The 56,101-nt window shown below is 68.7% G+C and carries 50 protein-coding genes (2 of these 50 only partly in view); 29 read left to right on the top strand and 21 right to left on the bottom strand.

Annotated features, from left to right (window positions below; all coding sequences use genetic code 11):
• Both ACFYRU_RS05440 and ACFYRU_RS05435 read right to left on the bottom strand, forming a co-directional pair.
• Positions 1 to 1,583: the 5' portion of an ABC transporter substrate-binding protein gene (locus ACFYRU_RS05440; RefSeq protein WP_387653227.1), read on the bottom strand. 112 nt of this gene lie to the left of the window's left edge; only the first 1,583 of its 1,695 coding nucleotides appear in the window; the start codon lies at positions 1,581 to 1,583; the stop codon falls past the left edge of the window.
• A gap of 191 nt (positions 1,584 to 1,774) precedes the next feature.
• Positions 1,775 to 2,983, bottom strand: coding sequence for an ROK family protein (locus ACFYRU_RS05435; protein ID WP_387653225.1), 1,209 nt, complete (start codon positions 2,981 to 2,983; stop codon positions 1,775 to 1,777).
• A 73-nt stretch (positions 2,984 to 3,056) separates the two neighbouring features.
• Between ACFYRU_RS05435 and ACFYRU_RS05430 the strand changes: the two genes are divergently transcribed.
• Positions 3,057 to 3,908: a LacI family DNA-binding transcriptional regulator gene (locus ACFYRU_RS05430; protein ID WP_387653223.1), complete on the top strand. Its 852-nt coding sequence runs from the start codon at positions 3,057 to 3,059 to the stop codon at positions 3,906 to 3,908.
• Positions 3,909 to 3,974: 66 nt separating this feature from the next.
• Here ACFYRU_RS05430 and ACFYRU_RS05425 read toward each other — a convergent pair whose 3' ends face one another.
• Genes ACFYRU_RS05425 through ACFYRU_RS05405 form a run of 5 tightly spaced genes read right to left on the bottom strand, consistent with a single transcriptional unit; the run spans position 3,975 to position 8,815 of the window.
• Positions 3,975 to 5,051, bottom strand: coding sequence for a Gfo/Idh/MocA family protein (locus ACFYRU_RS05425; RefSeq protein WP_387653220.1), 1,077 nt, complete (start codon positions 5,049 to 5,051; stop codon positions 3,975 to 3,977).
• The gene (locus ACFYRU_RS05420) at positions 5,044 to 5,811 is read right to left on the bottom strand and encodes a ThuA domain-containing protein (protein WP_387653217.1); all 768 of its coding nucleotides are present in this window, start codon (positions 5,809 to 5,811) and stop codon (positions 5,044 to 5,046) included. Before ACFYRU_RS05420 ends, ACFYRU_RS05425 begins: the two co-directional genes overlap by 8 nt.
• 15 nt (positions 5,812 to 5,826) lie before the next feature.
• Positions 5,827 to 6,627 (bottom strand): carbohydrate ABC transporter permease, encoded by an 801-nt coding sequence (locus ACFYRU_RS05415; RefSeq protein WP_387653214.1) that lies wholly within the window; start codon positions 6,625 to 6,627, stop codon positions 5,827 to 5,829.
• Between the two features lie 10 nt (positions 6,628 to 6,637).
• The gene (locus tag ACFYRU_RS05410; protein WP_387653212.1) at positions 6,638 to 7,576 is read right to left on the bottom strand and encodes a carbohydrate ABC transporter permease; all 939 of its coding nucleotides are present in this window, start codon (positions 7,574 to 7,576) and stop codon (positions 6,638 to 6,640) included.
• A gap of 6 nt (positions 7,577 to 7,582) precedes the next feature.
• Positions 7,583 to 8,815: an extracellular solute-binding protein gene (locus tag ACFYRU_RS05405; RefSeq protein WP_387653210.1), complete on the bottom strand. Its 1,233-nt coding sequence runs from the start codon at positions 8,813 to 8,815 to the stop codon at positions 7,583 to 7,585.
• 145 nt (positions 8,816 to 8,960) lie between these two features.
• On the opposite strand from ACFYRU_RS05405, the gene ACFYRU_RS05400 reads away from it, so the two are divergent.
• Positions 8,961 to 10,025 (top strand): LacI family DNA-binding transcriptional regulator, encoded by a 1,065-nt coding sequence (locus tag ACFYRU_RS05400; RefSeq protein WP_387653208.1) that lies wholly within the window; start codon positions 8,961 to 8,963, stop codon positions 10,023 to 10,025.
• Here ACFYRU_RS05400 and ilvY read toward each other — a convergent pair.
• Positions 9,949 to 10,860, bottom strand: a complete 912-nt coding sequence (gene ilvY / locus ACFYRU_RS05395) for an HTH-type transcriptional activator IlvY (RefSeq protein ID WP_387653206.1) — start codon at positions 10,858 to 10,860, stop codon at positions 9,949 to 9,951. The genes ACFYRU_RS05400 and ilvY overlap by 77 nt on opposite strands.
• Before the next feature lie 169 nt (positions 10,861 to 11,029).
• Between ilvY and ACFYRU_RS05390 the strand changes: the two genes are divergently transcribed.
• On the top strand, positions 11,030 to 12,508 hold the full coding sequence (locus tag ACFYRU_RS05390) for a ketol-acid reductoisomerase (RefSeq protein ID WP_387653204.1): 1,479 nt from the start codon (positions 11,030 to 11,032) through the stop codon (positions 12,506 to 12,508).
• A 138-nt stretch (positions 12,509 to 12,646) separates the two neighbouring features.
• Positions 12,647 to 13,810, top strand: coding sequence for a low temperature requirement protein A (locus tag ACFYRU_RS05385; protein ID WP_387653202.1), 1,164 nt, complete (start codon positions 12,647 to 12,649; stop codon positions 13,808 to 13,810).
• 68 nt (positions 13,811 to 13,878) lie between these two features.
• Here ACFYRU_RS05385 and murQ read toward each other — a convergent pair whose 3' ends face one another.
• The 5 genes from murQ to ACFYRU_RS05360 are packed head-to-tail and all read right to left on the bottom strand — an operon-like array spanning position 13,879 to position 21,341.
• Positions 13,879 to 14,763 carry an N-acetylmuramic acid 6-phosphate etherase gene (murQ, locus tag ACFYRU_RS05380; RefSeq protein ID WP_387653201.1) on the bottom strand — a complete coding sequence of 295 codons (885 nt, stop codon included), beginning with the start codon at positions 14,761 to 14,763 and terminating at the stop codon, positions 13,879 to 13,881.
• A gap of 59 nt (positions 14,764 to 14,822) precedes the next feature.
• Entirely contained in the window at positions 14,823 to 15,710 is an 888-nt protein-coding gene (locus ACFYRU_RS05375; RefSeq protein ID WP_387653199.1) for a MurR/RpiR family transcriptional regulator, read from the bottom strand.
• Between the two features lie 36 nt (positions 15,711 to 15,746).
• Positions 15,747 to 17,423 carry a serine hydrolase gene (locus ACFYRU_RS05370; protein WP_387653197.1) on the bottom strand — a complete coding sequence of 559 codons (1,677 nt, stop codon included), beginning with the start codon at positions 17,421 to 17,423 and terminating at the stop codon, positions 15,747 to 15,749.
• 44 nt (positions 17,424 to 17,467) lie between these two features.
• A complete protein-coding gene (locus tag ACFYRU_RS05365) occupies positions 17,468 to 18,742 on the bottom strand; it encodes an exo-beta-N-acetylmuramidase NamZ domain-containing protein (protein ID WP_387653195.1) in 1,275 nt (424 codons plus the stop codon).
• Between the two features lie 10 nt (positions 18,743 to 18,752).
• Positions 18,753 to 21,341 (bottom strand): glycoside hydrolase family 3 N-terminal domain-containing protein, encoded by a 2,589-nt coding sequence (locus ACFYRU_RS05360; RefSeq protein WP_387653193.1) that lies wholly within the window; start codon positions 21,339 to 21,341, stop codon positions 18,753 to 18,755.
• Between the two features lie 333 nt (positions 21,342 to 21,674).
• Between ACFYRU_RS05360 and ACFYRU_RS05355 the strand changes: the two genes are divergently transcribed.
• On the top strand, positions 21,675 to 23,030 hold the full coding sequence (locus tag ACFYRU_RS05355; RefSeq protein WP_387653191.1) for a class I adenylate-forming enzyme family protein: 1,356 nt from the start codon (positions 21,675 to 21,677) through the stop codon (positions 23,028 to 23,030).
• On the opposite strand, the gene ACFYRU_RS05350 is transcribed toward ACFYRU_RS05355, so the two are convergent.
• Positions 22,961 to 23,575, bottom strand: a complete 615-nt coding sequence (locus tag ACFYRU_RS05350) for a 4'-phosphopantetheinyl transferase family protein (protein ID WP_387653189.1) — start codon at positions 23,573 to 23,575, stop codon at positions 22,961 to 22,963. The genes ACFYRU_RS05355 and ACFYRU_RS05350 overlap by 70 nt on opposite strands.
• Positions 23,576 to 23,592: 17 nt before the next feature.
• Here ACFYRU_RS05350 and ACFYRU_RS05345 point away from each other — a divergent pair, with 17 nt between their 5' ends.
• The 12 genes from ACFYRU_RS05345 to ACFYRU_RS05290 are packed head-to-tail and all read left to right on the top strand — an operon-like array spanning position 23,593 to position 34,308.
• Positions 23,593 to 23,847 (top strand): phosphopantetheine-binding protein, encoded by a 255-nt coding sequence (locus ACFYRU_RS05345; RefSeq protein ID WP_387653187.1) that lies wholly within the window; start codon positions 23,593 to 23,595, stop codon positions 23,845 to 23,847.
• Positions 23,847 to 24,083, top strand: a complete 237-nt coding sequence (locus tag ACFYRU_RS05340) for an acyl carrier protein (RefSeq protein WP_387653185.1) — start codon at positions 23,847 to 23,849, stop codon at positions 24,081 to 24,083. The genes ACFYRU_RS05345 and ACFYRU_RS05340 overlap by 1 nt, the downstream gene beginning before the upstream one ends.
• The gene (locus ACFYRU_RS05335) at positions 24,076 to 25,056 is read left to right on the top strand and encodes a beta-ketoacyl synthase N-terminal-like domain-containing protein (protein WP_387653184.1); all 981 of its coding nucleotides are present in this window, start codon (positions 24,076 to 24,078) and stop codon (positions 25,054 to 25,056) included. The genes ACFYRU_RS05340 and ACFYRU_RS05335 overlap by 8 nt, the downstream gene beginning before the upstream one ends.
• The gene (locus ACFYRU_RS05330; protein WP_387653182.1) at positions 25,053 to 25,484 is read left to right on the top strand and encodes a hypothetical protein; all 432 of its coding nucleotides are present in this window, start codon (positions 25,053 to 25,055) and stop codon (positions 25,482 to 25,484) included. The genes ACFYRU_RS05335 and ACFYRU_RS05330 overlap by 4 nt, the downstream gene beginning before the upstream one ends.
• Positions 25,478 to 27,055 (top strand): class I adenylate-forming enzyme family protein, encoded by a 1,578-nt coding sequence (locus ACFYRU_RS05325; RefSeq protein ID WP_387653181.1) that lies wholly within the window; start codon positions 25,478 to 25,480, stop codon positions 27,053 to 27,055. Before ACFYRU_RS05330 ends, ACFYRU_RS05325 begins: the two co-directional genes overlap by 7 nt.
• The gene (locus ACFYRU_RS05320) at positions 27,052 to 28,317 is read left to right on the top strand and encodes a beta-ketoacyl-[acyl-carrier-protein] synthase family protein (protein ID WP_387653179.1); all 1,266 of its coding nucleotides are present in this window, start codon (positions 27,052 to 27,054) and stop codon (positions 28,315 to 28,317) included. Before ACFYRU_RS05325 ends, ACFYRU_RS05320 begins: the two co-directional genes overlap by 4 nt.
• Entirely contained in the window at positions 28,317 to 29,387 is a 1,071-nt protein-coding gene (gene hppD / locus ACFYRU_RS05315) for a 4-hydroxyphenylpyruvate dioxygenase (protein ID WP_387653177.1), read from the top strand. Before ACFYRU_RS05320 ends, hppD begins: the two co-directional genes overlap by 1 nt.
• Positions 29,384 to 30,289, top strand: coding sequence for a phytanoyl-CoA dioxygenase family protein (locus ACFYRU_RS05310; protein WP_387653175.1), 906 nt, complete (start codon positions 29,384 to 29,386; stop codon positions 30,287 to 30,289). The genes hppD and ACFYRU_RS05310 overlap by 4 nt, the downstream gene beginning before the upstream one ends.
• Before the next feature lie 11 nt (positions 30,290 to 30,300).
• Positions 30,301 to 31,086: a DUF3050 domain-containing protein gene (locus ACFYRU_RS05305; RefSeq protein WP_387653173.1), complete on the top strand. Its 786-nt coding sequence runs from the start codon at positions 30,301 to 30,303 to the stop codon at positions 31,084 to 31,086.
• On the top strand, positions 31,086 to 32,027 hold the full coding sequence (locus tag ACFYRU_RS05300; RefSeq protein ID WP_387653171.1) for a thiamine pyrophosphate-dependent dehydrogenase E1 component subunit alpha: 942 nt from the start codon (positions 31,086 to 31,088) through the stop codon (positions 32,025 to 32,027). Before ACFYRU_RS05305 ends, ACFYRU_RS05300 begins: the two co-directional genes overlap by 1 nt.
• A complete protein-coding gene (locus tag ACFYRU_RS05295) occupies positions 32,027 to 33,001 on the top strand; it encodes an alpha-ketoacid dehydrogenase subunit beta (RefSeq protein ID WP_387653169.1) in 975 nt (324 codons plus the stop codon). The genes ACFYRU_RS05300 and ACFYRU_RS05295 overlap by 1 nt, the downstream gene beginning before the upstream one ends.
• On the top strand, positions 32,998 to 34,308 hold the full coding sequence (locus ACFYRU_RS05290) for a hypothetical protein (RefSeq protein WP_387653167.1): 1,311 nt from the start codon (positions 32,998 to 33,000) through the stop codon (positions 34,306 to 34,308). The genes ACFYRU_RS05295 and ACFYRU_RS05290 overlap by 4 nt, the downstream gene beginning before the upstream one ends.
• Here the strand turns inward: ACFYRU_RS05290 and ACFYRU_RS05285 are convergent.
• The 3 genes from ACFYRU_RS05285 to ACFYRU_RS05275 are packed head-to-tail and all read right to left on the bottom strand — an operon-like array spanning position 34,297 to position 37,687.
• Entirely contained in the window at positions 34,297 to 34,962 is a 666-nt protein-coding gene (locus ACFYRU_RS05285; RefSeq protein ID WP_387653165.1) for an SGNH/GDSL hydrolase family protein, read from the bottom strand. The two genes, ACFYRU_RS05290 and ACFYRU_RS05285, sit on opposite strands and share 12 nt — an antisense overlap.
• Positions 34,959 to 36,170, bottom strand: a complete 1,212-nt coding sequence (locus ACFYRU_RS05280; protein ID WP_387653163.1) for an MFS transporter — start codon at positions 36,168 to 36,170, stop codon at positions 34,959 to 34,961. The genes ACFYRU_RS05285 and ACFYRU_RS05280 overlap by 4 nt, the downstream gene beginning before the upstream one ends.
• Complete coding sequence (locus tag ACFYRU_RS05275) at positions 36,167 to 37,687, bottom strand: class I adenylate-forming enzyme family protein (protein WP_387653162.1); 1,521 nt, start codon at positions 37,685 to 37,687, stop codon at positions 36,167 to 36,169. Before ACFYRU_RS05275 ends, ACFYRU_RS05280 begins: the two co-directional genes overlap by 4 nt.
• A gap of 224 nt (positions 37,688 to 37,911) precedes the next feature.
• Here ACFYRU_RS05275 and ACFYRU_RS05270 point away from each other — a divergent pair, with 224 nt between their 5' ends.
• The 6 genes from ACFYRU_RS05270 to ACFYRU_RS05245 are packed head-to-tail and all read left to right on the top strand — an operon-like array spanning position 37,912 to position 44,842.
• A complete protein-coding gene (locus tag ACFYRU_RS05270; protein ID WP_387653160.1) occupies positions 37,912 to 39,201 on the top strand; it encodes an SGNH/GDSL hydrolase family protein in 1,290 nt (429 codons plus the stop codon).
• Positions 39,201 to 40,385 carry a cytochrome P450 gene (locus ACFYRU_RS05265; RefSeq protein WP_387653159.1) on the top strand — a complete coding sequence of 395 codons (1,185 nt, stop codon included), beginning with the start codon at positions 39,201 to 39,203 and terminating at the stop codon, positions 40,383 to 40,385. Before ACFYRU_RS05270 ends, ACFYRU_RS05265 begins: the two co-directional genes overlap by 1 nt.
• Positions 40,386 to 40,390: 5 nt before the next feature.
• Positions 40,391 to 41,317 carry an alpha/beta hydrolase gene (locus tag ACFYRU_RS05260; protein WP_387653157.1) on the top strand — a complete coding sequence of 309 codons (927 nt, stop codon included), beginning with the start codon at positions 40,391 to 40,393 and terminating at the stop codon, positions 41,315 to 41,317.
• Positions 41,310 to 42,383 carry an alpha-hydroxy acid oxidase gene (locus ACFYRU_RS05255; RefSeq protein WP_387653156.1) on the top strand — a complete coding sequence of 358 codons (1,074 nt, stop codon included), beginning with the start codon at positions 41,310 to 41,312 and terminating at the stop codon, positions 42,381 to 42,383. The genes ACFYRU_RS05260 and ACFYRU_RS05255 overlap by 8 nt, the downstream gene beginning before the upstream one ends.
• Positions 42,365 to 43,633 (top strand): PLP-dependent aminotransferase family protein, encoded by a 1,269-nt coding sequence (locus ACFYRU_RS05250; protein WP_387653154.1) that lies wholly within the window; start codon positions 42,365 to 42,367, stop codon positions 43,631 to 43,633. Before ACFYRU_RS05255 ends, ACFYRU_RS05250 begins: the two co-directional genes overlap by 19 nt.
• Positions 43,634 to 43,675: 42 nt before the next feature.
• On the top strand, positions 43,676 to 44,842 hold the full coding sequence (locus ACFYRU_RS05245; RefSeq protein ID WP_387653152.1) for an MFS transporter: 1,167 nt from the start codon (positions 43,676 to 43,678) through the stop codon (positions 44,840 to 44,842).
• Here the strand turns inward: ACFYRU_RS05245 and coaA are convergent.
• On the bottom strand, positions 44,823 to 45,776 hold the full coding sequence (coaA, locus tag ACFYRU_RS05240) for a type I pantothenate kinase (RefSeq protein WP_387653150.1): 954 nt from the start codon (positions 45,774 to 45,776) through the stop codon (positions 44,823 to 44,825). The two genes, ACFYRU_RS05245 and coaA, sit on opposite strands and share 20 nt — an antisense overlap.
• A 152-nt stretch (positions 45,777 to 45,928) precedes the next feature.
• On the opposite strand from coaA, the gene ACFYRU_RS05235 reads away from it, so the two are divergent.
• Together ACFYRU_RS05235 and ACFYRU_RS05230 are read left to right on the top strand one after the other, a co-directional pair.
• A complete protein-coding gene (locus tag ACFYRU_RS05235) occupies positions 45,929 to 47,767 on the top strand; it encodes an alpha-glucuronidase (RefSeq protein WP_387653149.1) in 1,839 nt (612 codons plus the stop codon).
• 32 nt (positions 47,768 to 47,799) lie between these two features.
• Positions 47,800 to 48,807, top strand: coding sequence for a LacI family DNA-binding transcriptional regulator (locus ACFYRU_RS05230; RefSeq protein WP_387653147.1), 1,008 nt, complete (start codon positions 47,800 to 47,802; stop codon positions 48,805 to 48,807).
• Here ACFYRU_RS05230 and ACFYRU_RS05225 read toward each other — a convergent pair.
• Positions 48,791 to 49,573: a hypothetical protein gene (locus tag ACFYRU_RS05225; protein ID WP_387653145.1), complete on the bottom strand. Its 783-nt coding sequence runs from the start codon at positions 49,571 to 49,573 to the stop codon at positions 48,791 to 48,793. The two genes, ACFYRU_RS05230 and ACFYRU_RS05225, sit on opposite strands and share 17 nt — an antisense overlap.
• Positions 49,574 to 49,805: 232 nt before the next feature.
• Here ACFYRU_RS05225 and ACFYRU_RS05220 point away from each other — a divergent pair, with 232 nt between their 5' ends.
• The 3 genes from ACFYRU_RS05220 to ACFYRU_RS05210 all read left to right on the top strand — a co-directional run bounded on the left by ACFYRU_RS05220 (position 49,806) and on the right by ACFYRU_RS05210 (position 54,708).
• On the top strand, positions 49,806 to 50,156 hold the full coding sequence (locus ACFYRU_RS05220) for a holo-ACP synthase (protein WP_130384581.1): 351 nt from the start codon (positions 49,806 to 49,808) through the stop codon (positions 50,154 to 50,156).
• Positions 50,156 to 51,547, top strand: a complete 1,392-nt coding sequence (locus ACFYRU_RS05215; RefSeq protein WP_387653143.1) for an NAD(P)H-hydrate dehydratase — start codon at positions 50,156 to 50,158, stop codon at positions 51,545 to 51,547. The genes ACFYRU_RS05220 and ACFYRU_RS05215 overlap by 1 nt, the downstream gene beginning before the upstream one ends.
• Before the next feature lie 209 nt (positions 51,548 to 51,756).
• The gene (locus ACFYRU_RS05210) at positions 51,757 to 54,708 is read left to right on the top strand and encodes a PIG-L family deacetylase (protein ID WP_387653141.1); all 2,952 of its coding nucleotides are present in this window, start codon (positions 51,757 to 51,759) and stop codon (positions 54,706 to 54,708) included.
• Here the strand turns inward: ACFYRU_RS05210 and ACFYRU_RS05205 are convergent.
• Positions 54,657 to 55,145, bottom strand: coding sequence for a hypothetical protein (locus tag ACFYRU_RS05205; protein WP_387653139.1), 489 nt, complete (start codon positions 55,143 to 55,145; stop codon positions 54,657 to 54,659). The genes ACFYRU_RS05210 and ACFYRU_RS05205 overlap by 52 nt on opposite strands.
• A 5-nt stretch (positions 55,146 to 55,150) precedes the next feature.
• Positions 55,151 to 55,921, bottom strand: coding sequence for an META domain-containing protein (locus tag ACFYRU_RS05200; protein WP_387653137.1), 771 nt, complete (start codon positions 55,919 to 55,921; stop codon positions 55,151 to 55,153).
• A 166-nt stretch (positions 55,922 to 56,087) separates the two neighbouring features.
• Here ACFYRU_RS05200 and ACFYRU_RS05195 point away from each other — a divergent pair, with 166 nt between their 5' ends.
• Positions 56,088 to 56,101: the 5' end (the start) of a hypothetical protein gene (locus tag ACFYRU_RS05195; RefSeq protein WP_387653136.1), read on the top strand. Its footprint extends 1,201 nt past the window's final position; the window shows 14 of its 1,215 coding nt (coding positions 1-14); it begins with the start codon at positions 56,088 to 56,090; the stop codon falls past the right edge of the window.

Genomic DNA, 56,101 nt, shown 5'->3' with positions numbered 1-56,101 from the left:
TTGAACTCGGTCAGCATCGAGTTCACGTAGACCGGGATGTACGGCAGCTGGTCCGCGATGATGCCCTGGATCTTGGCGTACTCCGCCTTCTGCGCGGCCTGGTCCGTGGTCGCCGCGGCCGCCGTCAGCGCGGCGTCGACAGCCGGGTTGGAGAAGCGGGACTGGTTACCGGCCGAAGCGCTCTTGCCGACCGGAGCGGTGTTCGTGGTGGCGAGCTTGCTGTCGTAGGTGAAGTACGGGTTCGTGGACGCGCCGAGGCCGACCGAGTCCAGCGACAGCTGGAACTTGCCGTTGGTCTGCGCCGCGTTCCACTCGTTCCAGGAGACCTGGCTCGGCTTCAGCTCGATGCCGACGGTGGCCAGCTGCTGCTTGAGGGTGTCGTTGATCAGGATGTAGTCGCTCCATCCGGTGACGGTCTGCACGGTCAGCGAGAGCCGCTTGCCGTCCTTGGTCCGTACGCCGTCGCTGCCCTTCGTCCAGCCGGCCGCGTCGAGCGCCTTGTTCGCCGCGTCGGTGTCCGCGCTCTGCGGGAGCTTCGCCGTACCGGCGTCCGCGATCCAGTTGTCGTCGCGGCCCGGCAGCAGCATCGTCGGCGAGCCGACGCCCGCGACACCACCACCGGCCAGTTTCGCGAGCTGCTCGCGGTTCATCGCGAGGTAGATCGCCTTGCGTACGGCGGGATCGGTCTGCGGACCGGTGCAGCCGAGGGCCGCGTTGGAGCAGGTCACGACGACAGTCGTCATCACCGGGGTGTTCACGTACGTCAGGTTCTTGCCGGACTTCATGATGTTGTCGATGCCCGGCAGGTACGCGCTGGCCCAGTCGACCTTGCCGGCGACCAGGGCTGCGCTGGCGGCGTCCGCGGACGTCACCGGGAGGTACCGGACCTCCTTGATGGTCGGCTTGCCCGCCTCCCAGTACAGGTCGTTCTTGGTCAGTACGAAGCTCTGCGGCGTGTAGGACTTCACCTTGAAGGGCCCTGTGCCGACGGGGTTCTTGTTGAGGTTCGTCGTCGGGTCCTTGATGTCTTTCCAGATGTGCTCGGGCACGATCGCCTGGTTGGCGAGTACGGCCGGCTCCTGCATCAGGGACTTCGACTTGAAGGTCAGTACGGCCGTGTCGTCGGACGTGGCCTTCGCGGTGGCGGCGAGTCCGGACGGGTTGAGCGCCGGCGTCTTGGCGACCAGGTTGAACGTGAAAGCGACATCCTTCGCGGTGAACGGCTGGCCGTCGTTCCACTTCACGTCGTGGCGGGTCTTGATCGTCAGTTCCGTACCGGCGGCGTTCCAGGAGAAGCCGGAGGCCAGTACGGGCGTGGGCTCGGACTGCTTCGCGAAGTTGTACCAGTACAGCGGCTCGTAGATGACGCCGAGGGTCGGCTGGAGCGCCGTGCTGCTGAACGGGTTGAAGTTCTCGGTGGTGATGTCGCCGGCTGCGACGGTGATCGTGGCGTCCTTGTTGGCGGCCTGGTTGCCGGCCGCGGCGCCGTTGCAGGCGGCCAGCAGCAGGGTGGTGGCGGTGGCCGCGGCGACGGCGCTCACCAGGCGCCGCACGCGCGGGCGTTTCGTCGGGTTCCGGAGCATAGGTCGATTCCTTTCCAACGCGGTCTTCGAACGCGTCACCCGGCACCCGCCAGGGAAGCTGGCCGTAACTTAGTTCGCCTAACAAAGAAGGCGCAAGGGGTCGGCGTGGTAACGATTTCGACAGGAGCCGCGCGGGGAAAGGGTTTGCTGAGCCGGATCGCGTCGCGCCCGGGCGATCTGCTGCTGGTCGTTCAGGCAGAGATCGCGCGCTCGGAGCGCAGCATCATCAGCGCGGCGCCGATCGCCGCCGCGTCGTGGCCGCGCTCGTCCAGCACGACCTCGGTGTTCACGGCCCGCCCGAACGCGGAGCTCATGATCCGCTCCTGGATGATCGGCAGGTAGATCGTCCCGGCCACGGCGAACGCGGGACCGGTCAGTACCAGCAGCTGGACGTCGTACATGTTGGTGATCGTCTGCGCGCCGAGCGCGAGCCAGGACGCGGAGTCGCGCAGGATCGCCTCGGCCCGCGAGTCCCCGGTCAGTGCCAGCCGGGCGATGGCAGCGAACGCCGCGACCCCGGTACGGCGCTGGGAGCCGAGGTCGAGGCCCGCGGCCCGGGCCTTCGCGACGACCGTGGCGGGACCGGCGATCGCCTCGAGGCAGCCCGTACTCCCGCACCAGCACTGCGGGCCGCCGATCTGCACGCAGATGTGCCCGACCTCGCCCGCGTTGCCGTGCGCGCCCTGGTAGACGTGGCCGTTCAGGCGCAGGCCGGAGCCGATGCCCTCGCTCATGAACAGCCCGGCCATCACCGACACGTCGTGCCTGGTGGTGAGCCGGGTGCCGGCGGCGGCCGCGGTCGCGTCGTTCTCCAGCAGGGCGGGCAGGCCGAGCCGCTCCTCCAGGCGCTGGTGGATCGGGAAGTCGACCCAGTTCGCCATGCTCGGCGGTGCGGAGGTGACGCCGCGGTTGCGGATCAGTGGGCCCGGGCAGACGAACCCGAGCCCGAGGATCAGCGCCGGGTCGACGCCGGCGCGCTCGATCAGCTCGGTGGTCTCGGTCGCGATCCGCGCCACCACCTGCTCCGGATCGCTCGCGTCGCCCGGCCCGTCCCGGCGCCAGCGCGCCACCACCCCGCCGGCGTAGTCGACCAGTACGTACGTCACGCTGTCGGGGCTCAGGTGGACGCCGACGACGTACCGCGCGGCGGCCCGGATCCGCAGCATCGTGCGCGGCTTGCCGCCGGTGGACGAGCCGCGGCCCGCCTCGTCGACCAGGCCGTCGTCGATCAGCCGGCGGACCAGCGTGGTGACCGAGGGGGCGGTCAGGCCGGTGATCTGGGTGAGTTCCACCCGGCTGACCGTGCCCGCGGAGCGGATGCTGTCCACAATGAGGGCACGGCTGTTCGTCGGGGCCGGGTCGTAACCCGGGGCGTACGACGCGTCGCTGACCTGCTGCATCGGGACATCCGCAATCTGTCGAGTTTGTTAGGTCTGTGAATATAGTGGCTTCGACGGCCTTGGAGGGCAGTGTATGCACGAGCGGATCGCTGGGCTGGTACTGGCGCGTCCCGGGCGGCTGCTCGGGATGGAGCCGTTCATGGCCGACGTCGTCCAGGGGATCGAGGAGGTGTTCGCCGGGCGCGGCTGCAGCCTGCTGATCGAGTTCGCCGCGGATGTCGCCGGCGAGCTCGAGATCTGGCAGCGCTGGGTGGCGAACCGGCACGTCGACGGCATCGTGATGGTCGATCTGCGGGCCAAGGATCCGCGGCTGGACGAGCTGCAGCGGCTCGGCGTACCGGCCGTGCTGCTGGGCGGGCCGGAGTTGGAGGTGCCGATCACGAACGTACTGGTCGACAACGCCGAAGGCGCTCGCGCGGCCGTACGGGCGCTCGCGCAGCTCGGGCATCGTGACATCGCGCGGGTCAGCGGGCCGCGGGACATGCTGCACTGCCAGGCCCGGGACGACGCGTTCATGCAGACCTGTGCGGAGCGGGACGTGCGGGGCCGGGTGATCGAGGGCGACTACTCGGAGGACTCGGGCCGGGATGCGACGCAGCAACTGCTGACCGGTCGCGGTGTGCCGACGGCGATCGTCTACGACAACGACCTGATGGCGATCGGCGGCCTCGCCGCGGCGCGCGAGCTGAACGTCACGATCCCGGAGCAGCTGTCGGTGATCGCGTGGGACGACACCGCGGTGGCGCGGCTCGCCACGCCACCGCTCAGCGTCGTCACGGTCGACGTACACGGCTTGGGCACCATCGTCGGCGAAGCAATCCTCGCCGTCATCCAGGGCGCCGCCCCAACCACCTACCAGGTCCCCAAGCCCACAATCCGCCTGGCCAGCTCAACTGCGCCGCCGAGTCGTGGAGAAGGCCTCTGAAAATCGACCAGAATCCACGACTCGGCGGAGGGGGGCCGAGCCGATCGCCACGACTCGGCGGTTGGGTCAGGCGAGGCCGACTGCCGCGAGGGGGCTGGGCCAGGATTTCAGGGCGGCGAGCAGGTCGGCGTTCTGCGTTGTCGACAGGGCCTCGGTGTAGGCGTCGTTGACGATGTCGGCGATGCGGACCGGTGCGCCGGTGTTGGCTGAGCGTACGGCGGCTTCGACCATGGCGAGGCTGACGACGTTCGAGTGGACCTCGGACTGTGGCGTCGTGCCCGTACGGACGGCGTTGACGAACTCGACCAGGGAACCGGCGATCTCCTCCGGCTCGTCGCCGAGGGGTGCCGGTACCTCGGGTTCCGCGACCGGGGCGTTGTCGCCGTCCCAGGTCGCCGTACCACCGGGCGTGCTGGCCCGCCACCTGCCGTTCCACGACGTCTCGAGCCCCGGGGCGCACCAGCTTCCGGCGAAGGTGAAGCGGGTTCCGTCGGCGTACGTGAAGATCGCCGACGCCGCCGCGTTGCCGTCGAACCAGCTCCAGGACGGGTTGTACGAGTCGCAGTACACCGACACCGGCTCCGACCCGATCAGCTTGCGGGACAGGTCGAACTGGTGGATCGCCATGTCGACCAGCAGCGGTTCCGCCATCCGCTCGCGGAAGCCGCTGAAGTGCGGCGCCTTGTAGAACTCGCACGCCAGCGTCCCGATCGGCCCGAGCTCCGCGATCTGCCGCTGGAACGCGTCGACCGCCCGGAAATACCGCCGCGACTGCGACACCATCAACAGTTTCCCGCTGACCTCGCTCGCCGCAGCCATTTGTAGACACTCACGTACGGTCTCTGCCAACGGCTTCTCACACAGTACTGGGACACCACTCAGCAACGCTTCTACGCTGACTTTCGGATGCGCTACCGGGACAGTCACGTCGATGAGGGCCTCGAACTCAACAGCAAGTTCGTCGATCGAGGTCGCGACCGGTACGTCCGGGTAGCCGTGTTCGTCGGCGGCCGCGCGGGCTACCTCGACGTCCAGGTCGACGAGGCCGACCAACTGCACGGAAGGGTTGGCGGCGATGGTGCGGAGCCAGGCGCGGCCCATGCCGCCGGCTCCGGCCTGCACCAGGCGCAGGGGTTCAGGCATCGGCAGGCTCCTCGATGGGACCGGTGTACCCGTGTCCGTTGAAGAAATCGTCGGTCTCGTACCGCAGCAGCGTCGGCAGCCGGCGCGAAGGCAGGTCCGTACGCGCCCACGCGACACCGTTCGCGATCACCCTACGGACATCCTTGTGGTGGTACACCGGGTAGTCCTGGTCGCCGGGGGAGAAGTAGAAGATCTTCCCGTGCCCGCGCCGGAACGTGCAGCCGGAACGGAACACCTCGCCGCCGGAGAACGACGACACGAAGATCAGCTCGTCCGGGACCGGGATGTCGAAGAACTCGCCGTACATCTCCTGCTGCTCGATCACAATCGGATGCGGGACGCCCTGCGCGATCGGGTGCGTCGGGTTCACCGTCCACACCAGCTCGCGGTCCCGCTCGCTGCGCCAGCGGAGCGTGCAGGTGGTGCCCATCAGCTTGCCGAAGATCTTCGACCAGTGGCCGGAGTGCAGGACGACGAGACCCATCCCGGACAGCACGTGCTGGTACACGCGGTCTACCACCTTGTCGTCGACCTCGCCGTGCGCGGCGTGGCCCCACCAGACGAGTACGTCGGTCTCCGCCAGCACGTCCTCGGTCAGGCCGTGTTCGGGTTCGTCCAGCGTCGTGGTGGAGACCTCCGCGCCGGGCAGGTTCTCGGCGATACCGGCCGCGATCGTGGAGTGCATTCCCTCGGGGTAGATCTCGCGGACGTGCGGCTCGATCTGCTCGTGCCGGTTCTCGCCCCAGACCAATATCTTCATCGTTGTCCTTAAGAGTTATTTGACGGCTCCGCCGATGGCCCCGGCGGCGATGTACTTCTGCGCGGCGACCAGCAGCACGATGGCCGGGACCGCGGACAGCACCGCGGTCGCCATCACCGCGTTCCAGTTCTGCACCTGGGTGCCGAGGTACTGGTAGATCCCGAGCGTCACCGGCCGCACGCCGCCCTTGGTGGTCAGCGTCAGCGCGAACAGGAAATCGCTCCAGGAAAACAGGAAACTGAACAGTCCGGCGGTGATCAGCGAGTTCTTGCTGATCGGCAGCACGATCGCCACGAACGCCCGGAACAGCCCGGCGCCGTCCACCCGGGCCGCCTCCACCAGCGACGGCGGCAGCGAGAGCATGAACGAGCGCAGGATCAGGATCGCGAACGGGATCCCGCTCGCGCAGTTCGCGATGATCAGGCCCGGGATCGAGTTCAGCAACCCGATCCGCTCGTAGGCGGTGTACAGCGCGTTCGCGATCACGATGCCCGGGATCATCTGCGAGATCAGGATCGCCAGCAGCCCGATCGACACCCAGCGGGACCGGAACTGCGAGAGCGCGTACGCACACGGGGTCGCGATCGCCAGACTCAGGACAACGGTGCCGGCCGCGATGATCATGCTCGTGACCAGGTTCCCGCCCTGCTCGTCGAGCGCCCGCTTGTAGCCGGAAAACGTCGGATGCAGCGGCAGGAAACCGGCGGTCAACGTGTTCCCGGACGGTTGCAGCGAGGCGTTGAGCATCCAGTAGACCGGGAACAGCATCACGCACAGGATCAGCACGCCGATGACGGTGTACGCGATACGTCGCATCGTGCTCCCCCTACTCGTCGACGGCGCGACGGCTGCCGCGCAGATAGAAGATCGCGAACACGAACGAGATCGCGATCAGGATGTTGGACAGTGCCGCGCCCTGGCCGAACCGGAAGTCCACGAACGACTTCTCGTAGGACTGGGTCGCCAGCGTCTGGGTCGCGTTCGCCGGGCCGCCGCCGGTCAGGCCGAGGATGATGTCCAGGACCTTGATCGTGTAGACGACGCCGAGCATCAGCAGCACGCTCGCCACCGAGCGCAGGTTCGGCCAGGTGATGTACCAGAACGAACGCCACCCGGTCGCGCCGTCCAGCTGGCCGGCCTCGTACAGCTCGTCCGGGATCTCGGCCAGGCCGGAGTACAGCAGCGTCACGTTGAACGGGATGCCGATCCAGATGTTCACGCCGATCACCGCGATCAGCGCGACCGACGGCGAGTTCAGCCACGGCACGGGATCGTTGATGAGGTGCAGGCCTTGAAGCGTCCGGTTCAGGATCCCGCTGTCCTGCTCGAGGATCGACCGCCAGGTCGCGCTGGACACGATCAGCGGCAGCAACCACGGCAGCAACAGCAACGACCGCAGGATGCCGCTGAGCGGAAAGCGGTTGCGGAAGAACAGGGCGAGCCCGAGACCGATCGCGAACTGGAAGGCGATCGAGCCGACCGTGAACAGCGCGGTGTTCAGCATCGCGTCCGAGAACAGCTTGTCGGTCACGACCGTGCGGTAGTTCTGCAGCCCGACCCAGGGCGCCACGCCGGTGAAGAACGTCTTGAGCCCGTAGTCCTGCAGGCTCATCAGCAGGTTCTTCACCACCGGGTACCCGAACAGCGCGATCATCGCGACCGCGGCCGGCAGTACGAACAGCACCTTGGTCAGGCTCTCGCCCCGGTGGTGCCGGCCGCGCACCTTCGCGCGGCCGGCCACCCTCGTACGTGTGAGCGTCACCATCACCGATCAGCCGCCGGAGGCCTGCTTGAAGGCGTCCTGGGCGGTGGCCTTGCCGGTCAGTGCCAGCTGGATCGCCTGGTAGATCACCTTCGCGGCGTCCGGCCACTTGTCGCCCAGCTTGCCGGTCCGCGCGCGGGCGGTCTTGACCTGCTCGGCGAAGGCCTTCATCGACGGGACTTCCTTGGCGTACTCGTCGAGCAGTGACAGCCTGGTCGGGAGCGTGTACCGGGCCTTCGCCCAGGCCAGTTCGTTCTCGTCCGAGTTCAGGCACTTCACGAAGTCCGCGGCCTTCTGCTGCTTAGCCTGGTCCTTGTTCAGCGGGACCGTCCAGGCCTCACCACCGAGCGGCGCGACCGGCGTCTGGTCCGGCTTGTTCAGCGGGAACGTGACCACGTCCCACTTGATCTTGGGGTTCTTGTTCAGCGTCGGAATCTGCCACGGGCCGTTGACCATCATCGCGGTCTTGCCTGCGACGAACTGGTCGTTGACGTCGCCCTGCGTCCAGTTGATCACGCTCTTCGAGGCGGATCCGTCCTTCACCAGGTCGACCCACAGTTGCAGCGCCTCGGCCACCTGCGGGCTCTTCAGGTCGGTCTCGTCGCCGCCGTTGGTCCACATCGCCGGCAGGAACTGCCAGGAACCTTCGTACGTGGCGTTGGCGTTGAACGCCATCCCGTACCGCCCGGGCTTGGTGAGCTTCTTGGCCGCGGCCTTCAGTTCGTCCCAGGTCTTCGGCGGTTGTACGCCGGCCTCGGCGAGCATGTCCTTGTTGTAGAACAGGGCGATCGTGTTCGTCACCGGCGCGAGACCGTAGAGCTTGCCCTGGTACGACGTCGCGTCGGTCATGCCCTTGATGACGCCGTCGCTGTTCAGGCCCATGTCGTTCAGCGGTGCCAGCGCTCCGGTCGCGGCGATCTGCTGGACGTCGGGGTTGTCGAGCATCAGTACGTCGGGCAGCGTCTTCGACGACGCCTGCTGCAGCACCTTCTGGATCAAGGTGTCACCAGGCACCGTCTCCCGCTGAATCGTGATGCCGAGCTGCGACGCACAACTGTCGAGGCCCTTCTGGACCAGGGACTTGTCAGGGTCGTTGTTGTAGTAGTCCAGGATCGTGAGGCTCTTGACACTGTCGCCGCCGGAACCGGACGACGACTGGCCGCCGTTGTTGCCGCAGGCGACCAGCAGGAGCGACACCGTCGTCGCACCCGCCAGCGCGGCGGCGATCCGCTTGCTGATCATGACATCGGACTCCTTCAAAGCGTTTAACCGAGTGACGAGAGAAGCTGCAGTGCGCTTGTGGATTGAGCGGTAAACCGCTTAACTGAGGTGTTGAAGGACTATGTTCCCTACGTCACATCGCTGTCAAGGGTTCGGAGGACGATCGATGGTCACGATGCGGGACGTCGCTCAGCGGGCCGGTGTCTCGATCGCTACCGTCTCGTTCCTGCTGAACGACACCAAGCCGGTGACGGCCGCGACCCGGGCGCGGATCGAGCAGGCGATGCTCGAGCTCGGGTACCGGCGGAACATGGTCGCCCGGGCGCTCGCGTCGCGGCGGACGCACATCATCGCGATGGCCTACCCGGCGCTCGAACACCGGTTCAGCATGTCGACGTCGGAGTTCTTCACCAGTGCGGCCGAGGCGGCGCGCAAGGAGGACTACCACCTGGTGCTCTGGCCGGTCGGCAACGACGGCGTCGAGCTGCAGGAGCTGCTCGGCCAGGGCCTGGTCGACGGCGTCGTACTGATGGAGGTGCAGCTCGACGACCGGCGTGTCGACGTACTGCGCGGATCCGGGACGCCGTTCGCGTTGATCGGGCGGACGACCGAGCTCGACGGGTTGTCGCACGTGGACATCGACTTCGACACCACGGTCGAGGAGGCGGTCCGGTACCTGTACGACTACGGGCATCGGCAGCTCGCCTTGATTTCGGGCGATCTGGACGACCCGCGGTTCCACGCGTACGGCCCGTGGGTCCGGGTGGAGGAGGCGTACCGGCGGGTCGCGGCGTCGTACGGCCTGCCGATCGTGGTGCTGCCCTGTTCGGACACGACCGCGGCGGGGAAGGTCGCGACGGAGCAGTTGCTGAAGCAGTCGCCGGAGACGACGGCGGTGCTCGTACTGAACGAGTACGCCGCGCTCGGGGTGGTGTCGGGCCTCAAGCGGGCCGGGTACGACGTACCGGGGGACATGTCGGTGTTCTCGCTGCTGACGGTGCCCGAGACCGCGGCGATGACGGATCCCGAGCTGACGATGATGCGGACGCCCGGTCGCGAGCTGGGTGCGCTCGGTACCGTGTCGCTGATCCGGGAGCTCGAGGGCGACGATCCGCTGCCGCCGCAGCTCGTCGCGGCCGAGCTGTCGCCGGGCGCTACGGTCGCAGCGCCCAGAGCGCCGCAACCAAAGGCCGGTGCAGGTCGGCGCGGCGCGCGCAAAGCCCGATCGTGAGCGGTTCCAGGTCGGCCGGCAGCTCCTCGAGCTGATCGCGGACGGCGGACGACTCGAGCACCAGCCGCGGTACGACACCGACGCCACAACCCAACGCCACCAGCGCAAGCAACGCCTCATGCCCGTCCGGCTCCGCCGCAATCGCCGGCTTCACCCCCACCCTCCGAAACCACCGCAACGCCACTTCCCGAACCAGCCCCCGAGCCGGCACCACATACGGCCCCTCAGGCGGCGCGCCGGCCCGGCCGCTGGACGGGCTGTGGCGAGTGGCGCCCGGCGGGGTGGCACGTGGGCTGTCGGGCGGGATGGTGGGTGGGGTGTCGTAGGCGCGGACGAGGACTAGGTCGGTGCGGGCGACGGTCCGGGCTACCAGGGTTTGCGGGAGGCGTTTGGGGATGCCGGCTACGGCGGCGTCGGCTTCGCCTTCGTCGAGGCGGGCCAGGGCGGCGGCTGCGTCGCCGGTGCGGATGTTCAGGCGGATCTGCGGGTGCTGCGTACGTAGTGGCCGCAGCAAGTCGGGGAGGAGCGTCTGGCAGGCGGTTACGGTGGCGAAGATCCTCAGCTCGCCGGTCAGGTCGTGCGGATCGCCTGTCCCGGCCCGGTAGTCGGCCCACAGTGCCAGCGCCTGTTCGGCGTACGCCGAGAAGCGCCGCCCGTCCGCCGTCAGCATCACCCCGCGCGGCCCACGGTCCAGCAGCCGCGCGCCGACCCGCGCCTCCAACCGCTGGATCGTCCGCGTCAGCGTCGCCGCGCTGACATGGCACTCCAGGCTGGTCCGCCCGTAGTTCAACGACCGCCCCAAGTGCAAGAACAGCTCCAACTCCCGCTGCTCCACCGCAACCCTCCGCCCGACTGGGAATAGGCCTTGGGGTCTAGGCACAGGCAATAGCGCCTTCCCAGACCCCGGCGCTTATCGTCAGTTCCCCAGTGTTGCAGATTGTGGAACGGTGCGGTGCGGATCTTGCGCTTGCCGCAATGCACCGGCGGGCGATTCACTGGAACGTATGGAGAGTTCGGTGTTTCGGGTCGAGGCGATGGAGGTCCCGGGTGGGACCGAGGCGATCGTGCGGGGCGGGCGGGACCTGTTCCCGCTGCTGCCGGCCGCGCTGCACGGGGTGGAGCGCATCGGGGTGATCGGCTGGGGTCCGCAAGGGCGGGCGCAGGCGCTGAATCTGCGTGACTCGCTGGCCGGTAGCGCGATCACCGTGGCGGTCGGACTGCGCCCCGGGTCCCGGTCCGCCGACGACGCCCGCGCGAACGGTTTCAGCGAGGACGACGGGACGCTCGGGGACTGGCTGGACGTAGCGGCGAGTGCCGACCTGGTGATCCTGCTGATCGCGGACGCTGCACTGGCGGCTCACCACGCGGAGATCTTCGCGGTCCTGAAGCCCGGCGCGACCATTGGTCTGTCCCACGGTTTCCTGCTCGGCCACCTGCGCGAGCTCGGCAGCACCTTCCCGGCCGGGCATCCGGTGATCGCGGTCTGCCCGAAGGGGATGGGCGACTCGGTACGGCGCCTGTACCAGCAGGGCGCGACCGTCAACGGCGCCGGCATCAACGCGAGCATCGCCGTCCACGCCGACCCGGACGGGTATGCGACCGACCGGGCGCTGGCGTGGTCGATCGCACTCGGCTCGCCGTACACGTTCGCGACAACGCTTTCCGACGAGTACCACTCCGACATCGTCGGCGAGCGGGCGATCCTGCTCGGCGCGGTCCACGGCCTGGTCGAGGCGCTGTACCGGTACTTCCGGATCGGCGGCGCGGACCCGGTGACGGCGTACGAACGTTCCACCGAGGCGATCACCGGACCGATCGCGCGGACCATTTCGAAGCACGGACTCGCCGCGGTCCGGGCGGCGTCCGGCGACGAGGACCTGTTCGACCGTGCGTACTCGGCGGCGTACGGGCCGGCCCGGGACCTGGTCGCGGAGATCTACGACGAGGTTGCCGATGGCACCGAACTGCGGAGCGTGATCCTGGCCGAGCAGCGGCTCGCGAACCGGCCGATGACCGCGATCGGCGGCAGCCCGATGTGGTCGCACAGCGCCGCCGTCCACGCTCGCCGGGGGACGCCATACCAAACCGTATGGTACGGCGACGACGGAGCGCACGGCATCGACGCGGTCACGGCCGGACTGTTCGTCGCGACGATGATGGCGCAGGTGGACGAGTTCGCCGCCCGCGGGCACGCCTGGTCGGAGATCGTCAACGAGTCGGTGATCGAGGCGGTCGACTCGCTGCTGCCGTACATGCACGCCCGCGACGTCGCGTACATGGTCGACAACTGCTCCCGCACCGCCCGGCTCGGCACCCGGCGCTGGGGCCCGCGTTTCCAGGCGGCGTACGAACAGATCGCCCTCCCGCACCTCGACCAGCCGGCCGACGCCCAGCTGATCAAGGAGTTCCTCGCCAATCCGGCCCACGAAGCCCTCGCCGCAGCCGCCGAGCTCCGCCCCTCGGTGGACATCTCCGTGAGCTGAATGTGCAGCCTCGACAGGATGTGTCCGTCGAGCGGGCCAAGGGCCGCGCCTGTTCAGCAGGGCGCGGGCGGGCAGTAGGCGCATACGTCCTGTCGAGATTGCCCGATTCGCCTGGCTTCTGCGTCTAGTCTGTCGGCCATGGCAGCTCCTACGACGCGTTCCCGGTTGGTCCCGATGCGGCCGCGGGATCCGCATGAGCCTGGACGGGTTGCGTCGTCGCTGGAGTTGTTCTTCGACCTGGTGTTCGTGATCGCGGTCAGTGTCGCCGGCGCGCAGTTGCACCACGCGCTGTCCGAGAAGCATGTCGCCGACGGCGTGCTGTCGTACGTGATGGTGTTCTTCGCGATCTGGTGGGCGTGGATGAACTTCACCTGGTTCGCCACCTCGTTCGCCACCGACGACTGGCTGTACCGGCTGCTCACGATCGTGCAGATGAGCGGCGTCCTGGTGCTCGCCGCGGGGATCGAGAAGGTCTTCGCCGACCACGACTTCACCGTCGTCGTGATCGGGTACGTGGTGATGCGGGTGGCGATGATCGCCCAATGGCTGCGGGCGTCCCGTTCCGCGGGTGGGAACCGGCGGACGACGCAGTTCTACGCCGGCGGGATCGCGATCGTCCAGGTGCTCTGGCTGACCCTGCTGGTGATGCCCGGATCGGTGCAGCCGATCGCCTGGGTGTTGTTCGTGATCGCGGAACTCGCGGTACCGGTGGTTGCCGAGCAGCGTGGGATGACGCCGTGGCACCCGCACCACATCACCGAGCGGTACGGGCTGTTCACGCTGATCCTGCTGGGTGAGAGCCTGCTCGCCTCGGCGAACGCGATCATCGAGGCGGTGCACGACCACGAGTCGCTCGGCCCGCTGATCGCGCTCTCGGTCCTCACGCTGGTCGTCACGGCGGCGATGTGGTGGATCTACTTCTGGCCGCCGCACCACACCGCGATCACGTCCTTCGGGCGGTCGCTGAGGTACGGGTACGTGCACTACTTCGTGTTCGCCGCCGCGGGCGCGTTCTCGGCCGGGATCGAGGTGGAGATCGACACCATCACGCACCACACCGAGCTGAGCGAGGTCGCCGCGTCCTACACGGTGACGATCCCGATCGCGATCTTCGTCCTCGGCATCTGGTGGATCGCGCTGCGCGACAACGCGGACCGGGTCGTGAACGTCGTCGTACCGCTGGGCGCGGTCCTGGTGCTGCTGGATCCGCTGATCCCGATCCCGTTCGCGCTCACCGCGGTTTTCATGGCCGGCGTCGTCGCGACGCTGGTGCTCAGGCCGCCGGTTCGGCGCGCCGACTGAGCCCGCTGGCTGGTTGTTGCACCGATGGCGGGTTGCAGTGCGTCAGCCGGCAAACAACCCGCTAGCTGTCAGGCCAGCTCGGCGAGGGCGGTGGCTACGCGGCCGTGGGCTGCCTCGAGGGCGGAGCGGGCGGCGGGGATCGCCGTGCCGGTCAGGAGGTGGACCAGGGCGGGCTTGAGTTCGCCGTCGGCCGCGGCCAGGGCGTTCTCGCAGGCGGCCTCGTCGGCGCCGGTGGCCTCGGCGAGGATCCGGATCATCCGGCCGCGGAGCTTCTTGTTGGTGGCGACCAGGTCGACCATCAGGTTCGACCAGGTGCGGCCGAGCTTGATCATCAGCGTGGTGGAGAACGCGTTCAGGATCATCTTCTGCGCGGTTCCGGCCTTCAGCCGGGTCGAGCCGGCGATCACCTCGGGCCCGGTGTCCGCGGCCACCACGATGTCGGCCAGCGGCGCCAGCGGGGCGTCCGGGTTCGAGGTGACCAGTACGGTGGTCGCCCCGGCCGCGCGGGCCGCCTTCAGTGCACCGGCGACGTACGGCGTACTCCCGGAAGCAGCGAGGCCGACGACGAGGTCCTGACCGGTGACGGCAGCCGCGTCGGACGCGCCACCCGCCTCGGAGTCCTCGACGTTCTCGACCGCGCGGAGCAACGCCTGCATGCCGCCGGCGTGGTGGGCGACCACCAGACCGTCGGGGACGTGGAACGTCGGCAGCAGCTCGGCGGCGTCGAGAACCGCGAGGCGGCCCGACGTACCGGCGCCGAAGTAGTGCACGCGACCGCCGCCGCGCACCGCCTCGACGGCGGCGTCCACGGCCTTGGTCAGCTCCGGGATCACCGCGCCGACGGCCCCGGCGACCAGGGCGTCCTCGTTGTTCACCAGCTGGAGGATCTCGGACGTGCCCACCGCGTCGATGGCCAGCGTCCGGGGGTTGCGCTGCTCGGTCGGTGATGTCACGGGATCGATGTTAGTTTTCTACTGAAGATATTTCAATTCGGTTGAATCTTGACAGACGGCTACTCGGAGCCCTTCAACCGGTGACCGCGGACCGAGGAGGCAGTCTCCTCGAGCGCCTTCCGCGCGTCCGGCAGCACCTGCTGTGCGACTCCTATGAACAGGCAGTCGATCACGGTCAGTTGCGCGATCCGGCTGGACATCGCACCCGAGCGGTACGTGGTCTCGCGGGCGGCGGTGGTCAGGACCAGGTCGGCCGTCTTCGCCAGCGGCGAGCGCGGGAAGTTGGTCACCGCGACCGTGGTGGCGCCGTGCTTGGCCGCCTCCTCGAGCGCCTCGACGACCTCGACCGTCGTACCGGTGTGCGAGATGCCGATCGCGACGTCGCCGTCACCGAGCAGGGCCGCGCTGGGCAGCGCCACGTGGACGTCGTTCCAGGCGAAGGCGACCCGGCGGATCCGGTGCAGCTTCTGCTGCAGGTCCATCGCGACGAACGCGCTGGCGCCGAAACCGTACAGATCGACGCGCGGCGCCTTCACCACCGCGTCGACGACCTTGGCCAGCGTGTCCACGTCGACCTGCTGGGCGGTCTCGCGGACCGCCCGCTCGTCGGCGAACGCGACCTTGCCGACCACGTCCGCGAGCGAGTCACCGGGTTCGATGTCCCCGCCGACCTCCGGGCGGACGCTCTCCTGCGCCGACTGGGCCGCCAACTGCAGGCGGAGCTGCGGATAGCCGGGGACGCCGATCTGCTTGCAGAACCGGATGACCGTGGTCTCCGAGGTGGATGCCACCTCGGCCAGTTCGGAGATCGTCATCGCCGCCACTCCGCCCGGGTCCGCGAGGACCGCGTTCGCCACCCGCTGCTCGGCCGGCGCCAGCGCGGGCATCACCGCGCGGACCCGGACCAGCAGCGGCCCCGTGGGTTCTGGAGAGGTTGTTGAATTCATGACAGCCACGGTACGGCGCCCATGCACGAGATGGGGTCACCGACGCGAAAGTCTCCAACCTGTTGCGGTAAATGATTCAGGCGTTCGTTCACCATCGAGAAGTACACCGTCCCCGCTCGTGATCTTCACACCGTCGACGTACACCCCGCGGCCCTGGTACAGCGGGTCGCAGGTGTAGCGCCAGCGGATCGTCTGCTTGCCCGGATTCAGCTCCGCGGTGACCTGGTGCCAGTGCCGGTCGCCGGACCCGCTGATCGAGCCGTCGGTGTCGATCACCGACCCGCGGTCCCGGACGGTGAACGGCACCTTGGTCCATGTCGATCCGTCCGCGGACGTCTCCAGGTACAGCAGGTCGGAGTCCTCGGTGTCCACGAACAGGTCGAAGGCGAGCTTCGCGCCACCCGGCGGTACGTCGACCGTGGTGGCGAGCGTTGTCGTCGAGTTGTCGGTCGTACCGGAGAACCAGGCGTCCTTGCCGTGCCGCGGGCCGACGCCGAGCGCCAGCGCCAGCCCCTGCGCGACCGCGCGCCGGGCCGGGTTGTTGCTGCCCCAGTCGCGGCTCGGGTGCACGCGGTTGGTGAGCAGGATCGCGAACGAACGGGAGTCGAAGTCGATCACGACCGACGTGCCGGTGTAACCGGTGTGGCCGGCCGCGCGCGGTCCGGACAGGCCGCCCATGTACCAGCGCTGGTTGAGCTCGAAGCCGAGGCCGTGGTCGTTGCCGGGGAAGGCCTGGTTGAAGTTCGTGATCATCGCGGTGACCGAGGATTCCTTGAGGATCCGGGCGCCGCGGTAGCTGCCGCCGTTCAGGAACGTCTGCGCCAGTACTGCCAGGTCGTCCGCAGTACTGAAAACGCCTGCGTGGCCGGCGACGCCGCCGAGGGACCAGGCGTTCTCGTCGTGCACCTCGCCCCACACCATGCCGCGCGGCGGCGATGACTGGTACTCCGTCGCAGCGATCCTCGGCTTCTTGCGAGGGTCCGGGTTGTAGCCGGTGTCGCGCATCCGCAGCGGTTTGGTGATGCCATCGGCGACCAGCTTGTCGAGGGTCTTGCCGGTGACGCGGTGTGCCAGCTCGCCGAGTGCGATCAGGTTCAGGTCGCTGTACAGGTACTTGGTGCCGGGTGGGTCCTGGAGTTTGGCCGTGAGCGCCATGTGGAGTCGCGAGGCCGGGTCCGGTTGTGAGCTCCACAGCGGCAGCCAGGACGGAAAGCCGCTGGTGTGCGTGAGTGCTTGGCGGACGGTGACGCTGCCCTTGCCGTTTTCCGCGAATTCCGGAATGTACGTCGCGATCGGCGCGTCCAGGTCGACCTTGCCCTTCTCGACCAGCTGCAGCACCACGATCGACGTGAACAGCTTGGAGACCGACGCCAGGTCGAAGATCGTGTCGGTCCGCATCGGAAGCTGCTGGTCCGCGGGCAGCTCGGTGCCGGCGCCGTCGGCGTACTTCACGGCGAGACCGGTGGCGGTCCGGGTGACGATCTTCCCGTCGTGGCCGAGCAGCGTGACCGCTCCGGCGTACAACGGTTTCGCCGAGCCGACCGGCTTGGTCCAGGCGGCGACCTGGGCCAGCGCGGCGTCGATCGGTGCCGGGTCCAGGCCGGCCTTCGCCGGGGTCTCGTCGCGCAACAGCGTCGACTTCGGCGCGTAACCGTCGTACGGGCGGTCGAACCGGCCGGAGATGTTGCCGCCAGCAACTGCAGGGGTTGCCATCGTGAGTATCACCGCTGAGATCGTCGAAATTCCGGCCCACCGCGTCATCGGTGAGCTCCCTTGTACAGCAGGTACTTCGCCCGCCGGGACGTCCAGGCGTCCGTCTCGGACTTCCAGGCTGCCACGATCTCCTCGGCCGGCGCATCGGCCGAAAGCATGGTCCGGAATCGGTCGGACCCGGTCAGCAGATCGATCCACCGGCCGGGTGGGGTCTCCGCCCGCCAGCTGAAATCGGGGTAGAGCTTACGGGCCTCGACGATCATGTGCGTCGCCGCCGTGATCGCCTCCACCCGGTGCGGGTCGGTGATCTGGACCTGGACGCCGCCGCACAAGACGTTCGCATTCTTGCTGATCGAGGGCGTGAAGTACGCCTCGCGGAACGCGACGCCCGGGATGTTCTTCGTCTGCAGCGCCTGCGCCCACCGGTAGTCGACGTACGGCGCGCCGATCAGTTCGAACGGGCGAGTCGTACCGCGGCCCTCGGACAGGTTGGTCGCCTCGAACAGGCACAGGCCCGGGTACAGCAGGGCGGTGTCCGGGGTCGGCATGTTCGGGCTGGGCATCACCCAGGTCAGGCCGGTGTCGGCGTACAGCTGGTCGCGTTTCCAGTTCTTCGCCTCGATGACGGTGAGCTGCTTGAGGCGGCCGCCGTTCGGCTCGAGCGGGAGGTATTCGGCGTCGAACATCCGGGCCAGCTCGCCGACCGTCATACCGTGCTGCTGGAGGATCTCCTTCTTGCCGACGCCGGAGGTGTACCCGGGCTTCAGCATCGGGCCGCGCGCGTACCCGCCGACCGGGTTCGGGCGGTCGAGAACGACGAACCGCGCGCCGGTGCGGACCGCGGCCAGCATCGCCTCGAACATCGTCCAGATGTAGGTGTAGAACCGCGCGCCGACGTCCTGGATGTCGAAGACAACGGTTTCGACGCCGGACTTCGCGTACAGGCCGGCCAGCTTGTCGGCGTTCGCGCCGTACGCGTCGTACACCATGATCCCGGTCCGCGGATCGACGTGGTCGCCCTCGGAACCGCCGGCCTGCGCAGTGCCGCGGAACCCGTGTTCCGGACCGAATACCGCGACCACGTCGACCGCGGCGGACGCGTGCATGGTGTCGACGACGTGCTGCAGGTCGGGCAGGATCCCGGTCGGGTTGCTGATCACGCCGACCTTCTGCCCGGCCAGCGCCCGCCAGCCGTCGCGGGCGAGTACCTCGGCGCCGGTCAGCACCTTGCGGTTCGGGACGGCGTCCGCGGCCGGTACGTCGATCAACGGCGCGGCGGCCAGCGCACCCGCACCGGCGAGAAGGTTGCGTCGCTTCATGTCGGTCTCCTCAGGAACGGAACGAGAGGTCGGCGATCATCGGCCTGTGGTCGCTGGCAGCCTCCGCGAGCGGAACCTCCGCAGGTACTTCGGCTCGTCGGGCGGTCAGCCCCGCACCGACGGTCACGAAGTCGATCCGCTTGTTCGCTGCCACCGCCGGGTAGGTGTTCGGCCCGCCGGTCGTCTGCGCGGCGGCGGTCCACGAATCAGTCAACCGGGTCCACAACCCACCGAGCTCGGGGGCTCGAGCCTCAGCGTTGAAGTCACCAACCAGGATCTGCAGGTCTGTTGAAGGGTCTTGGGCAAGTATCTGCACAGTGTCTGCTACCTGCATTCGCCGCACGGTCGGGTCGCCGCGATAATCCAGATGCGTGCAGTACACATGCACCCGCCGCCCCCGCACCTCGATCTCCACCTCGAGAAAGCCGGGCGCCGGTGCCGGCACCGGGTTCGGATCCTGCGTGGACAGTCGTGTGATCGGGTGGTTCTGCACCTGCAGCAGGGGGAAGCGGGAGAGCAGGCCGACGCCGTACTGCCGCCGGGGCTGATCGGCGGCAGGTGGATCGAAGTCGTAGATCGGGGCGAACGCGGGATACATGCCCAGCCGGGTGGCCAGTTCCGTGATCGTGTCCAGCCAGTCGCTGCGCTTGTCCCAGTGGACGTCGACCTCCTGCAACCCGATCACGTCCGCGTCCAGCGCCTTCAACGCCCGCGCGGTCCGGTCGAGGTCGAAAACGTTGTCCTCACCGGCGCCGGCATGAATGTTGTACGAGGCAACTGTCAGCCGGGTGTCCCGCGGGTCGAAGGTCAGCCCGTGCCCGAACGGGAACAGGATCTGTGTGGTGTCCGGATGCGCCGGGATCTCGACCGGCAGTTTTCCGGCCGGGGCGATCTCGCCGTACAGCACCTTGGCCAGCGCTTCCATCGACACCACGGTGCTGCCGTAGGTGACCAGCGCGGTCGGCGGGGAGTCGAAGTACGCGACGTCGTACGGGTCCCGTACCGGTACGACGATCACCGGGCTGCCGGTGCCGAGCAGGCCGTTGACGAGTTTCTGTTGTTTGGCCAGCTTGTCCGTGACCTCGGTGTCCCACGCTTTGTTGGTCAGCACAACGGTCAGGTCGGCCGCTCTCGCGGCGGCCAGTGCGTCGGTGATCTTCGCGTCGGTCGGCGTCGTACCGGTGTCCTTCACGACCGTGGTCGCGCCGCGCTTCTGCAGAGCGACCGCCAGCGCCGCGGGACCGTACCCGGTGACGAGTACTTTCCGTGGTGCGGGAGAGAGCGGCAGCAGGTCGGCGTCGTTGCGGAGCAGCGTCGTACTGCGGTCCGCGATGCGCTGTGCCTCGGCGGCACCGGCCGGCGTACCGACGAGCTGCAGGACCCGGGACACGTCGACGTACGGGCGCTCGACGAGCCCGGTGTCGTACTTCAGTCTCAGAACACGTTGCACGCTTTCGTCGATCCGCGCCTCGCTGATCCGGCCGCCGCGGACCGCGTTCAGCACCGAGTTGTACGCCAGGCCGGGATCGACCGGCATCAGCAACTGGTCGACGCCCGCCTCGATCGCGCGCAACGGGATCTCCGCGTCGCCGTACTTGTCCCGGACGCCCTTCATGCCGAGCGAGTCGGTGATCACCACACCGTCGAAGCGGAGCTGCCGCCGCAGGATCCCGGTCAGGATCGGCCGGCTCAGCGTCGCCGGATCGCCGGACGGGTCGAGCGCCGGGACCACGATGTGCGCGGTCATGATCGACCGGATGCCGGCCCGGATCGCGGCCTGGAACGGCGGCAGGTCGATCCGGGTCCACTCGTCGCGGGTGTGGCCGATGACCGGGATGCCGGTGTGGCTGTCGGTCGCGGTGTCGCCGTGGCCGGGGAAGTGCTTCGCGGTCGAGACGATCCGGCCGTCGCGCTGGTACCCCTTGACCTGCGCGGCGACCAGCTGCGCGACCAGCGCCGGGTCGGACGACACCGACCGGACGCCGATCACCGGGTTCAGCGGGTTCACGTTCACGTCCGCGTCGGGCGCGAAGTCGGTGGTGATGCCGAGCGCCTTCAGTTCCCGGCCCGCGATCGCGCCGGCCGATCGGGCGAACGCGGCCGACCGGGTCGCGCCGAGTGCCATCCCGCCGGGGAACTGGGTGGCCGGCGGTCCGACCCGGACCACCGAGCCGTACTCCTGGTCGGTGCCGATCTGCAGCGGGATCCCGGCGTCCGCGAGTGCCGCGGCCTGCAGACCGTTGGAGAGTCCCGCGATCTGCTCGGGGTCGCGGACCGAGTCGGTCCAGGTGAAGTAGATGACGCCGCCGAGGTGGTACTTCGCGACCACCTCGGCCGGTGTCGCGACGCCGTACAGGCTGGTGTTGCGGGCGTCGGCGGTCGCGGCCGTCGGGCCGTACGCGTAGCAGACGAACAGCTGGCCGACCTTCTGCTCCAGCGTCATCCGGCGGAGCGTGTCGTGGACCCAGCGGTCCGGGTGGGCGGGTGTGCCGCTCGTCGTCGCAGCGGCAGTCGCAGTGGCTGTGGTGGTAGCGGCGACCGTCGATCCGGCGACGGCGGCCGCCGCGAGTCCGAGGGTCTGGCGTCGGGTCAGTTCCATCGGTGTCACCAACTCGGTCCGGGCGGGCAGGGGCGAACGCCAAGGTAATTGAATTACTGATACTCGATCGCGACGCGAAAGTTACCCACGCGCGCACGGTGGGTCAAGTGCCGGTGACGGACCGCCCTCTGCCGGGTCTGTGTGAGCGGTCGGATTTCTAACCGGGAATCGCTGTATTCCCGGTGTGGATTTCGTTCCTTCGGTGGGTCCGATCGAGGGATTGTTTCTGCTGTGTCAGCAAGCCTTGGTGTCGTATCGTCGCGTCATCGCCAGGCCTTGGTGGGGGTGCTGGTCTTCGAATCCTTTGTGTGCAAGGAAAACTTTGGAGCTCGGATGACCTGGGTCGACGACGTGCTGCTGGCCGGTCCGGACGACGAGGTATGTTTCCGGTTTCCGGAAACGGTCGATCGCCGGAAACTACGGCAATTGGTGCAGGACCGGCAAACCGAATTGGTGCAGGCCGGATTCCGGCCGGGCGGTGCGGTCGCGCTGCGGCTGCCGCCGTCGATGGCGTACGTGACCCACCTGCTCGCGATCTGGCGGGGCGGCGGGCAGGCGATCCTGCTCGACCACCGGCTCACCGACTACGAGGTACGGCGGGCGGTCGAACGGCTGGTGCCGCAGGTCGTGGTGTCGCCGGAGCATCCGGTCGCCGCCGGCCTGCGGACGTTCGTCGACGTCGAGACGAGCCTGGCGAGCTACTCGGGTCATCCGGCCGGCACCGGGCATGCCGTCGTCCAGCTGAGCTCCGGGTCGACCGGGCCGTCGAAGGTGATCGGGCGGACCGCGGACGACCTGGTGGCAGAGGTACTGCGGTACACGCAGATCGACGGCGTACCGCATCGGGGCGAGCGGATCATCCTGCTGCCGTCGATGGTGCACGTACTCGGGCTGGTCGGCGGCCTGCTGTACGGGCTGCACGCCGGCGTGCAGCTGGTGCCGCCGGCGCGGTTGACCGGGGATGCGATCGTGCACGCGATCGGGGCGGCGACGACCCCGGCGACAGTACTCGGGGTGCCGTTCCACATCGGGCTGCTCGCGTCTGTGCAGGACCCGCCGTGGTTGCCGCAGTTCAAACGCATGACGACCGGTGGCGAGCTGGTGCAGGCGGCCGTTTCCGGGGCGTTCGAGGAGAAGTACGGCGTACCGCTCGGGAACATGTACGGGATGACCGAGGTCGGCGTGATCGGCACCGACCTGTACGGCGAACACCGCCCGGCGATCCGGCCCGCGCCCGGGATCGAGGTGCGCGCGGTCGACGGCGAACTCCACATCCGCCGGCCCGAGTCGCCGTACCTCGGCCTGTCCGACCCGACCCGCTGGGCCGACGGCTGGCTGCACACCCGCGACGCCGGGATCGTCGATCCCACGACCGGCCTGGTCAGTATCAAGGGCCGGCTGGACTCACAGGTCTCCGTCGGTGGGCTGAAGGTCGACCTGACCGAGGTCGAGTCGACGCTGGGCTCGCTGCGCGGGGTCGAGGCGGCGGTGGTCGCGTTCGACGGAGCGATCACGGCGTACGTCCAGCTCGCCGAACCCCGTACGACAGCCGAACTGGAACGGGACCTGGCCGAGAAACTCGCGCCCTACAAGCGCCCCCGCATCCTGCACCTGCTGAATCAGTTGCCCCGGACAACCACCGGGAAACTCGTCCGCGACCTCTCTGCCCTCCGCAAAGCAGCCTCCTGATGCACCACCACTTCGCCGATCCCCGCCCCGGCCGCCACCGCCAGCACGACCCCGTCAACCGGGACCCACAGGACAGCCAGTCCCGCCACCGGCTGGGCGAGCAAGACGTTTTCCTTGCTCACCCCACGACCCAGAGGCATCTGGCGGCGGAGACCTCCCTTGCGCAGACCGAGACCGAGTGCCTTTCCGACGGCTTCCTTTGCCGTCCACAGGGTGAGGAAGGCGTGCAGCTGGTCGGGTTGGCGGCGCAGCCACTCCAGTTCTGGTGGGGAGTACCAACGGTTGGCGAGCGGTGCGAAGGCCCGCGGATGGAGCTCCTCGAGGTCGATGCCGAGCGGGCCCTCGAGCGCCGCGGCGACGGCCACCAGATGGTGGGTGTGGGTGACGGACACAGCAAGACCAGGCACCAGCGGACGTCCGGTGTCGTCGTGAGCGAGCGTCGGCGCGTCCACCAGCGTGCCCGCGAGCTCGAGCAGCAGTGCATGGGCCGCGGCACGAGGATCCGGGCCGGCGGCCGCCACGCAGAGGTGTACGGAAACTCCCACGGAAAGAAGGTACCCGGATGAAGGACGAGGTCCGCGCGTTCGTGATCGCGCAGCTGCAGGACATGAACTACGACACCGACGGCATCGACGACGACACCACGCTCGGCCCGGCCGGCGTGGACCTGGAGTCGCTCGCGCTGGCGGACCTGTCGGTCCGGGTCGAGGACCGGTTCGGGGTGCGGTTCTCCGACGACGAGTCCGAGCAGCTCGCGCTGATGACGGTCGGCGAGTTCACCGCCGAGGTGGCCGGCCGGGTCGCACAGCAGGTCTGATGAACCCCAGCCCTCCGCCCCCACTCCCGCCCGGGCGGGACGAGATCGTCGGCTGGCTGGCCGGTCTCGGTGAACGCCCGCCCGGCGCCGACCGGCTCGACTCGATGGAACTGGCCTGGCTGGTCCATCAGGTCGAGCAGGTGTACGGCGTCGAGCTCACCGACGAGCACCTCGAGCGGATGACCACGATCGACGACGCGGTCGTGGTCCTCGCGAAGGCCCTGAACCATGCCTGACCGACAGGTCGCGGTCACCGGTCTCTCGATCATGACCGCCCTGGGCCGCGGCCCCGAGGCGCAGTTGTCCGGTACGCCGGCGTTCTCCGAGGTCACGCGCTTCGACACCACCCACCACCGGACACACCACGCCGCGACGGCCACCGACACCGGCACGCTGGAAGAAGAACTGGACCACGCGATCGCGACCGCCTGCGCGGCCGCGGGCGTCGACCGTCGTACGACACCACTCCTGCTGGCCGTGCATTCACCCCAGGAACACGATTTCGGACAACGCCGCACCTACACGTCCGCCTGCGTTTCCGCGAGTACGGCGCTCGCCGACGCGGCTACCCTCATCCGGCTGGGCCGGGCGGACCGGGTCGTGGTCGCAGCGGCGTACCTCGTCGAGCCGTACCAGTACGCACTCTTCGACGCCGGCCGAGCCCTGTCCACGGACGGCGCCGTACATCCGTTCTCCCGCGACCGCCACGGAACCCTGCTCGGCGACGGTGTGGCAGCCGTCGTCCTCGAGACAGGTGAAGGCATCGCCGAGCTGGTCGGCTGGGCCCGCGGCGGCGACGCCTACCACCCGGTGCAGCCGGCGCCTGATGGTCGCGGTCTCACCGCCACGATCGACGCCGCCCTCGTCAAGGCCGGGCTGGCCGCGTCGGACCTGACCTACGTCAACGCGAACGCCACCGGTACGGCGTTCTCCGACGCCGCGGAGGCCGCCGCACTTTCGGCCTTCGAGGGAATCAGTTCGACGAAAGGGCTGCACGGGCACGCGCTGGAGGCGTCCGGGCTGGTCGAGTTCGTGGTGACTGTCCAGGCGCTGCGAGAAGGAAAGCTGCCGGTGAACGCAGGTTGCCTCGAGAACGCGTACGACCTGGACCTGATCCTCGGAGCGCCGCGACCGGCCACGTCGCCGTACGGGCTGTCGCTGAACTCCGCGTTCGGTGGCGCGAACACGGCGCTGGTGGTGCGGGTATGAAGGTGCTCGCGGAAGGAATGTGGACCGGGGAACCGCCCGCGGTGGCCGGCTTCGTGGTGTCACGGTTCAACCCACTCGCGATCGCGGCCGCCGAGCGCTGCCTGGCTCAGGTGGAAGTCCCGGAACGCACCGGAATCGTGATCGTCAGCCAGGGCGACACCGTCAGCGCCGTGCACGTCCGCGAGGTAGTTGCCAGCGGCAAGCGGCTCGGACCGCTGCTGTTCTTTCAATCGGTGCCGAACAGTGTCGCGGGCTGGATCGCCGCGAAGTGGAACCTCTGCGGCCCGGTCGTCTGCGTCACCGACGACGGGTACGGCGAAGCCGAGTTGCTGATCGCGGACGGGGACGCGGATCAGGTGCTGATCGTGCAGGTGTCCGCGGACCAGGCGTCCGCGCAGATCGTGAGTGGGGGAGAACCGACATGTTGAGCCTGCGAGCCCGTCTCGCCGCGGATCCGGAGATCGGCACCGGAAACGTCCTCGCCCGGGTGCTTGCCCACGGCGCCGACCCGAACGGTCCCGGTTTCACCTTCGACACCGCGGTCGACCACTACCCGGCCGAACACCCGCTGACGCTGGGCGAACTCGACGACCGCGTGCAGGCGCGGACGGCGTGGTTGTTCGAGCACGGGATCGGCCGTCGCGACGTGGTGGCGATCTGGGCCACCGAGGCCCAGGACATCGTGCTCACGTTCCTGGCCGCGGCCCGCATCGGCGCGATCCCTGCGCTGCTGAACGGGAAGATGGCGCCCGCGATCGCCGACGAGTACATCCGCCGCCTGCGCGTAACCGCCGTACTGGCCGACGCGGCGCACAAGTCGTTGCTGCAGCACGACGTACTAGCGGAACCACGGGAGCTCGGCACCGGCGATCCCACGAAGGCGCCCGAGCACTACCGGCAGCACGCCGACGATCCGGTCGTGATCACCCACACCAGCGGCACCACCGGCGTACCGAAGGCGGTGCTGCACACCCACACCACGTTGTACGCGGCGCTCAAACACCTGCTCACGATGCCGCAGGCGCAGGGCACGGACAGGATCCTGAACGCGCTCCCGATTCCGCACACCGCGACCGTGCTGATGGTCAACCAGGCGCTCGGGAACCGTGCCGAGATGCTGCTCGTCTCCAGCCAGGACGCCCCGACCGTGCTGCATCACATCGAGCGGTGGAAACCGCGTGCTGTCTACGGGTTCGCAGTCACCTGGGCCGGGCTGGCGCGGGAGGACCTGAGCCGGCACGACCTCGACTCGGTGCGGATGTGGTTCAACACCGGCGACTGTGCGCACGAGCCGCACATCCGCAAACTGGTTGCCGTCGGCACCCGGGAGACCGTCACCCGGAACGGCCGGACAACGGTTGCGGGAAGTCACTTCATCGACGGGCTCGGGTCGAGCGAGATGGGGCACAACGGGTTCCACGTCACGCACACGGTGGACAGCTCGCACTACGGGCGCTGCATCGGCAAGCCGTACCAGTTCGCCGAGGCGGCCGTACTCGACGCGACCGGCGCGGAGCTCCCGCCCGGGACGCCCGGAATGCTCGGGTTCCGTTCGCCGACGGTGTCGCCGGGCTACTGGAACGACTCGGTCACGACGTACCGCTTCCGGCTGAACGGATGGTTCCTGACCGGAGACCTCGTGTACCGCGACGAGACCGGGCTCTACTTCCACCTCGACCGGGTCCCCGACGCGGTCGCCGGGTACGACGGCCCGCAACTGTTCACGTCGATGTCCGAGGAGCGCATCCTCGCCGCGCTGCCGGACGTCGACGACTGCACGGTGGTCATCACGCCGGACGGCGACCGGTACGTCGCCGACGTACTGCTCGAGCTTCCGGCCGGCGCCGAGGACCGCGACCGGACCGCGGACGTCCGCGCGGCCGTCGGTGACGAGGTCGCCGCGATCCTCCGCAATGTCACCGTGGTCGGCACGGGCGAGGTGCCGACCACGGTGACCGGCAAGGTCCGCAAGGTCGCCCTCCGGGAGGCCCGCGCATGAGCGCCAGCATCACCGGGATGGGCATGCTCACTCCGGTCGGAAGCGGTCCGCGAGAGGTGTACGACGCCTTGCTGCACGGGCGATCCGGCATTGTGAAGCCGCCCGCGGAGCACCCGATCGCCGGTTCGATCGAACTCGCCGGCATCCTGCCGCCGTTCGACGCCGGCGACCTGACCAAAGGCCCGGACGGCAAGGTGATGGACAGGACCGTCGTCCTCGCCCAACTCGTCGCCGCGCAGGCGTTGTCCGACGCCGGCCTGGTCGTCGGCGACAACGTGGCCCCGGAGCGCATCGGCGTCATCATCGGTGGCGTCGGCGGCATGGCGACCCTCGAACAACAGGTCCTGGCCCGCGCCGAACGCGGCCGCGCCGCCGTCAGCCCGTACCTCCTCACCGGCATCCTCCCCAACATGCCGGCCGCCCGCGTGGCAATCCGTTATGGCATCCGTGGGTATACGTCAGCAGTTGGTACGGCCTGTGCGTCCGGAGCTCAGGCGATAGCGGATGCCGTACGAATCATCCGCTCGGGCGAGGCCGACGTGGTGCTTTGCGGTGCGAGTGAAGCGCCTTTGTTTCCTACGTTTTCGGAAACGTTCGGGAATGCGCGGGCGTTGGCGCGGGGGTGGGATGAGCCTTCGCAGGCGAGTCGACCGTTCGACGTGCGGCGAAACGGATTTGTTTTGAGTGAAGGTGCCGCTCTCCTAGTACTGGAGAGGACAGAGCATGCGGTGGCCAGAGGGGTCGCCGGGTATGCGGATGTTGCGGGGTACGGGGTGAATTCCGACGCGCATCATCCGACTGCTCCGCGGCCCGATGGTGAGGGCGCTGCGGCTTGTATGCGGCTGGCGATGGCGAGCGGTGGTGTGCGGCCGGAACAGGTCGGTTATGTGAACGCGCACGGCACCAGTACGAAGCTCGGGGACGTTGCCGAGTCGGTGGCGATCGGGCTCGCGTTCGGGGCGCACCAGCCGGCGGTCAGTTCGACGAAGGCGCTGACCGGTCACATGCTCGGCACCTCCGGCGTCGTCGAGGCCGCGGCTGCCGCGGGCGCGATCGCGACGGGGCTGCTGCCGCCGACGTATCACCTGGACGAACCGGATCCGGCCTGCCCGCTGGACCACGTCCGCAAGGAACCCCGCGAGGCCCGGCTCGAGTACGCACTCTCGAACTCGTTCGGCTTCGGCGGTCAGAACGTCAGCCTGCTCCTCGGCGCCGCCAGTACGCCGGAGACGCGGGTCATCAACAGTGAGGGGAACCAGTGATGGAGATCTACGGGATCGACCACGTCGAGTTGTACGTGGGCGACGCTCGGCAGGCGGCGTTCTATCTCGGGCATGCGTTCGGTCTGCAGATCCACGGCCACGGCGGACCCGAGACCGGGTTGCGGGACCAACGGTCGCTGCTGCTGCGTGAGGACGCGGTGCAGATCGTGCTCACGACCGGACTGGTCGCGGACCACCCGGCGGCCGAGTACGTGCGGCGGCATGGGGACGGGGTGGCCGTGGTTGGGCTTGAGGTCGACGACGCGGCGGGGGCGTACAGCGAACTGCTGGCGCGGGGTGCCGCGTCGGTGTCGACGCCGGTGATCCACACCGACCAGGAGACGACCGTGGTGATCGCCGAGGTTGCGGGGTTCGGCGACGTGATCCACCGGTTGGTCGAGCGGCGCGGACCGCGGCACGAGTTCCTGCCGGGCGCGATCGCCGTCACCGAGCCGGCCGGTGGTCCGGACGAGAAGCTGTTCAGCGAGATCGACCACCTGGCGATCTGCGTACCGTCCGGACAGCTCGAACCGACCGCGGAGTTCTACGAGAACGTGTTCGGGTTCCAGGCGATCTTCCAGGAAACGATCGAGGTGGCCGGCCAGGGGATGGAGTCGACGGTCGTCCAGAGCCCGTCCAAACACGTGACGTTCACGCTGATCGAGCCGGACCCGAACCGGCGGCCCGGACAGATCAACGACTTCCTCACCTGGCACGCGGGCGCCGGCGTGCAGCACATCGCGTTGCGCACCGGCGACATCGTCGAGGCCGTGGGTACGCTGGCCGGCCGCGGCGTCAACTTCCTCGGTACGCCGTCGACGTACTACCAGGCGCTCACCGGCCGCGTCGGCGAGGTCGACACCCCGATCGCGGACCTGGAGAAGCTCGGCATCCTGGTCGACCGCGACCACTGGGGCCAGCTGTTGCAGATCTTCACCGAGTCGATGCACGTCCGCCGGACGCTGTTCCTGGAGATCATCGAGCGCCGCGGCGCGATGACGTTCGGCAGCGGAAACATCAAGGCCCTGTACGAAGCCAAGGAGCGCGAGCTGGCGGGAGTGGACGCATGAGTCTGGAGTTCAGGCTGTCCGAGGCGGAGCTCGAGCTGCTGCCGACCGACGAGGACGTTGCCTTCTACAACGAACACGGCTGGTACCTGTCCAAGAAGCTGCTCACCGACGACGAGGTCGACGAGCTCGTGAACGCCAGCGAACGGTATTACGAGGGCGAGCGCGACCGTTCGCTGCCCGCCGCACCGCCGAAGCTGGCGTACTGGGACCCGTCGAAGGGCGACGTCCAGCGGCACAACGACTACGTGCACTACGAGCACGACGGGCTGGCGAAGATCCTCCGCAAGCCGGTGATCGGCGCGGTCGCGGCCCGGCTCGCGCAGGTCGAGGAGATCCGGATCTTCCAGTCGACGCTGATCTACAAGCCGCCGATCTCCGGCGAGCCGTCGAACGTCGTGCCCTGGCACTTCGACAAGCACTACTGGTCCTCCTCGTCGTCGGACCGGATGCTGACCGCGTTCATCCCGTTCCACGACTGCCCGCCGGAGATGGGCACGATCACCATGGTCGACGGCAGCCACGCGTGGAAGGAAATCGGTTCCGACGACACCGTGGTGCGGCACTTCGCCGAGCGCGACCGCTCGCAGCTCGACCAGATGCTCGCGGAGAACGCCGCCTACAACGGCGCCGAGGTGACCAAGCTGCCGATCACGATCCCGCGCGGACACATGAACTTCCATCACTGCCGCACCTACCACGGGAGCGGCGCCAACGTTTCGGATCGCCCACGCCGGGCAGTCTCATTGCACCTGCAGGACGGCGGAAACCAGTTCCGGGAGTTTCCGCTGTCCGACGGGTCCTTCGCCGCCTACAACCACGACGTGCTGGTACGGCGGACTGCGGACGGTCGACCCGACTACAGCGACCCCGACTACTGCCCGACGCTCTGGGCCGACCGTTAGGAGATTCCGACATGTCACGTTACGACTGGGGCCGGACGCATCCCGGCATCGAACAGCTGGAGAAGGCCGTCACGCCCGCGCGCGACAAGGTCGTCCAGCATCCGCTGTACGCCAACCTCGACACCCACGAGGCACTCGTCACCTTCATGGAGCACCACGTCTTCGCAGTCTGGGACTTCATGTCGCTGCTGAAGTCCCTGCAGCGCGAACTGACCTGCGTGACGGTCCCGTGGATCCCGACGGCGCACACCGGCAGCCGCCGGCTGATCAACGACATCGTCATGGTCGAGGAGAGCGACGAACTCGGCGACGGTTTCATCAGCCACTTCGAGCTGTACGTGAACGGGATGCGCGAGGCAGGCGCCCGGACCGACGCGATCGACAAGCTCATCGAGCTGCTCCGCACCGGTGCCCCGGTGCCCGGCTCGCTGCGGGAGGCCGGCGTACCGCAGGCGTCGGTCGACTTCGCGGGCACCACCTGGGACATCATCGAGAACGCGCCCGTGCACTGCCAGGCGGCGGCGTTCGCGTTCGGGCGCGAGGACCTGATCCCGGACATGTTCCAGCAGGTCGTCGCCGTGAACGAGCGCTCCAACCGGCTGAACACCTTCGTCGACTACCTGGAACGCCACATCGAGGTGGACGGGGAGCAGCACACCCCGATGGCGATGCAGATGGTGACCGACCTGTGCGGCGACGACCAGGCCAAGTGGGACGAGTGCGCCGACACGGTCAACAGCGCGCTGCGGGCGCGGGCGCGACTCTGGGACGCGATCCTGGCCGCGGTGAAGAGCTGATGACCGGCGCCGACCTCTACCGGACCGTGCGGCTGATCCGCCGGTTCGAGGAACGGGCGATCGCTTACGTCCGGTCCGGTGAGATCGTCGGCGGGATCCACCCGTACATCGGGCAGGAGGCGATCGCGGCCGGTGTCTGTGCCGCGTTGACGGCGGACGACGTGATCACCTCGACGCACCGCGGGCACGGGCACGTGCTGGCCCGCGGTGTGGATCCGGGCCGGTTGTTCGCCGAGCTGATGGGCCGCGAGACCGGGCTGAACCAGGGGCGTGGCGGGTCGATGCACGCCGCCGACTTCGGCCTCGGGATCCTCGGCGCGAACGCGATCGTCGGCGCGGCCGCGTCGATCGCGACCGGTGCCGCCTGGGCGCGCCGGCGGCAAGGACGGAACACGGTCGCGGTCACGTTCTTCGGCGACGGCGCGATGAACGAGGGGATGTTGCTCGAGGCCTTCAACCTGGCGTCGTTGTGGCGCGTGCCGGTGCTGTTCGTCTGCGAGAACAACGGGTACGCGACCACGATGCCGGTCGCCGCCGCGGTCGCGGGCAGCATCACCGGCCGCGCGCGGGCGTTCGGGATCCCCGCGTTCACGATCGACGGGCAGGATGCGGAAAGCGTGGTCGCCGCCGCCGAGACGGCTGTCGCGCGGGCACGTTCCGGCGCCGGACCGACGTTCCTGGAATGTACGACGTACCGCTTCGACGCGCACCACACGTTCGAGCACCGGGTCCGGATGAGCTACCGGACGACGGCGGAGGTGGAGACCGGCTGGTCGCGTGACCCGGTCGAAATCCAAGGAAACAGGCTTTCGCCGGACGTTCGGACGGAGGTCGACGCCGAGGTCGAGGCCGTCCTGGACGCGGCGGCGGCGTTCGCGCTGGCGAGCCCGCACCCGGATCCGTCGACAGCGCTCGACCATCTGTACGCGGGAGCGAGCTGATGCCGAAACTCTCGTACCTGAAGGCGCTGAACCGTGCCCTCGCCGACTCGCTGGACGCCGACCCCGACGTCTTCCTGCTCGGCGAGGACATCCGGGTCGGCGCGTCCAACCTGACCGCCGGACTGCTCGCCCGGTTCGGTCCGGAGCGCGTCGTCGACACCCCGCTGTCCGAGCAGGCGTTCACGAACTTCGCGACCGGGGCGGCACTGGCCGGGCTGCGGCCGGTGATCGAGTTCCAGATCCCGTCGCTGTTGTTCCTGGTCTTCGAGCAGATCGCGAACCAGGCGCACAAGTTCTCGCTGATGACCGGCGGACAGTGCAAGGTGCCGGTGACGTACGTCGTGACCGGGTCGGGGTCACGGACCGGCTGGGCGGGCCAGCACTCGGATCATCCGTATCCCCTGCTTGCGCACGTCGGGGTGAAGACCGTCGTGCCGGCGACACCCGCGGACGCGTACGGCCTGCTGCTCGGGGCGATTCGGGACGACGACCCGGTCGTGGTCTTCGCGCCGTCGGGTGCGCTCGGCGTCCGCGACGACGTGGACTACGACGCGTTGGCACCGGTGCCACTCGGTGTCGGGCGGGTGGCTTTGTCCGGCATCGATGTGACTGTTGTTGCCGTGGGCCACCTTGTGCAGGAGGCACTGGTGGTCGCGGACGAGTTGGCCGGGCGTGGCGTCTCGGTCGAGGTCTTCGATCCGCGGACCGTCTATCCGCTCGATGTCGAGGGACTCGTGGCCTCGGTCGGCAAGACCCGGCGGCTCGTGGTGGTCGACGACTCCAACCGGACCAGTGGGTTCGCTGCCGAAGTGCTCGCGGTGGTCGCGGAACGCTGCACCTTGGACGCTGCGCCGCGGCGCGTGACCCGCCCGGACGGCGCCGTACTCCCGTTTGCCCTGGCCCTCGACCGCGCCGTACAGCCCGGCCGGGACCAGCTCGTTGCCGCGATCGACGCAGTACTGGAGGACCGATGAGTGACCTGTGGCACCAGTTGCCCGAGGCAACCCGTACGGCGCTGATCGAGCGCGGCACCGCGGCGTGGCGGGAGGTGTACGACGGCGTCGCCACGCACAACAAGGAGTGGCGGCCGCTGCGACCGCCGATCATCACGACAGCGACGTACGACACGTTGACCGGAATCTCGGAGACCGTTTCGCGGCTGATCCTGGAGGCCTGTTTGCGGCGGGCGACGACGGCGGGGGAGTTGCGCCGGGCGCTCGGGCTGCCAGTCGGGTACATCGATCTGCTGGACGAGGACCTGCCGCTGACGCCCGAGCTGCTCGGCGGAGTCCGCGCGGACTTCCTGTTCGGCAACGGGACGCCGTACGTCGTGGAAGCGAATATCGACAGTGCCCTCGGCGGGGCGCACGACTCGGACGGGGTCGCCCAGCGGTTCCTCGACGCGTACGCCGGTGAGCCGCTGCTCGCGGAGCTGCGGGCGCCGGCGTCGGCGGTGGACGCGCGGTACGAGGCGCTGCGGTCGACGCTCGGGCTGACCGCCGCCGACCGGTTGGCGATGGTGTTCACCACCGGCGGGACGTACCCCGGGTCGCAGGACGGGCTCGCGACGATCAAGCTGCTCGAACCGTTCAGCGAGCGCGGGCGGGAACTCGGGCTGGACATGCGGGTGTACCCGGTCGAGTGGCTGACGCTCGACGCCGACGGCCGGCTGTGCGTCGACGACGGCCCGATCGACGCCGTACTGCGGATGTTCGTGCCACAGGGGATGAAGCCGAGCGACGGCCTGGACGCACTCGGCGCCGCGGTCCGGAACGGGACCGTGCGGATGTTCACGCAGACCGCGAGCTGGCTGCTGGCGAGCAAGCAGATCCTCGCCTGGCTGTGGAACGACCTCGAACTGATGGACCCGGCCGACGCGGGGGTCGTCCGTCGGCACGTTCCGCGGACACGTTTTCTGACCGCCGACCTAGAGCTCGACCGGCACGAGCTGGTGTTGAAACCGAACGGTTCCTACGGCGGCGTGGGTGTCGTCGTCGGACCCGAGGTCGATGACGAGACCTGGTCGGCAGCGGTCGCGGATGCGTTGGCCGAGGGCGGATACATCGTGCAGCAGCACATCGACGTCGACCGGCTGACGATGCAGTTCGTGCACCTGGAGACGGAGGAGGTTCAGGAGGCGGACGTCCCGTTCTGCATCGCGCCGTACCTGTTCGCCGGAACGCCGGCCGGTGCCTACCTTCGCTTCACCGTCCCGAACGCCGGGCCGGTCGTCAACGTCGGCCAGGGTGCGTTGACGAGCGGTCTGCTGCTAACCCCGTAGGTGCTTGCTCAGCACCCTGAGCGTTTCCGCGGTTGCCACAGCATCGCTGCGAGCGGTGCCGTGGCGGCCGTCGGGGCTGTAGAGCGTGGGGTCCGTCGACAGCGGGTGGTTGGTGAGGTGGACGTGGATCGTGCCGAAACGCGTGGCCAGCGCGGCGGTGCGTTCGGAAAGTGTGTTCATGCGTTTCCGCAGGCCAGGGCGGAGCCACTCGGGGACGGCCGGGCTGTACGAGATGTCGAACATGCCGAGCGTCATCACGTCCGCACCGGCCGCCTGGAGTGTCCTGATCATTTCCGTCAGCTCGCGGTCGACACGGTCGGCGTCGTACGTGGCGGGGAACGCATCGTTGCCGCCGCCAACGACCAGGGCGAGGTCGGGGCCGAACGCGAGCGCGGGTTCGAGCTGGGTCGCGAGGATGTCCCTGGTCCGCAGACCGCTGACGCCGAGGTTCAGGTAGGCGAGGTCGGGTCGTACGGCGCGGAGCTCGGCCGCGATGCGATCCGCCCACTGCAGCTCGCTGTAGCCGTCGACCGGTGAACACAGGCCTTCCGCGACGCTGTCCCCGAGTACGACGAAGCGCAGCCACGGATGACCCGTGAGCAGTTCGGTGCTTTCGCCGGGCAGCAGGCAGTACGGATCGGTGTCCTCGGTCATGAGGTCGCCTCCACCGCGTCGAGAACCTTTCCGGGACCTCGCCGTACCAGCGGGAACACGCTGACCACCAGACATGCGACACCCGACCAGACCAGCGCCGGGATCAGCCCGAGCCAACTCACCAACTCACCCGCGAGCAGCGCGCCGAGCGGCAGGCCGGCGAACGACGAAGCCGCGACCAGGCCGATCACCCGCGCCTGCAGGTCCTTCGGGACATGTTCGTACAGCGCGGCGCCGAAGACCGGGTTGATGGCGGCGATCCCGATCCCGGACAGGAACGTCACCACCATCACCAGCGTGAGGTGATCGCTCAGGCCCAGTACGAGCAGTCGCGGACTGCCGCCGATGAACGCGCCGAGCGCGAACGTCAGATACCGCGGAATACGTGTCGCGAAGAGCGCGAAAACGATGCTGCCGAGCAGCGCGCCGGCCGAGAACGCGCCGAGGGTCAGGCCGAGGTCGGCCGGGGAACCGAGCTGTTCGCGGACCCAGACCGGGATGAACACCGCCGTGCTCGCGCTGGCGAAGATGTTGATCGTGAACGTCGTGATCAGCATGGTCGCGAGCAACTCGTCGCGGCGCACGAACGAGAAGCCTTCGGCGATCGAGCGGAAGTACTTGTCCCGCTTGCTCGCGACGACCTCGGGTGGATGGACGAAGAACGCGACGAGTACGCCGCAGACGACGAAGGTGGCGGCGTCGATCCAGAGCACCTTCGCGGCGTTTGTCCAGTAGATCAGCAGGCCACCGAGCGGGGCGCCGAGCAGCGTCGCGCCACGCGCGAACGCCTCGTGCAGCGAGGTGATCCGGATCAGCTGTACGTCGGCAGCCTCAGCCATTGGCCGTACCAACAGATCTTTGGCGCGATCGGCAGCGCCCCGGAGCGCGCCGGCCACCGCGACCAGTACCAGCAACGCCGCGAACCCGAGCCCGGTCGTGGCCGCGATCGCCGCGACCGCAACCGCACTGCTCAGGTTCGCGAGGACAGAGGTCCGCCGCGGCCCAAGACTGTCGATGACCGGCCCCGCCATGATGCTGGCCACGATGTACGGCACCAGTTCAACGGCCGCCACCAGCCCCATCCGCGCCGCACTCCCGGTCGTAACCAACACCAACCAGGGAATCGCCACCATCGTGATGCGACTACCGACAGCCGACAACACGTCCGCAACAAACAGCACCACCAACCCCCGCCGCGCACCACTCACGACCTACCACCTGCGGCCCGCAACTCTCGGTACAAGGTTCTCAGGGCGAGCTTGTCGACTTTGGCGATTCGGGTCAGGGGTAGTTCGTCGACGATGTCGATGGTGGCGGGGACCCAGATGTCGTTGAGGGTCGTACGGACGACGTCTTGGAGTTCGGGGACGGACGCGGGCGAGCGGAGGACGACGAAGGCGTGGACTGCTTCGCCGACCACAGGATCCGGCACGCCGATGACGGCGGCTGTGCGGACGGCGGGGTGGGTAGCGAGCGCGTCCTCGATCGGCCGGCAGAAGATTGCCCAGTTCCGGCGGGTGGTGACGATCATGTCGTGCACCCGATCCACCAGGTACAGGAAACCGTTGTCGTCGACCTTCCCGACGTCCCGCGTCCGCAGCCACCCGTCGACGAGCGTTTCCGCGGTGAGCTCCGGTTGCCCGAGGTACCCCGCGAACACGAGCTGGCTGCGCACCCACACCTCCCCGGTCTCCCCGACCGGCAACGCCTTCCCGTCGTCGTCACGGATCTCCACCTGCACATCCCCGTACGGCGTCCCCGCCGAGGCCAACGGATGCGACTCGTTCAATCCGGGTAGCGCGGTCACCACGACGCATTCGCTCAGCCCGTACACGATCCGCAGTACCGGACCGAACCGTGCGATCCCCTCCCGCAACCGTGCCGGGGTCGCCGGACCGGCGCCGACGTTCAGCATGAACAGACTGCTGCAGTCGACCTCCCGCCCGCCCGGATGATCGAGCAGTTCGTACAGCATCGGCGGCGTCACGTACGTCGACGTGATCCGCTCGGCCGGCACGATCCGGTAGAACTCCTCCGGCGACCAGGTGTCGGTGAGGAACAGCACGCCGCCCGTGAACAGGTTGAAGAACGTGGTGATCTGCCCGCTCGCCAGCCACAACGGCGATCCCGAGTAGTGCCGCAGCGTCGGAAAACCAGCAGAAACAAACGTTTCGGCGAGTTCGAGGATCTGCTCGTAGAACGCCTGCGTGTGGTGCACGAGCTTCGGCTCGCCGGTCGTACCGCTCGTCTGCAGCACCGAGTCCGGGGCAGGCGTGGCCACGATCTCGTACGGCGTCCGTGCGTCGAACTCGCTGATCCGGTACGACGGCGTCGGCGCGAGTGCGGCCGCGAGTTCCGCCCCGAGTTCACTGGCGTCGTCGTACACGAACGCGTCCGCGTCGGCGAGCGCCGCGAACCGGTCGATCTCGCGGCGGGACGTGATCGGTGCGCTCCACAGGACGCGGCACCCGTGCAGATGCAGGCCGAGCTGGAGCGCCGGGGCGTCGAAACAGTTCGCCGCCATCACCAGGACCTTGCCGCCCGGCGGTACGCCGGCGTCCCGGGCGGCGGCAGCGAAACGCAGTACGTCGGCGATTAATTCACCGTACGTCGCGCAACGATTACCGCGCGCCAGTGCCGGGTTTTCGGAAAGGCTCCGGAACCGGTCCAGGACGCGGTGCACGTAATTGGTACTGTTTCCGGGCAGGACGAATTCAGGCGGCATTCTGGCTGCTCTCCCCTTGGATCCGGCCACCCCCAGCCGTGACGGCGACTCTACCTGCCAGATCGCCGTTGCGGTATGCGGGAAAACCCCTGCGATCCGGACCTGGAACCGGCCGGCTAACCGCCTCCCGGCGATCTCGGAAAATGCATTTCCGATTCATTGACCGGATTCCGGATCGCGTATTACGTTCCGTCCCGCCATCCATTCCGCCTGGAGGTCGGGACATGTCCATTTCCAGCAGTTGGCGTGCGGTCGCGGTGACCGCCGCTCTCACCCTGGCCGGGTCAAGCCTGGCCGGCTCCCAGTTCGGCCCGGACTCCCGCGACCGGGACGCCCAATGGGTCGGGACCTGGGCGACCGCGGTCACCCACGGGAACGCCGCCGGTTCGACGAACCTCGGGCTGACCGACCAGAGCGTCCGGCTGGTGGTGCGGCCGACCGTCGGCGGCGACCGGATCCGGATCCGGCTGTCGAACATCTACGGCGAGAAGACCGTGACGGTCGCGGCCGCAACCGTTGCCAAGCCCGACAAGACGACGCCTGCGCTGTCCGACATCGACCCGAACACCCTGCATACGTTGACGTTCAACGGCTCCGGCAGCGCCTCGATGGTGAAGGGCAGCGAGCTGCTCAGCGACCCGGTGAACCTCAAGCTCGGCACGCTCGACGACCTGGTCGTCAGCCTCTACTTCCAGCAGAACACCGGCCCGACGACGTTCCACGGCTCGTCGATCCAGGACAACTTCGTCGGCCCGTCGAACCTGGTCAACGACCCCGGCGGCGCCGGCTACACGCTGACCCGGCGGTGCTGCTGGTTCTTCCTGTCCGGTGTCGACGTCCAGACCGACCGGTCGGCCGGATCGATCGTTGTCCTCGGCGACTCGATCAGCGACGGCACCAACAGCACGCCGAACGCCAACCACCGTTGGCCCGACCAACTGGCCGAACGGCTGGCGACGAGCGCCGGCAGGAGGCCGTTCCCGAGCGTCCTGAACGCGGGCCTGGCCGGTAGCCGGCTGAACCACGAGGGCAGCGAACCGTCGGACAACGGTGTCTTCCCCGGCTTCAACGAGGTCGGTGTGAACTCGCTGGCCCGGCTGAACGAGGACGTGTTCGCGCAGACCGGCGTGCGGACCGTGATCACCGAGCTCGGCATCAACGACATCTGGATGTCCAACGAGACCCCGGCCGAGATCATCGGCGCGCTCCGGCAGGTGAACGCGCAGGCCAAGGAGCGCGGGATCCGCAGCCTGGTCACGACGATCACGCCGTTCGAAGGGATCGGCGGCACCGACAGCTGGACCCCCGCGAAGGAAGCGACCCGGCAGGCGGTGAACACGTACCTGCGGACCAGCCACGAGTTCGACGGCGTGCTCGACTTCGACCAGGTCGTCCGCGACCCGGCTGCGCCGTCGAAGCTGCGCGCCGAGTGGGACTCCGGCGACCACATCCACCCGAACGACGCCGGGTACCAGGCGATGGCGGCGTCGGTGCCGCTGGACCTGGTGCGCTGATGCGGACTGCCGACGAGATCCTGGCCGCGCTCGGGTCCGAGGACGGTCGCCGCGATCCGATGCCGCTCTTCGCGGAGCTGCATCGGATCGGCCCGGTCTGCCGGCTCCGACCCGGGAGTTCGCCGTACGCCGTGGTCGTCAACGGGTACGACGCGGCGCACGACGCGCTCAAGGACACGCGGTTCCACCGCCTGCTGACCGCGGATCCGGATCCGAAGGACTCGGTACTGCGGCGGCTCGGCGGCTCGATGATGTTCAAGAACGAGCCGGAACACCTGCGGATGCGCAAGGTGTTCCAAACCGTCCTGACGCCGCGCCGGCTGACCGGATTCGAACCGGTGGTGGAGGCGATCGTCACCGAGCTGCTCGACGACCTGGGCAAGGCCGGTGCGGACGGGCAGGTGATCGACTTCGTCGACTTCGCGTACCGGTTGCCGATCACCGTGATCGGTACGTTCCTGGGCATTCCGCGCTCGGACCTCGGGTGGTTCCGGGACCGGACGAAGGCGATCGACGACTACCTGGATCTCGGCGGCAAGGCACCCGAACGGTTGGCCGCGGCGAACCAGGCGGCCGACGAACTGAACGACTACTACGCCCGGATGATCGCGGACCGCCGGACGGCTCCGCGTGACGACCTCGTCAGCTCGCTGGTCGACTCGGAGCTCTCGGAACAGGAGCTGATCGACAACCTGCTCGTGTTGGTCAACGCCAGCTTCGTCACCACGATGAACCTGCTGACGAACGGTCTCGCGCTGCTGCACGATCGGCCCGAACTGATCGAGCAGGCGTCCGGCCGCGCCGCGGAGTACGTCGAGGAAATCCTGCGGCACCAGAGTTCCGTGCAGTTGATCAGCCGGAAGGCGTCGGTCGATCTCGAGCTGGCGGGCGAGCCGATCGCGGCCGGCAGCCTGGTGCTGATCCTGCCGGGCGCGGCGAACCGGGATCCGGCGAAGCATCCGGACGCCGACGCGTTCGATCCGGGACGGCAGGATCTCCAGCATCTGTCGTTCGGCGCCGGGCCGTTCTACTGCGTCGGCGCGGGGCTGGCACGGATGGAAGGACGGGCCGCGTTCGGGCAGCTCTTCCAGCGGTTTCCTGGACTGCGGCTCGCGGAGGAACCGGTCCGCAGCCGTAGCCTGCTGCTGCGTGGGCATCAGTCCATGCTGATCAGATTGGAGTGAACCCAATGCCGTTGGACCCGCAGGTCGAGGCGATGCGCGCTTCCCGGGAGGCGCTTCAGGTACCGCAGCTCTACACCCAGACGCTCGCGGAGGCGCGCGCAGCCGACCTCGCCTCGATCCAGGAGGCCGGCGGCGAGGCCGAGCCGGTCCATCACGTCGAGGACCTGACGACGGATGCCGGGGTTCCGCTGCGGATCTACCGTCCTGAGCTGGCGGGTCCGCTGCCCACGCTCGTCTACTTCTTCGGAGGTGGCTGGACACTGGGCAGTATCGAGACCGCCGACGGCATCAGCCGCAAGCTGGCCAACGCCGTGCCGTGCCAGGTGATCACGGTCGGGTACCGGCTCGCGCCGGAATACCCGTTCCCGACCGCGGTGAACGACTGCTCCGGTGCGGTGCGGTGGATCCACGATCACGCAGACGAGGTTCAGGCGGATCCCTCCCGGTTGGCCGTCGGCGGCGACAGCGCGGGCGGAAACCTCGCGGCCGCCGTCACGTTGCTTGCCCGCGACAACGGCCCGGCGCTGGCGGGTCAGTTGCTCGTGTACCCGAACACGCTGTACGGATCCGACACGCTGTCGATGCGCGCCGGCACCGACCCGTACCTTTTCAACAACACTTCGGTGAACTGGTACTGGAAGCACTACCTCACCGATCCCGCCGACGGGCAGAACCCGTTGGCCTCTCCGCTGCTGGCCACCTCGCACGCGGACCTGCCGCCCGCGCTCGTGATCACCGCCGAGTACGACCCGCTCCGCGACGAGGGCGAGTACTACGCGGAGAAGCTGCACGCCGCCGGAGTACCGACCACGCTCAGCCGGTACGACGGCATGATCCACGGCTTCTTCGCGATGTCGGGCATCCTCGACGGCGGCCGGAAGGCGATGGACGAGGCATCCGCCTGGCTGGCCAGAACCTTCACCGATGACTGAGCTGGCCGACCTCGAGAAGCGCGCCCGCGCGCGGCTTCCGCGAGCGACCTACGACTTCGTGGCCGGCGGCAGCGGCACCGAACACACCCTCCACCGCAACCGCACCGCCCTCGACACGCTCACCCTGACCCCCCGCATCCTGGCCGGCACCGCCGACCCCGACACCTCCGCAACAGTCCTGGGAACGCGGTACGAGTTACCGCTCGCTGTGGCTCCGATGGCCTACCAAAAACTCCTCCACCCCGAAGGCGAACTCACCCTGGCGCGGGCAGCCGCCAAGGCCGGAATCCCCTACACCATAAGCACTCTGAGCAGCACCCCACTGGAAGAGATCGCCACCGCCGCACCGTCGTGGTTCCAGTTGTACTGGTTGCGCGATCGCCGTGTCGTGGCGAGTCTGGTCGACCGGGCCGTAGCGGCCGGCTGCACGGCGCTGGTGGTGACCGTCGACGTACCGATCATGGGACGGCGACTGCGGGACGTGCGCAACGGCTTCGCGCTGCCACCCGGGATCCACCCGGAGAACCTTGTCGACAAAGTGACAGAGGTGCACGAGGCTGTCCCGGGGTTGTCGGCGGTCGCTGCGCACACCGCCTCCGCTTTCGACCCTGCTGTGACCTGGAAAGACGTGGAGTGGTTGCGCAAGCGGTGTTCGATTCCCCTGGTGATGAAGGGCATTCTCGATGCGCGTGACGCTCGACAAGCGGTTGACGTAGGCGCCGACGGTGTCGTGGTGTCGAACCACGGTGGCCGGCAGCTGGACGGCGTACCGGCCTCGATCGATGCCCTCGGCCCGGTTGTCGATGCCGTCGGCAAGGAGTGCGGAGTTTTCCTGGACGGCGGGATCCGGAGCGGCCTCGACGTCGTGAAGGCGATCGCATCCGGCGCGGACGCCGTACTCGTGGGCAGACTGTTGCTCTGGGCACTGGCGGCGGACGTCGTCGACGAGGCGCTGGAACTGCTTGCCCAGGAGGTGCGGGACGCGATGCTGCTGGCCGGCTGCGCGGACCTCGCCGCCGTCCGGGACCTGCACGTCGAGAGGACACCATGGCCGATCTCGAGCTGACCGACCTGCACGCCTCGCTCACCGACCGGGCGCTGAACTCGATGAACTTCCTCAACGAGATCTCGCACCACTACCCGGACGCGATCTCGCTCGCCGCGGGCCGCCCGACCGAGGAGTTCTTCGCGCTCGAGGACCTGCACCGGTACCTCGACCTGTTCGCCGAGCACCTGCGGGACCGGGGGTACGACGAACCCGCGGTCCGCCGGACGATCTTCCAGTACGGGCGGACCAAGGGGATCATCCACGACCTGGTCGCCCGGAACCTTGCGGTCGACGAGGACATCCACGTCGACCCGGAAGCGATCGTGGTGACGGTCGGCTGCCAGGAAGCGATGGTCCTCACGCTCCGGGCGCTCCGCAGTACGCCGCAGGACGTACTGCTCGCGATCTCCCCGACGTATGTCGGCATCACCGGCGCGGCGCGGCTCGTCGACCTGCCTGTCGTACCGGTGGGGGAGGACGACGACCTCGAAGCGGTCCTCAAGGCCGTACGGGCTGACGGACTGCGGCCTCGGGCTTGCTACGTGATGCCGGACTTCGCGAACCCGTCCGGGCTGAGCATGGACGTCGCGAGCCGAAAGCACCTGCTGGAAATCGCCGCAACCGAGGAAATCCTGCTGATCGAGGACAACCCGTACGGCCTGTTCCCGGCCACCGGACACGAACGCCTGCCGACGTTGAAGGCGCTCGACACCGAGCGGCGCGTCGTGTACCTCGGATCGTTCGCGAAGACCGGACTTCCGGGCGCCCGCGTCGGGTACGTCGTCGCGGATCAGACGGTCGCCGGCGGCGGGCTGTTCGCGGACGAGCTGTCCAAGCTGAAGAGCATGCTGACCGTCAACACCGCACCGGTCGCACAGGCCGTGATCGGCGGGAAGCTGCTCGCCAACGATTTCAGCCTGGTCGCGGCGAACCGGCGCGAGCGGGAGCGGTACGCCGCCAACCTGCGCGCGATCACGGACGGTCTACGGACACGTTTTCCGGACGGTGGCATCAGTTGGACGGTCCCGGCCGGCGGGTTCTTCGTGGTCGTCACGGTCCCGTTCCCGGTCGACGACGCGCTGCTGGAGAAGTCGGCCCACGAGTACGGCGTGCTGTGGACGCCGATGAGCCACTTCTACGACACCGACGTACCGGTCCACGCGCTCCGGTTGTCCTGCAGCGCGGTCACTCCCGCCCAGCTCGAAGCGGGCCTGGACCGGCTGGCGGCCCTGCTCACCGACGAACTGGTCCTCTCCGCGGGTCGGTAACTGGATCTGTAGGCCGTACCGGTATCTCCCTACCGTCGAGGTATGACCACCGCGTGCGAGATCCCCACAGTCCAGGTAACCGACCGCCTGATCGATGCCCGGTTCGGCAGGTTGCTGGCGATGGTGTTCGGCTCGGGTCTCAGCATGTACCTGCTGACGTCCGTCGTGCCGCTCTACCTTGCGGCCAACGGTGCCGGCGGGATCGGCGCCGGACTGTCCACCGCCGCGATGATGTTCTCCGCGGTCGGCGTCGAGCTGCTCGTGCCGCGGATGCTCGCCCGCTGGGGCTACCAGGTCGTCCTGGGTCTCGGGCTCGTCCTCCTCGGCGCACCGTCGCTCTTACTGCTCGCCACCGCGTCGCTGCCGGTCGTCCTGACCGTCTGCATCGTCCGCGGCGCGGGCCTCGCGATCCTCGTGGTCGGCGCGGTCGCGCTGGTCGCCGACCTCACCCCGTCGACCCGGCGTGGCGAGGCGCTCGGGGTGTACGGCGTGGCGGTCGGCGTTCCCGCGGTGATCGGTCTGCCGCTCGGTGTGTACCTGACCCACGTGATCGGCTTCGGCGCACTGTTCGTGCTCGCCGCGGTCACCTCGCTCGCCGGGCTGGTGATGCTGATCGGTCTGCCGGCCAAGGTCAGCACCGAAGAGCAGCACGTCCAGGTGCTCGGTGGGGTACGACGCAGCGGTCTGCTGATGCCGTCGCTGGTCTTCGCGGCGGTCACCGTCGCGGCCGGGATCAGCGTGACCTTCCTCCCGCTGGCCGTTGCTGCCGGCAAGCAGTCGATGGTCGCGACAGCGCTGCTGCTGCAGGCGATCGCGGCGCCGCCGGCTCGCTGGCTGGCCGGTCGGTACGCGGACCGGGTCGGCGCGGCCAAGCTCCTCGCGCCGGCGCTCGTCCTCGCCGCGGTCGGCGCCGGATCACTCGTCTTCCTGCCCAGCCCGGTCGCGATCCTGATCGGCTCGACCTGCTTCGGCATCGGCTTCGGCGCCGCGCAGAACCTGACGCTGACCCTGATGTACAACCGGGTCGACCGCAGCCGCTACGGCCAGGTCAGCGCGCTCTGGAACCTCGCGTACGACGGCGGCTGGGGCCTTGGCGCGATCGTTTTCGGGCTGGTCGTCTCCGGCGTCGGCTTCCCGATCGCGTTCGCCCTGACCGCGGCGGTCGTGGCGGCAGCCGTCGTACCTGCCGTCAAAGCTTCCTTAGCCTGACCCAGCGGACGGCGTGGTCCGGGCCTTTGCGGAGGACCAGGGTCGCGCGGGAGCGGGTCGGCAGGATGTTCTCGCGCAGGTTCGGGCCGTTGATGCCGTCCCAGAGCGACTCGGCCTTCTTGATCGCCTCGGCGCGGCTGAGTTCGCCGTACCGGACGAAGTACGACTCGGGGTTGCGGAACGCCGTCTCCCACAGTTTCAGAAAACGGGTCACGTACCAGGACCGGATGTCGTCGGCGGCCGCGTCGACGTACACCGAGAAGTCGAAGAAGTCGCTGACCGCGAGGCCGCTCTTGCCGTCCGCGTGCCGGGGTGCCGGCTGCAGTACGTTCAGGCCCTCCAGCAGCAGGATGTCCGGCTGCTCGACGGTGGTCCGGACGCCGGTCATCCGGTCGTAGTGCAGGTGTGAGTAGACCGGTGCCTCGACCGTGTCGATCCCGGACTTCACCTCGACCACGAAGCGCAGCAGCGACTTGCGGTCGTACGACTCCGGGAAGCCCTTGCGCTGCATCAGGTTGCGGCGCTCGAGTTCGGCGTTCGGCCAGAGGAAACCGTCGGTGGTGACGAGCGCGACCCGGGGGTGCTCGGGCCAGCGGGCCAGCAGTTCGCGGAGCAGTCGTGCGGTCGTCGACTTGCCGACGGCAACGGACCCGCCGATCCCGATCACGAACGGCGTCCGGGTGGCGGCCGGTTTGCCGAGGAAGCTCTCGGTGTCGGCGTGCAGCGCGCGGGCGTGCCGGACGTACAGCGACAGGATCCGCGACAGCGGCAGGTAGACCTCGCGGACCTCGTCCATGTCGATCTCGTCGCCGAGGCCGCGCAGCCGTTCCACCTCGTCAGCTGTCAGCGGCGAGATCGTGGTTTCGGCCAACTGGGCCCAGGTGGCCCGGTCGAGCTCGGTGTAGGGAGTCACCTCCCGCGACGGCTGCAGCATGTGGCCCATTCTTCCCACCGGCGCGGGATGCACCCACATCGGGCGGGCGTGGCCTTGGTCTCAGCTGTGCCACGGCGGGTCTCAGCTACGGTACGGTCTCGAAACTTTCGGTCACCGTGCGGTGACCGCCTGATATGTAAGCATCACCGGCGATGAGTGTCGACCTGGCCTGGCTGGCCACCCAGCGGCTGCCCGAGGTGACCGTGCACGCGTCCGGGGTGCTGGCCCAGACGATCCGGGCCGAGGTGCGGCAGACCCGGCGGTTCCGGACCGACGTGCAGGTGGCGATCTGCACGATGAGCCGGATCAAGGAAACCGCGCTCTGGCAGGAGGTCGAGGCCGCGCTGCCCGAGCACGGTCTCGGCGTCGAGGGCTTCGTGGTGGTGCGACGAGGCAACGATCTCGTCGTCGCGGCCGAAGGTGGACACGGGCTGCTGTACGGGTACTTCTACCTGCTGCGGTACTTCGAGTGGATGAGCGGCGACTTCACCGTCGTCGAGCGGCCCGCGGTACCGATCCGGATGCTGGACCACTGGGACGAACTGTCCGGTGCGGTACGCCGTGGGTACTCCGGCGGGTCGATCTTCTTCGCCGACGGCGCGGTCGTGCCCGACCTGACCCGGGTCCGGGCGTACGCGCGGTTGCTGGCGTCGATCGGCATCAACGCGGTCGGTCTCGCGAACGCCGAACTCCCGGACGTCGCGCGGCTGGCCGGCGTGTTCCGCGAGTACGGGATCGCGGTCAGCCTGGCGATCGACTTCGTCGACGACCCGCACGACGAACGCGTGGTGCGCTGGTGGTCGACGGCGGTTTCCCGCGTGTACGACGCGGTGCCGGACCTCGGTGGTCTGCTGGTCCGCTCGGGCCGCGACGTCGAGAGTGCGAACCTGCTCGCGCGCGCGGTCGCGCCGTACGGCGGAACCGTTTTCTGGCGGGTTTCCGGTGCCGTTCCGGACCACGACTGGCGGGACCGCCGGGCGGACCGGGCGCGGGCGGCGTACGACGGTTATGTCCCGCTGGACGGGCGGTTCGAGGAGAACGTGGTCCTGCAGGTCACGCACGGGCCGCTGGACTTCCAGGTCCGGGAGCCGGTCTCGCCGCTGCTCGGCGAACTGCAGGAAACCGTCTTCGGAGTCGAACTGCAGGTCACCCAGGAGTTTTCCGGGCAGCAGCAGGACCTCTGCTACCTCGGCCCGTGGTGGCGGGAGATCCTGCAGTTCGACACCACCGGCGCCGGCGGCGGGACGGTTGCCGACCGCATCGGTGCGATCGTCGCCGTCTCCAATGTCGGTGCCGACGGCAACTGGACCGGGCACAAGCTTGCGCAGAGCAACCTCTACGCGTTCGGCCGGCTCGCGTGGGACCCGGCGGCCGACCCGGTCAGCCTGTTGCACGAGTGGGCGGCGGCGACGTTCGCGATGGACGACCGGACCCGGAGCGAACTGGTCACGATCATGTCGGGTTCGTGGCGGACGTACGAGCGGTACACCGCGCCGCTCGGCGTCGGGTACATGGTCACCCCGGGCACGCACTACGGCCCGAACGTCAACGGATACGAGTACTCGGCAGGCGGGTCGTACCACTACGCGGACCGGAACGGCGTCGGCGCGGACCGGACCGTGAAGACCGGATCCGGCTTCACCGGGCAGTACCCGGAACCACTCGCGAGCCTGTACGAGGACGTCTACACGTGTCCGGACGAGCTGCTGCTGTTCTTCCACCACGTGCCGTACGACCACGTGCTGCAGAGCGGGAGCACGGTGCTGCAGCACATCTACGACACCCATTTCCAGGGCTACGCCGAGGTGGAGGCGATGGTCGCCCGCTGGCGGGTGATCGCCGAACGCTTCGAGCCCGGCGTACGGGAGAACGTGACCGCGCGGTTCGACGCGCAGCTCGCCAACGCCCGCGAGTGGCGCGACCAGGTCAACACCCACTTCTATCGCCTCAGCGGCATCCCGGACACCCACGGCCGCACGATCCACCGGTAGGCTGGGCCGAAAGTTTCGGAGCCGGAGGTGTGGTGAGCGAGCGCCCGACGATTGCGAAAATTGCGGAGCAGGCCGGGGTCTCGGTGCCGACCGTGTCCAAGGTGCTGAACGGGCGGTCCGACGTGGCCGCGGCCACCCGGGCGCGGATCGAGAGCCTGATCCAGGAACACGGGTACCGGCGGCGGAGCGCGAGTACGGCGGCCGGGCCGATGATCGACCTGGTGTTCAGCCAGCTCGGCGGCGAATGGGCGATGGAGCTGATCCGGGGCGTCGAACAGGTCGCCCGGGCCGAGGGTGTCGAGCTCGTACTGTCCGAGTGCGGCGGGGCGCTGCGCCCGCGGCAGGAGTGGATCGAGTCGGTCCTGAACCGGCGGCCGCTCGGCGTGATCATGGTGTTCTCCGACCTGGACGCCGACCAGCGCGCGCAGTTGGAGACCCGGCGGATCCCGTTCGTGGTGGTGGATCCGGTCGGCGACGTCGGGGACGACGTACCGTCGATCGGCTCCGCGAACTGGAACGGCGGCCGGATGGCGACCACCCACCTGCGGAACCTCGGCCACCAGCGGATCGGGATGATCGGCGGCCCGACCGACACGCTGTGCTCGCGGCAGCGCGTCGACGGTTACACCGAAGGGTTGCGTTCCACCGGCGCCGATCTCGACCCGGCGCTGATCCGCTGGGGCGACTTCTCGGTGGGCGGCGGGTACCGCGAGGCACTCGTACTGCTCCGCCAACCCACCCCACCGACGGCGATCTTCGCGGGCAGCGACATGCAAGCGCTCGGGGTGTACCAGGCTGCCCGCGAACTCGGCCTCGACGTCCCGCGCGACCTGTCGGTCGTCGGGTACGACGATCTGCCCGTCGCGCAATGGGTCACGCCTGCGCTCACCACGGTCCACCAGCCGCTGCACCAGATGGCCGAGCTCGCCGCACGCGTCGTACTCGATCTGTCCCGCGGCAAGACGCCGACGGCGCTCCGGCTGGACCTTGCCGTCGACATGAAAGTCCGGCAGTCCACCGGTCCTAGGAGCGTGAGTTGACCGGTTCGCGCTCGGCGGAGCGGGCGTGGTCGACGTCGCTGTGCGTCACGGTCAGGTAGGCGACAAGTACGGCGAACAGCAGCAGACCGACCAAGGTGACGGGCCCGATGCCCCAGCCGACGCCGCCGTCGTGGGTGCCCTTGCCGAGCCAGTCGGCGATCGACGCACCGAGCGGGCGGGTCAGTACGTACGACGCCCAGAACGCGACGGTGACGTTCAGCCCGAGCTTCCACAGGCCGAGCGGCACCACGATGAGTACGGCGAACAGCACGATCGACCAGGTGAAGCCGAGTCCGAAGTCGATCGCGGTCGCGTCGCCGACCGCCGTACCCAGGCCGAACGTGAGCAGTACGACACCCCAGTAGAAGCGTTCGCGCCGGGCCGTCGTGATCGAGTGCACGGAGATCGTGCCTTCGCTCCGGCGCCACCAGGTCAGCAGTACACAGAGCAGTACGAGGTAGACGATCGAGTCGAACCAGTACGGCGTACCGAGGGCGACATGCGGTCCGTCGGCAATCATCGTGCCGAACAGGGCGACGCCGAGGACCGTGATCCAGTAGCGCACGGGGTGGTAGGTGTTGGCTTTCAGTTGCAGATAGAGGGCGGTGCAGAAGGTACCGAGGCCGATGACGGCGGCCAACGGGATGCTGACCTTGCCGAGATAGTCGGAGGCGGTCTCGCCGATGCCCGTGGTGAGCAGCTTGACCACCCAGAACATGACGAAGACCGCCGGCACCTTCGGGGCCGGGAACACTCGTATTCGCATGGTCGGCGAGACTAGAGGCCGGAAGCTGAGAGTCCGCTGATCGACGCCTCGGCTAGGGCACGTCTCCCGATCCCACGCCGTCGCGAGGAGGTGCTCGGGACGGTAGCTCGGCGTGCGGGGGCGAAGGACTCGATGCGGATCCATCGTGGCCTTTGCCACCGTGCGGCGAGGTGCCGTGCCGAGTGCCCCGCAGTAGGTGTGGGATTGGGAGGCGTGCCCTAGGGTGAGGCACATGATCGTCGGCGTGGGTATCGATGTGGTCGACGTGGATCGGTTCATGCGGACGCTCGAGCGGACGCCGGGGTTGCGGGACCGGGTCTTCACCGCGGTCGAGGCGGTCAAGCCGCCCGCGTCGCTGGCGGCACGGTTCGCGGCCAAGGAGGCGCTGGCGAAGGCACTCGGCGCGCCGGCCGGGATGCACTGGCACGACGCCGAGGTCCAGACCGACGAAACCGGCCGGCCGTGGCTGGAGATCACCGGCACGGTCGCGGCGCAGGCGGCGAAGCTCGGCGTGCAGAGCCTGCATCTGTCGCTCAGCCACGATGCCGGGATCGCGTCCGCGGTCGTCGTACTGGAGGGCTGATGCGGCACGCGCACACCGTCGAACAGGTCCGGGCGGCTGAGGCCGCGCTGATGGCCAAGCTGCCGGACGGTGCTCTGATGCAGCGGGCGGCGGCCGGGTTGGCTGTTGCTGTTGGCAACTTCTTGGGCGGTACGTACGGCGCTCGGGTGGTGCTGCTGATCGGGTCGGGCGACAACGGCGGGGACGCGCTCTACGCCGGCGCCCGGCTGGCGCGGCGCGGTGCGCAGGTGACCGCCGTACTGCTCTCCGCCCACGCGCACGCGGGCGGACTCGCGGCCTTGCTGGGCGCTGGCGGACGGGTCGGTGCTGCTGCGGACATCGTTGGCGCGGACGTTGTGTTGGACGGCATCGTCGGGATCGGCGGACGGCCGGGGCTGCGGCCGGACGCGTCGGCGGCGGTGCAGTTGGCCGAGCAGTACGGCGTACCGATCGTCGCTGTGGACACGCCGTCCGGAGTGGACGTCGACACGGGCGAGACGCCGGAGCCGCACGTACGGGCGGCCCTCACCGTCGCCTTCGGCACCCACAAGATCTGCCACCTGATCGACCCGGCCGCGTCGGCGTGCGGCCCCGTACACCTCATCGACATCGGCCTCGACCTCCCACCCGCCGAGGTCCAGTCCCTCCAGGCCGCCGACGTACGCGCCCTCTACCCAACCCCCCATGGCGAGTCCGACAAGTACTCCCGCGGCGTGCTCGGCCTGATGGTCGGCTCCACGCAATACCCGGGCGCCGCCGTCATCGCCACCACCGGAGCCCTCGCCGGTCCCATCGGCATGGCGCGCTACATCGGGCCGTCAACCGTTGCCGACGCCGTGCGGGACGCGCACCCGGAGGTTGTCGGCGAGGGGCGGGTGCAGGCGTGGACGATCGGCTCGGGGCTCGGTGACGAGCTCGACGTACCGCGGATCCGCGAACTGCTCGACGCCGACGAGCCCGTCGTACTGGACGCCGACGGGTTGCAGGCGCTGGACGATACCGGCGACCACGTCGACGTACTCGCCACTCCGCACGCGGGCGAACTCGCGCGGCTGCTCGGGGTCGAGCGGACGACGGTGGAAGCCGAGCGGTTGAAGTACGCGCGACTCGCGGCCGAGCGCTTCGACGTCACCGTCCTCCTCAAGGGCGCTACCACCGTCATCGCAAGCCCCGACGGAGAAGTACGCGTCAACACCAACGCAACCTCGTGGCTAGCCACGGCCGGCGCAGGCGACGTACTGGCCGGCCTCTGCGGCGCCCTACTCGCCGCCGGCCTGTCCCCCCTCGACGCAGCCGCCACAGGCGCCTACCTCCACGCCTCCGCCGCCAACGTCTCCTCCGGAGGCGGCCCCACCACAGCAATCGCCATAGCCCAAGCCCTCCCCAAAGCCACCCGCCTACTCCTCAGCTGAACGACCCTGCTGGGGACCGGGAAGACCTCCTGGGGACTGGGCATAAGCAATTGCCTATCGCCAGTACCCACGAGGTGTGCCGGGTCCGCCGTACGAGAGCCGCCTGCGTAGGGCTGTCTGGTTGGGCGCGCGGTTGGTGTTGCGGGGGTGGGGTGGGGGACGTAGGACTGGAGAGTTGCTGGTGCCTCCGCCGCCTTTGGAGTGTGCTCGTGAAGCGAATTGTGGGGATTCTGGTTCTCGGAATGCTGGCTGTGCTGCCGGTACCTGCTCAGGCGCAGGGGCAGCAGGCGAAGGCGTACGTCGCCGACGCCAAGACGAAGATCGACGTGATGGGGGAGTGGGCCCATCCGGATGACGACACCAGTTTCATCGGGCCGTGTGGTGTCTGGCATCAGCTGTACGGCGTGAAGTGCGGCGTGATCATGGTGACCCGAGGTGAAGGCGGCGGTAACGCGGCCGGCACCGAGCTGGGTCCCGCGCTCGGGCTCCGGCGGGAGAACGAGGATCGCGTCGCGCACTACCGGTCCGGCACGGTCGACATCTTCAACCTCGATCGGATCGACTTCTTCTACAACCAGAGTGCGCCGTTGACGCAGTACTTCTGGGACGAGCAGGAAACGCTCCGCAGGGTGACCCGGGTGATCCGTGAGACGCAGCCTGACGTGTACATCGGGTTCACGCCGACGCTCGCAGCCGGTCACGGAAACCACCAGCAGGCCGGCCGGCTGATCTGGGAAGGCGTCCTCGCGGCCGCCGACCCGAACATGTTCCCGGAGCAACTCACCGGCCCGCACGCGCTCAGCACGTGGCAGGTGAAGAAGGTGTTCTCCGGCGGCTCGACCGCGGGCACGGGCGGTACGACGACGGCCGCGAACTGCACGACCGGGTTCACGCCGTCCGGTCTCGACCCGGTCGCGGGCGTGTGGACCGGGTACAACTCGCCGTACACCTGGCCGGCCGGGAACTCGCAAGGGCAGCCCGCCGGTACGCCGAAGATCTGGCAGCAGGTCTCCGACGAGGGGCGCGCGGCGTACCCGACGCAGAGCCGCGTGATGTACAAGGGCGTGTCGGCGCCGGCCTGTCCGCGGTTCGGGATGACCGAGTCGTTCGTACCGTTCCAGCCGAACAGCAGTCCGCAGGCCGGTCGCGACGACGCGATCCTGTTCGGCGCGACGAAACCGGATCCGGGTGGTCTCCCGCTCGGCACGCTGGAGTACCTGACGTTCAGCCGGTTCTTCAACGTCGCGGGCGAACCGTTCCAGGCGACCCTGCACCTGAAGGGAAAGCTTGCCAAAGGCAACGTCCAGCTGACGGTCCCGGCCGGCTGGACGACCGACGGACCGAAACCGGTCCGTGAAGGGTCGGCCGCGGACGTCACGTTCACGGTGACCCCGGCCGCCACCGCGACCGTCGACCAGAACGCGAAGATCTCCGCGCTCTACACGACCAAGCGCGCGACCGGCTACACCGAAAACGTGGTCCGGATCGTTTCCGCCGCGGAGGGCCGTTTCCAGCGCTGGGGAAACTGGCAGGAGTACGACCAGTGGCTGCAGACGACCGCGCCGCAGGCCGACCGGCTCGGGCGTTCGCAGGCGATCCAGTCGATGGGCATCGGCCAGACGATCGACGTACCGGTGGTCGTGCACAACTGGTCGGCGGAGCAGCAGACCGGGACGGTGTCGCTCGACCTGCCGCCGGACTTCACGGTCGACAGCAACAGCAAGCTGTACGACGTGGCGCCGGGGGCGGACGTCACGGTGACGTTCAAGCTGACGAACACCGACACGACGCTGCCCGCACAGCAGAACGTGGCGATCCCGATCAGAACGTCCTACGGCGGGGGAGCGTCGGGCGGCGTCGGCACGGAGACGCTGACGCTCACCTTGGTCCCCACGACGGTGATTCCGCAGGCCACGCCCGTTGTCGACGGGAAGGCGGAGTCAGGTGAGTACCCGGGCCCGACCCTCGACCTCGGGCGGATCTGGCAGGGCGCCGGCACCTGTACGGGTGTCGACGACTGCGGCGTGTCCGCCACCGGACAAGGCAGTACGGCCAAGGTCAGCTGGTCCGACGACGCGCTGTACTTCTTCATCCACATCCGCGACGACTACCAGTCGTACGCCGTGACCCCGGCCGAATGCGTCGGCCACTGGCAGGCGGACTCTGTCGAGATCCTGCTCGACCCGCGCGGCAACGCGTCGCAGAGCCTCAAGGACACCGCGAACACGTTCAAGCTCGGCATCTTCCCGTTCACCCAAAGTGGCGGCCCGTGCTGGGAACGCGACGCCGACAACCACCAGGGCTACTCCAGCGGCGCCCTCGACACCGGCAACGCGCCCGGCGTCCAGGTCGCGTCGACGGCGCAGTGGGTCGGCAGCAACGACACGAGCGTCCCGCACGCGTACGCCGGTGGCGGGTACGACCTCGAGGTGAAGATCCCGCTGGCGGATCTGCCCGCCGCCGTCGACCCGAACCACCTCGGCCTGAACATCACGCCGTACGACAACGACGACACCTCGGCACCCGGTACGACGACGCTGCGGCACATCGACATGAGTACCCGTCTCGGCTGGTCCGCGCTCGGGTCCGTGCAGTCCGACCCGTACCGCTGGGGAATCGCCACGCTGCCCGGGTACACCCCGCCCGCCGGCCGCCCGACCACGCCGGCGCCGCCGGACGTGTCCAACCCGAACCTGAACGGAGCCCTCTCGCCGCAGACGATCGCGCAGTCCGCGCGCAACGGCGTACCGATCTCCGGCCGGGTACCGACCGACGACCTGACGATCCCGTACGCCGCACTCACCGGCAACGGCGTACAACTCGTCACGTCGTCGAGGGGTTCCGGTACGGCCCGGGCCTTCCTGACGTCCGGGGAGCTCGGCGCGATTCCGGTCTGGACGACATCGTGTACGTCGGACCCGGCACCGGACTACGGGTTCACGCCGTGTGCGATCACCGACGGCGCGCCGCCGCCGTGGTCACCGAACATGAGCGGCCACCTCGTGCAGCAGGTGACCCGGCAGGTGACGCGCGGTGTCCAGCACTGGACGATCCCGTTGACCGCGGCCCAACGTCAGCAGCTGAAGGACCGCGGCCACCTGCTGGTTTCCTACGAGACGACGAAGAACGAGGTCCAGGCCTTCGACATCCGCCTCGCGTAGTCGACTGCCTCGCGGACCTGCTCGCTCGGGTGCTCCAGCGCCTGCTGCAGCAGGTCCGCGGTGCCGGGCTCCGGGGTGGCGCCACCCGTTGCCATCAGCAACGGAACGAGACCGTACGGATCGGTGTCCAGGGACAGCTGGTTGCGCAGCATCGACTCGGTCCAGGCCAGCGTGTGCCGGTTCACGGTGTCGATGATCGCGACGCTGCGCGCGTGCGTCCGGGTGCGGAGGAAGAGTGCCTTGGCGCCGGCACACTCGACCTCGATGATCTGCTCGGTGCCGGCCACGAACACGATGCCGACGTCGGTGCGGCCGAGCCGCTCGAAAGTGGTACCGGTCGCGAGGGCGATCGCGGCCAGCAGGTCGTTGTCCAACCAGTCGTCCGGGCGGATGACCAGCCCTGTCCAGTGCTGCCCGCTCGCGGGCTCCTCACTCACTCAAGTCAGCGTACCGCCGTGAAGTCCAGTCCACCGTTCGAGGACCGCAGGCTGAGCGTCGAGCCGTCGATCCGATAGGTCAGCTCGCCCCGCAAACCCTTCAGCAGCAGGGATTCCAGCTTCGCGGCGTCGCCGGTGCAGGCGCGTCGGGTGGTGGCGAGTTCGCCGAACGTCAGCTTGCCCGTGGAGGTCGCGACCATGCCCTGGAACTCGTTGCAGCCGGTCGAACCGGTGACGCGGTCCCCGTTCAAGGTGAACCATGCCTTTTCGGACCCGACCGGATGTGACGCGGTCTGTCCGTCGACGATCGTCGACAGTCCCCACTTCGTTCCGTCGAGCGCGAGGGCGGGCTCGGCGGCCTCCTTGTCGAGCAGCGAGATCGTCGTGGTGCTCGTCGTCAGCACGAGCTTGCTGCCGTCGAGTTTCCACGTCGGTTTCTGCCCGAGTACGCCGCCGATCCAGTCGTCGAGCCCGGCCGCGGGACCGAGGCAGCCCATCGCGGTCGACGTGATCTCCTTGCCGAGGACCAGCTGGTTGTCCGCGGTCGAGACCGAGGTCTCCGAGGTGTTGCAGCCGGCGTTCCACGACATCCGCCCGTCGGTGCTGAACTGCAGCCGCACCTTGGGTTGCGGTTTCCGCGGTGTCCCGTTCTCGACCACCGACGTGGAAACGAAGGTCCGCCCGGCCAGCGCCGCACTGTCGGACGCGGAGCCGGATCCGGCCGCGTTTCCGCAGCCGGACAGGGCGAGCAGGCCGGTCGCGGCGAGCGCAATCATCCGTTTGTACACATCCCCAGGACGCCGCGAAATGTCGTTCCGTTGCAGGTGAAGGCTTTGTAAAATCGGGACCCGGAGTTGACAACCCATGATCACGGTTCGATAACGTCAGGCGCCGTACCGAAATCTTCCTGGGGGATCGCCAGTAGCAGACAGGAAGGTTCGCATGCCCTCGATCCG

The sequence above is a fragment of the Kribbella sp. NPDC004536 genome, from assembly GCF_042873835.1.
In the GTDB taxonomy this organism is placed as follows: Bacteria; Actinomycetota; Actinomycetes; order Propionibacteriales; family Kribbellaceae; genus Kribbella.
Note: the sequence above shows the minus strand (reverse complement) of the source record. Positions and strands in the feature narration are given on the sequence as shown.

What these genes read in the sequence shown, in the direction of transcription:
- ACFYRU_RS05390 (WP_387653204.1), top strand. Translation starts at nt 11,030, where the DNA reads ATGGAGAGTTCGGTGTTTCGGGTCGAGGCGATGGAGGTCCCGGGTGGG.
- ACFYRU_RS05285 (WP_387653165.1), bottom strand. Translation starts at nt 34,962, where the DNA reads ATGACCGAGGACACCGATCCGTACTGCCTGCTGCCCGGCGAAAGCACC.
- ACFYRU_RS05375 (WP_387653199.1), bottom strand. Translation starts at nt 15,710, where the DNA reads ATGAATTCAACAACCTCTCCAGAACCCACGGGGCCGCTGCTGGTCCGG.
- ACFYRU_RS05275 (WP_387653162.1), bottom strand. Translation starts at nt 37,687, where the DNA reads ATGCCGCCTGAATTCGTCCTGCCCGGAAACAGTACCAATTACGTGCAC.
- coaA (WP_387653150.1), bottom strand. Translation starts at nt 45,776, where the DNA reads ATGCTGCAGCCGTCGCGGGAGGTGACTCCCTACACCGAGCTCGACCGG.
- ACFYRU_RS05365 (WP_387653195.1), bottom strand. Translation starts at nt 18,742, where the DNA reads ATGAAGCGACGCAACCTTCTCGCCGGTGCGGGTGCGCTGGCCGCCGCG.
- ACFYRU_RS05410 (WP_387653212.1), bottom strand. Translation starts at nt 7,576, where the DNA reads ATGGTGACGCTCACACGTACGAGGGTGGCCGGCCGCGCGAAGGTGCGC.
- ACFYRU_RS05270 (WP_387653160.1), top strand. Translation starts at nt 37,912, where the DNA reads ATGTCCATTTCCAGCAGTTGGCGTGCGGTCGCGGTGACCGCCGCTCTC.
- ACFYRU_RS05295 (WP_387653169.1), top strand. Translation starts at nt 32,027, where the DNA reads ATGCCGAAACTCTCGTACCTGAAGGCGCTGAACCGTGCCCTCGCCGAC.
- ACFYRU_RS05415 (WP_387653214.1), bottom strand. Translation starts at nt 6,627, where the DNA reads ATGCGACGTATCGCGTACACCGTCATCGGCGTGCTGATCCTGTGCGTG.
- ACFYRU_RS05370 (WP_387653197.1), bottom strand. Translation starts at nt 17,423, where the DNA reads ATGGCAACCCCTGCAGTTGCTGGCGGCAACATCTCCGGCCGGTTCGAC.
- ACFYRU_RS05320 (WP_387653179.1), top strand. Translation starts at nt 27,052, where the DNA reads ATGAGCGCCAGCATCACCGGGATGGGCATGCTCACTCCGGTCGGAAGC.
- ACFYRU_RS05310 (WP_387653175.1), top strand. Translation starts at nt 29,384, where the DNA reads ATGAGTCTGGAGTTCAGGCTGTCCGAGGCGGAGCTCGAGCTGCTGCCG.
- ACFYRU_RS05430 (WP_387653223.1), top strand. Translation starts at nt 3,057, where the DNA reads ATGCACGAGCGGATCGCTGGGCTGGTACTGGCGCGTCCCGGGCGGCTG.
- ACFYRU_RS05250 (WP_387653154.1), top strand. Translation starts at nt 42,365, where the DNA reads ATGGCCGATCTCGAGCTGACCGACCTGCACGCCTCGCTCACCGACCGG.
- ACFYRU_RS05340 (WP_387653185.1), top strand. Translation starts at nt 23,847, where the DNA reads ATGAACCCCAGCCCTCCGCCCCCACTCCCGCCCGGGCGGGACGAGATC.
- ACFYRU_RS05225 (WP_387653145.1), bottom strand. Translation starts at nt 49,573, where the DNA reads ATGCGAATACGAGTGTTCCCGGCCCCGAAGGTGCCGGCGGTCTTCGTC.
- hppD (WP_387653177.1), top strand. Translation starts at nt 28,317, where the DNA reads ATGGAGATCTACGGGATCGACCACGTCGAGTTGTACGTGGGCGACGCT.
- ACFYRU_RS05400 (WP_387653208.1), top strand. Translation starts at nt 8,961, where the DNA reads ATGGTCACGATGCGGGACGTCGCTCAGCGGGCCGGTGTCTCGATCGCT.
- ACFYRU_RS05355 (WP_387653191.1), top strand. Translation starts at nt 21,675, where the DNA reads ATGACCTGGGTCGACGACGTGCTGCTGGCCGGTCCGGACGACGAGGTA.
- ACFYRU_RS05215 (WP_387653143.1), top strand. Translation starts at nt 50,156, where the DNA reads ATGCGGCACGCGCACACCGTCGAACAGGTCCGGGCGGCTGAGGCCGCG.
- ACFYRU_RS05245 (WP_387653152.1), top strand. Translation starts at nt 43,676, where the DNA reads ATGACCACCGCGTGCGAGATCCCCACAGTCCAGGTAACCGACCGCCTG.
- ACFYRU_RS05325 (WP_387653181.1), top strand. Translation starts at nt 25,478, where the DNA reads ATGTTGAGCCTGCGAGCCCGTCTCGCCGCGGATCCGGAGATCGGCACC.
- ACFYRU_RS05265 (WP_387653159.1), top strand. Translation starts at nt 39,201, where the DNA reads ATGCGGACTGCCGACGAGATCCTGGCCGCGCTCGGGTCCGAGGACGGT.
- ACFYRU_RS05255 (WP_387653156.1), top strand. Translation starts at nt 41,310, where the DNA reads ATGACTGAGCTGGCCGACCTCGAGAAGCGCGCCCGCGCGCGGCTTCCG.
- ACFYRU_RS05360 (WP_387653193.1), bottom strand. Translation starts at nt 21,341, where the DNA reads ATGGAACTGACCCGACGCCAGACCCTCGGACTCGCGGCGGCCGCCGTC.
- ACFYRU_RS05290 (WP_387653167.1), top strand. Translation starts at nt 32,998, where the DNA reads ATGAGTGACCTGTGGCACCAGTTGCCCGAGGCAACCCGTACGGCGCTG.
- ACFYRU_RS05405 (WP_387653210.1), bottom strand. Translation starts at nt 8,815, where the DNA reads ATGATCAGCAAGCGGATCGCCGCCGCGCTGGCGGGTGCGACGACGGTG.
- ACFYRU_RS05235 (WP_387653149.1), top strand. Translation starts at nt 45,929, where the DNA reads ATGAGTGTCGACCTGGCCTGGCTGGCCACCCAGCGGCTGCCCGAGGTG.
- ACFYRU_RS05300 (WP_387653171.1), top strand. Translation starts at nt 31,086, where the DNA reads ATGACCGGCGCCGACCTCTACCGGACCGTGCGGCTGATCCGCCGGTTC.
- ACFYRU_RS05435 (WP_387653225.1), bottom strand. Translation starts at nt 2,983, where the DNA reads ATGCAGCAGGTCAGCGACGCGTCGTACGCCCCGGGTTACGACCCGGCC.
- ACFYRU_RS05335 (WP_387653184.1), top strand. Translation starts at nt 24,076, where the DNA reads ATGCCTGACCGACAGGTCGCGGTCACCGGTCTCTCGATCATGACCGCC.
- ACFYRU_RS05305 (WP_387653173.1), top strand. Translation starts at nt 30,301, where the DNA reads ATGTCACGTTACGACTGGGGCCGGACGCATCCCGGCATCGAACAGCTG.
- ACFYRU_RS05330 (WP_387653182.1), top strand. Translation starts at nt 25,053, where the DNA reads ATGAAGGTGCTCGCGGAAGGAATGTGGACCGGGGAACCGCCCGCGGTG.
- ACFYRU_RS05385 (WP_387653202.1), top strand. Translation starts at nt 12,647, where the DNA reads ATGGCAGCTCCTACGACGCGTTCCCGGTTGGTCCCGATGCGGCCGCGG.
- ACFYRU_RS05260 (WP_387653157.1), top strand. Translation starts at nt 40,391, where the DNA reads ATGCCGTTGGACCCGCAGGTCGAGGCGATGCGCGCTTCCCGGGAGGCG.
- ACFYRU_RS05345 (WP_387653187.1), top strand. Translation starts at nt 23,593, where the DNA reads ATGAAGGACGAGGTCCGCGCGTTCGTGATCGCGCAGCTGCAGGACATG.
- ACFYRU_RS05200 (WP_387653137.1), bottom strand. Translation starts at nt 55,921, where the DNA reads ATGATTGCGCTCGCCGCGACCGGCCTGCTCGCCCTGTCCGGCTGCGGA.
- ACFYRU_RS05220 (WP_130384581.1), top strand. Translation starts at nt 49,806, where the DNA reads ATGATCGTCGGCGTGGGTATCGATGTGGTCGACGTGGATCGGTTCATG.
- ACFYRU_RS05420 (WP_387653217.1), bottom strand. Translation starts at nt 5,811, where the DNA reads ATGAAGATATTGGTCTGGGGCGAGAACCGGCACGAGCAGATCGAGCCG.
- ACFYRU_RS05425 (WP_387653220.1), bottom strand. Translation starts at nt 5,051, where the DNA reads ATGCCTGAACCCCTGCGCCTGGTGCAGGCCGGAGCCGGCGGCATGGGC.